The sequence below is a fragment of the Pseudovibrio sp. POLY-S9 genome (genome assembly GCF_001431305.1).
In the GTDB taxonomy this organism is placed as follows: domain Bacteria; phylum Pseudomonadota; class Alphaproteobacteria; order Rhizobiales; family Stappiaceae; genus Pseudovibrio.
Map to the genome: position 1 here is coordinate 1 of NZ_LCWX01000238.1, position 40432 is coordinate 40432.

At 51.3% G+C, this 40432-nt stretch carries 42 protein-coding genes; 15 read left to right on the forward strand and 27 right to left on the reverse strand.

The window, feature by feature from the left end:
* Positions 1 to 866: 866 nt before the first annotated feature.
* The 9 genes from PPL9_RS25850 to PPL9_RS25890 form a co-directional block, all read right to left on the reverse strand.
* On the reverse strand, positions 867 to 1481 hold the full coding sequence (locus tag PPL9_RS25850; protein ID WP_057465407.1) for a TetR/AcrR family transcriptional regulator: 615 nt from the start codon (positions 1479 to 1481) through the stop codon (positions 867 to 869).
* A gap of 11 nt (positions 1482 to 1492) precedes the next feature.
* Positions 1493 to 2350 carry a crotonase/enoyl-CoA hydratase family protein gene (locus PPL9_RS25855; protein ID WP_057465408.1) on the reverse strand — a complete coding sequence of 286 codons (858 nt, stop codon included), beginning with the start codon at positions 2348 to 2350 and terminating at the stop codon, positions 1493 to 1495.
* 319 nt (positions 2351 to 2669) lie between these two features.
* Positions 2670 to 5894 (reverse strand): 2Fe-2S iron-sulfur cluster-binding protein, encoded by a 3225-nt coding sequence (locus PPL9_RS25860; protein ID WP_057465409.1) that lies wholly within the window; start codon positions 5892 to 5894, stop codon positions 2670 to 2672.
* 408 nt (positions 5895 to 6302) lie between these two features.
* Positions 6303 to 6686 carry a hypothetical protein gene (locus PPL9_RS25865; protein ID WP_057465410.1) on the reverse strand — a complete coding sequence of 128 codons (384 nt, stop codon included), beginning with the start codon at positions 6684 to 6686 and terminating at the stop codon, positions 6303 to 6305.
* 224 nt (positions 6687 to 6910) lie between these two features.
* The gene (locus PPL9_RS25870; protein WP_057465411.1) at positions 6911 to 7447 is read right to left on the reverse strand and encodes an AAA family ATPase; all 537 of its coding nucleotides are present in this window, start codon (positions 7445 to 7447) and stop codon (positions 6911 to 6913) included.
* A 17-nt stretch (positions 7448 to 7464) separates the two neighbouring features.
* On the reverse strand, positions 7465 to 7653 hold the full coding sequence (locus PPL9_RS25875; RefSeq protein ID WP_057465412.1) for a helix-turn-helix domain-containing protein: 189 nt from the start codon (positions 7651 to 7653) through the stop codon (positions 7465 to 7467).
* A gap of 34 nt (positions 7654 to 7687) precedes the next feature.
* A complete protein-coding gene (locus PPL9_RS25880) occupies positions 7688 to 8833 on the reverse strand; it encodes a helix-turn-helix transcriptional regulator (RefSeq protein WP_057465413.1) in 1146 nt (381 codons plus the stop codon).
* A gap of 186 nt (positions 8834 to 9019) precedes the next feature.
* Positions 9020 to 10342, reverse strand: a complete 1323-nt coding sequence (locus PPL9_RS25885) for a HAMP domain-containing sensor histidine kinase (protein WP_208989645.1) — start codon at positions 10340 to 10342, stop codon at positions 9020 to 9022.
* Positions 10332 to 11033: a response regulator transcription factor gene (locus PPL9_RS25890; RefSeq protein ID WP_057465414.1), complete on the reverse strand. Its 702-nt coding sequence runs from the start codon at positions 11031 to 11033 to the stop codon at positions 10332 to 10334. The genes PPL9_RS25885 and PPL9_RS25890 overlap by 11 nt, the downstream gene beginning before the upstream one ends.
* A 238-nt stretch (positions 11034 to 11271) precedes the next feature.
* Here PPL9_RS25890 and PPL9_RS25895 point away from each other — a divergent pair, with 238 nt between their 5' ends.
* Positions 11272 to 11682, forward strand: coding sequence for an OsmC family protein (locus tag PPL9_RS25895; protein ID WP_057465415.1), 411 nt, complete (start codon positions 11272 to 11274; stop codon positions 11680 to 11682).
* A gap of 75 nt (positions 11683 to 11757) precedes the next feature.
* Here PPL9_RS25895 and PPL9_RS25900 read toward each other — a convergent pair whose 3' ends face one another.
* Positions 11758 to 12609 carry a PhzF family phenazine biosynthesis protein gene (locus PPL9_RS25900; RefSeq protein WP_057465416.1) on the reverse strand — a complete coding sequence of 284 codons (852 nt, stop codon included), beginning with the start codon at positions 12607 to 12609 and terminating at the stop codon, positions 11758 to 11760.
* A gap of 126 nt (positions 12610 to 12735) precedes the next feature.
* Between PPL9_RS25900 and PPL9_RS25905 the strand changes: the two genes are divergently transcribed.
* Together PPL9_RS25905 and PPL9_RS25910 are read left to right on the forward strand one after the other, a co-directional pair.
* Complete coding sequence (locus PPL9_RS25905) at positions 12736 to 13179, forward strand: Lrp/AsnC family transcriptional regulator (RefSeq protein WP_057465417.1); 444 nt, start codon at positions 12736 to 12738, stop codon at positions 13177 to 13179.
* 44 nt (positions 13180 to 13223) lie between these two features.
* A complete protein-coding gene (locus PPL9_RS25910; RefSeq protein ID WP_057465418.1) occupies positions 13224 to 13883 on the forward strand; it encodes a hypothetical protein in 660 nt (219 codons plus the stop codon).
* Here the strand turns inward: PPL9_RS25910 and plsY are convergent.
* Positions 13880 to 14503 (reverse strand): glycerol-3-phosphate 1-O-acyltransferase PlsY, encoded by a 624-nt coding sequence (plsY, locus tag PPL9_RS25915; protein WP_057465419.1) that lies wholly within the window; start codon positions 14501 to 14503, stop codon positions 13880 to 13882. The genes PPL9_RS25910 and plsY overlap by 4 nt on opposite strands.
* Before the next feature lie 11 nt (positions 14504 to 14514).
* Positions 14515 to 15105: a TetR/AcrR family transcriptional regulator gene (locus tag PPL9_RS25920; protein ID WP_057465420.1), complete on the reverse strand. Its 591-nt coding sequence runs from the start codon at positions 15103 to 15105 to the stop codon at positions 14515 to 14517.
* 248 nt (positions 15106 to 15353) lie between these two features.
* Here PPL9_RS25920 and PPL9_RS25925 point away from each other — a divergent pair, with 248 nt between their 5' ends.
* From PPL9_RS25925 to PPL9_RS25960, 8 genes are all read left to right on the forward strand, one after another.
* On the forward strand, positions 15354 to 16502 hold the full coding sequence (locus PPL9_RS25925) for an isovaleryl-CoA dehydrogenase (RefSeq protein ID WP_193757840.1): 1149 nt from the start codon (positions 15354 to 15356) through the stop codon (positions 16500 to 16502).
* On the forward strand, positions 16502 to 18109 hold the full coding sequence (locus PPL9_RS25930) for a carboxyl transferase domain-containing protein (protein ID WP_057465422.1): 1608 nt from the start codon (positions 16502 to 16504) through the stop codon (positions 18107 to 18109). The genes PPL9_RS25925 and PPL9_RS25930 overlap by 1 nt, the downstream gene beginning before the upstream one ends.
* Before the next feature lie 55 nt (positions 18110 to 18164).
* Entirely contained in the window at positions 18165 to 18449 is a 285-nt protein-coding gene (locus tag PPL9_RS25935) for a hypothetical protein (RefSeq protein ID WP_161831459.1), read from the forward strand.
* Positions 18449 to 20437, forward strand: a complete 1989-nt coding sequence (locus tag PPL9_RS25940; RefSeq protein ID WP_057465424.1) for an acetyl/propionyl/methylcrotonyl-CoA carboxylase subunit alpha — start codon at positions 18449 to 18451, stop codon at positions 20435 to 20437. Before PPL9_RS25935 ends, PPL9_RS25940 begins: the two co-directional genes overlap by 1 nt.
* A 3-nt stretch (positions 20438 to 20440) precedes the next feature.
* Positions 20441 to 22072 (forward strand): acyl-CoA synthetase, encoded by a 1632-nt coding sequence (locus PPL9_RS25945; protein WP_057465425.1) that lies wholly within the window; start codon positions 20441 to 20443, stop codon positions 22070 to 22072.
* Between the two features lie 6 nt (positions 22073 to 22078).
* The gene (locus PPL9_RS25950) at positions 22079 to 22942 is read left to right on the forward strand and encodes a hydroxymethylglutaryl-CoA lyase (protein ID WP_057465426.1); all 864 of its coding nucleotides are present in this window, start codon (positions 22079 to 22081) and stop codon (positions 22940 to 22942) included.
* Complete coding sequence (locus PPL9_RS25955) at positions 22939 to 23724, forward strand: enoyl-CoA hydratase-related protein (protein WP_057465427.1); 786 nt, start codon at positions 22939 to 22941, stop codon at positions 23722 to 23724. Before PPL9_RS25950 ends, PPL9_RS25955 begins: the two co-directional genes overlap by 4 nt.
* Positions 23725 to 23831: 107 nt before the next feature.
* The gene (locus tag PPL9_RS25960; protein ID WP_057465428.1) at positions 23832 to 25076 is read left to right on the forward strand and encodes an MFS transporter; all 1245 of its coding nucleotides are present in this window, start codon (positions 23832 to 23834) and stop codon (positions 25074 to 25076) included.
* A gap of 9 nt (positions 25077 to 25085) precedes the next feature.
* On the opposite strand, the gene PPL9_RS25965 is transcribed toward PPL9_RS25960, so the two are convergent.
* The 4 genes from PPL9_RS25965 to PPL9_RS25980 form a co-directional block, all read right to left on the reverse strand.
* A complete protein-coding gene (locus PPL9_RS25965) occupies positions 25086 to 25646 on the reverse strand; it encodes an isochorismatase family protein (protein WP_057465429.1) in 561 nt (186 codons plus the stop codon).
* 145 nt (positions 25647 to 25791) lie between these two features.
* Entirely contained in the window at positions 25792 to 26340 is a 549-nt protein-coding gene (locus tag PPL9_RS25970) for a cysteine hydrolase family protein (RefSeq protein ID WP_057465430.1), read from the reverse strand.
* Positions 26341 to 26374: 34 nt separating this feature from the next.
* Positions 26375 to 26935 (reverse strand): cysteine hydrolase family protein, encoded by a 561-nt coding sequence (locus PPL9_RS25975; RefSeq protein WP_057465431.1) that lies wholly within the window; start codon positions 26933 to 26935, stop codon positions 26375 to 26377.
* 158 nt (positions 26936 to 27093) lie between these two features.
* Positions 27094 to 27642, reverse strand: a complete 549-nt coding sequence (locus PPL9_RS25980; RefSeq protein WP_057465432.1) for a cysteine hydrolase family protein — start codon at positions 27640 to 27642, stop codon at positions 27094 to 27096.
* Positions 27643 to 27742: 100 nt separating this feature from the next.
* Between PPL9_RS25980 and PPL9_RS25985 the strand changes: the two genes are divergently transcribed.
* On the forward strand, positions 27743 to 28678 hold the full coding sequence (locus PPL9_RS25985) for a GlxA family transcriptional regulator (protein ID WP_057465433.1): 936 nt from the start codon (positions 27743 to 27745) through the stop codon (positions 28676 to 28678).
* Here PPL9_RS25985 and PPL9_RS25990 read toward each other — a convergent pair.
* The 9 genes from PPL9_RS25990 to PPL9_RS26030 all read right to left on the reverse strand — a co-directional run bounded on the left by PPL9_RS25990 (position 28675) and on the right by PPL9_RS26030 (position 36222).
* Positions 28675 to 29232 (reverse strand): isochorismatase family protein, encoded by a 558-nt coding sequence (locus tag PPL9_RS25990; RefSeq protein ID WP_057465434.1) that lies wholly within the window; start codon positions 29230 to 29232, stop codon positions 28675 to 28677. The genes PPL9_RS25985 and PPL9_RS25990 overlap by 4 nt on opposite strands.
* 206 nt (positions 29233 to 29438) lie before the next feature.
* A complete protein-coding gene (locus tag PPL9_RS25995; protein WP_161831461.1) occupies positions 29439 to 29777 on the reverse strand; it encodes a nuclear transport factor 2 family protein in 339 nt (112 codons plus the stop codon).
* A gap of 2 nt (positions 29778 to 29779) precedes the next feature.
* Positions 29780 to 30256, reverse strand: coding sequence for an ABZJ_00895 family protein (locus PPL9_RS26000; protein ID WP_152986833.1), 477 nt, complete (start codon positions 30254 to 30256; stop codon positions 29780 to 29782).
* An 84-nt stretch (positions 30257 to 30340) separates the two neighbouring features.
* The gene (gene nqrF / locus PPL9_RS26005) at positions 30341 to 31564 is read right to left on the reverse strand and encodes an NADH:ubiquinone reductase (Na(+)-transporting) subunit F (RefSeq protein WP_057465437.1); all 1224 of its coding nucleotides are present in this window, start codon (positions 31562 to 31564) and stop codon (positions 30341 to 30343) included.
* A gap of 12 nt (positions 31565 to 31576) precedes the next feature.
* Positions 31577 to 32185, reverse strand: a complete 609-nt coding sequence (gene nqrE, locus PPL9_RS26010; RefSeq protein ID WP_057465438.1) for an NADH:ubiquinone reductase (Na(+)-transporting) subunit E — start codon at positions 32183 to 32185, stop codon at positions 31577 to 31579.
* Between the two features lie 2 nt (positions 32186 to 32187).
* Positions 32188 to 32844, reverse strand: a complete 657-nt coding sequence (locus PPL9_RS26015; RefSeq protein WP_057465439.1) for an NADH:ubiquinone reductase (Na(+)-transporting) subunit D — start codon at positions 32842 to 32844, stop codon at positions 32188 to 32190.
* The gene (locus PPL9_RS26020; protein WP_057465440.1) at positions 32844 to 33665 is read right to left on the reverse strand and encodes a Na(+)-translocating NADH-quinone reductase subunit C; all 822 of its coding nucleotides are present in this window, start codon (positions 33663 to 33665) and stop codon (positions 32844 to 32846) included. The genes PPL9_RS26015 and PPL9_RS26020 overlap by 1 nt, the downstream gene beginning before the upstream one ends.
* Positions 33658 to 34866: an NADH:ubiquinone reductase (Na(+)-transporting) subunit B gene (locus PPL9_RS26025; RefSeq protein WP_057465441.1), complete on the reverse strand. Its 1209-nt coding sequence runs from the start codon at positions 34864 to 34866 to the stop codon at positions 33658 to 33660. Before PPL9_RS26025 ends, PPL9_RS26020 begins: the two co-directional genes overlap by 8 nt.
* 3 nt (positions 34867 to 34869) lie before the next feature.
* Positions 34870 to 36222 (reverse strand): Na(+)-translocating NADH-quinone reductase subunit A, encoded by a 1353-nt coding sequence (locus PPL9_RS26030; protein WP_057465442.1) that lies wholly within the window; start codon positions 36220 to 36222, stop codon positions 34870 to 34872.
* Between the two features lie 533 nt (positions 36223 to 36755).
* Here PPL9_RS26030 and PPL9_RS26035 point away from each other — a divergent pair.
* Together PPL9_RS26035 and nqrM are read left to right on the forward strand one after the other, a co-directional pair.
* Positions 36756 to 37784 (forward strand): FAD:protein FMN transferase, encoded by a 1029-nt coding sequence (locus tag PPL9_RS26035; RefSeq protein ID WP_057465443.1) that lies wholly within the window; start codon positions 36756 to 36758, stop codon positions 37782 to 37784.
* Between the two features lie 12 nt (positions 37785 to 37796).
* Positions 37797 to 38030, forward strand: a complete 234-nt coding sequence (gene nqrM / locus PPL9_RS26040; RefSeq protein ID WP_057465444.1) for a (Na+)-NQR maturation NqrM — start codon at positions 37797 to 37799, stop codon at positions 38028 to 38030.
* 54 nt (positions 38031 to 38084) lie between these two features.
* Here the strand turns inward: nqrM and PPL9_RS26045 are convergent, their stop codons facing one another.
* Both PPL9_RS26045 and PPL9_RS26050 read right to left on the reverse strand, forming a co-directional pair.
* The gene (locus tag PPL9_RS26045; protein WP_108820489.1) at positions 38085 to 38534 is read right to left on the reverse strand and encodes a hypothetical protein; all 450 of its coding nucleotides are present in this window, start codon (positions 38532 to 38534) and stop codon (positions 38085 to 38087) included.
* 96 nt (positions 38535 to 38630) lie between these two features.
* On the reverse strand, positions 38631 to 38846 hold the full coding sequence (locus tag PPL9_RS26050; RefSeq protein WP_057465446.1) for a hypothetical protein: 216 nt from the start codon (positions 38844 to 38846) through the stop codon (positions 38631 to 38633).
* Positions 38847 to 39283: 437 nt separating this feature from the next.
* On the opposite strand from PPL9_RS26050, the gene PPL9_RS26055 reads away from it, so the two are divergent.
* Positions 39284 to 40432, forward strand: a 1149-nt coding sequence (locus PPL9_RS26055; RefSeq protein ID WP_152986837.1) for a DEAD/DEAH box helicase, incomplete at its 3' end; no start/stop codon positions are given.

Genomic DNA, 40432 nt, shown 5'->3' on the forward strand with positions numbered 1-40432 from the left:
GTGAGCCGTGAGCCGTGAGCCGTGAGCCGTGAGCCGTGAGCCGTGAGCCGTGAGCCGTGAGCCGTGAGCCGTGAGCCGTGAGCCGTGAGCCGTGAGCCCAAAAGCCAAACCAACACACAAAGCGCAACAACAAAAACCACCTTCAGCAGCCTAAAAACACCACAACGCCAGATTTGAGAGGCTTTGCGTTTTTTTGCGTTCAAACCCGCAATGTTACGTTGCTATGTAAAGCCAGCAGGTCAAACGGCGGTGCAAGGCCACAAAAGACCTCACACCAAGACAGTCCAAAGAAGCAACCAGGAGCAAGGTTCAGCAGCAGACTTATTCCCCATCTGCCAACATCTATTCCCGCTCCAGAAAAACATATCCCCGAACTCAGTACACCCAGACCCAAGAAAACGCTCAACTCAACCCGGCACCGCACCCATCAGAACAAGAAGATTCCGTTTTAGCCCGATACTGCACGCACCACGACAAAAGCGCGTTCGCATCAGCCCTGCACTTCACCGCAAATACTCCTGTCCAACATGCGACAAGCACAAACGACATTAGCACCCGAAGCAAACGGCCAAACTCAAACCACCTCAAGCCTTCAAATCAAACCAATTCCAAATATCAACCCAATCCCGGCAACCAAATCGCCGCCAACAAAGACTCAAGGAGAACATTACAGGAATAGACCGAGATCAAAACAAGATGCACTATCAAAACCAACACAGACAACCCGACTATCGGTAAAATCCGAGTTCTTTGATAATCGAACAATGAACTTATTAAGTAGATCGCGCTCTGCTGTAGGCTAATTTACATTGCGCAAAGCTAGAATGCACCATCCGGCTTTCACCTAGAAAGGAGGCAAAGGCCGATCACCGACGTAAAAACTGCTCCAACAGGTAGCGCCCGTCATAGTCCCAGTGAGACAACCGGCCAGTATGCCCCATCACTAACAACCCCATGCAATATGCAATCGCACCAGCCGTCCATTCCGGAGATCTTCCTCCAGCACGAGCGCAGCTCTCAATCAAGCCAATCACCCTACTAACTTGCACGTTAAGAACACCATCAAGCTCACGTCCCAATCCAACTCGCTTCAATCCACTGAACACATACAAACCCAAAGCAAGATCATCTGGGCGTCCATTATAGAAATCAAAGAATGCAAGTACACCAGCCTGAGCCTTCTCTTCTATAGATAAGCAGGTTTCAATGGCCTCAGTAACGTTGATATGCAGCTGCTCTAGCGCTTCTTGTAAAACAGCACAGTAAAGCTCTTCTTTGCCATGAAAGTAGGGGTAGATTGCACCGGTTGTACATCCGGCAGTTCTGGCAATGGAGCGCATCGAAGCCCCATCGAGACCTTCTTTTGTGAAAACATCACGTGCAGCATTCACAATGAGCGACCGGCGTGCCCCTCTCAGGTGATCTGCCCGCATTTGGCGGGCATCAACCTTGGTGCTTTCTTGATCATGTAAATCAGGCATCGTTTCTCACATTAAAGAGGCGCATTAATCGGGCGATTAGCGGTCCAATCAAATGTGCCCTGATCACGCTCGCGAACAGCCTGTTTCCAAGACACGTCTTCCGCCCGCTGTTTAAAATTCATACCTTCAGGGCTATGGCGCGTAATACCATCAAAGAGCGTCGCTATCATTTGCGTCTGGTAAAGCCCCATGGACTCAATCGCCTGGTTGATCATGAGTTTTTGCATCATCAGCTGATTTACCGGAATACCAGCCATCCGCTCAGCAAGCTTTTCAACTTCCTTATCAATTTGATCTAAAGGCACAGCTTTATGGATCAGACCAATTCGCTCTGCCTCTCGACCATCAATTTTGTCGCCAGTCAACAGCATGCGTTTTGCACGTTCCGGGCCAAGCCGATAAACCCACATTGCAGTTGTAGGACATCCCCACACTCGGACCGGCATGTAACCAATATGCGCATCCTCTGCCATAACAATCATGTCAGAACACAATGCAATGTCGGAACCACCAGCAACGGCGTGGCCGTGCACTTTTGCAATGACAGGCCGATAACTGCGCCACAACGACATAAATAGATCTGTGTTTTGTTTCATGAAGGCATAATCCTTCATAGGGTCCCAGGGCATTTCCTGAACACCCGGATTACTTCCCTCCGTTTCAGCATAAGCCGTCAGGTCATATCCCGCACAAAACGCAGGCCCATTACCGCCAAGCACAATGACATGAACACCGTCATCTGAGTTCGCCCGTGCCACACAAGCCGCCAGCTCTTGCGGAATATCCATATCAATAGCATTCATCACCTCAGGCCTGTTCAGTGTGATGCGTGCGATACGGCCATCTTTTTCATAAAGTACCTTAGTCATAGTTCCCTTCAATAACGACTCAATAAAAATATAACACCGTTATATTTGAGGGAATTGGCCAATGGGAGAATCCAGCAGCCCAATCAACCTCTGGAATTTTCAGCCCTTAAAGTTGCTCTAAGTACGGTTGAGCATTACGGCCCAACAGCAATACGGGAGTAATCCACCGATCTGGATGAATATATGCTCTCGCCAATTCAGAAATCTCGAAAAACAGCGCGCATTCTAAGTTAGCTACAGGAGAGCACTAGAAAATTATAAGAGGCGGAAACAACAGCTCCCGCCTCAAAACGTCAAAACCACATCATGAAAAATTCGTCTAGAGCTCAAGTCGAAGCTCGGCGCCCTCATTCTTCGCTCGGGAACAGCACAGAACCAGAGTGTTTTCTTTTTCTTTCCCACTCAGCACAAAGTCACGATGCTCTACTTCGGCACCTTGATATTTGGCCGTACAGACCCCGCAAATGCCATCCGAGCATTTGGTTGGCACGGAAATTCCCTTCTCATTCAAGACATCAGCTGCGCTTTTGTCCTCCGGGATCTCAATACGCTCACCCGTTGACGCCAGTTTTACAAAGAAGCTTGTGTTGACATAATCACCCTGATCCGGAACCGAGAAATACTCTTTATGCAAGCTCTCCTCAGACCAGCCTTGAGCAGCAGCAGTCTCCAGCACTCCGTCCATAAAGACATCCGGACCACACGTGTAAACATGATAGCCGTCTTCAAAGTCAGCCAGAATTGTACTCAGATCTGCCCGCGTTCCTTCACTGGAACAATGAATGAACGCCTTATCCGCCCAAGGTGCTCGCTGAATTTCATCGATGAACCCAGCCTTGTGGCGATGACGGAAACAGTAGTGCAACTCAAAAGGCTTCCCAAGCACATGCAAACGATGCGCCATTGCAATCATTGGTGTTACGCCAATTCCACCGCCAAAGAGCAGTGTTTTCTTTGCATCTTCATGCAGCGGAAAATGATTGATCGGCTTGGAAATGAAAACTCGGCGTCCTTCATCGAAGATCCGGTGCATGAGCGCGGAACCGCCGCGCCCCTCTTTTTCTTCCAAAACACCAATCACATATTTACTGTTGTCTGCCGGATTGCCCGCCAGTGAGTACTGGCGCAAAAACTCAGGAGCCACAACAACATCGATATGCGCTCCAGCTTCAAACACAGGCAACGGCGAGCCATCATCCAACATGAACTCGTAGCGGGATACACCTTCCGCTTCCACATCCACCTTAGACAGGCGAACTGCTAAGACCGGTGACGAACTTGCACTGACTTCATAAACAGGAGCCAGGTCATTCGACCCAGCAGCAAGGCGGGCTTTGTATTCCTCAGCTGAAATCATACCCTGATAGGCCTTGATCCCTGCTTCCCGGTCCATCATGAACGGAAATGGCCATGGATGCGGGGCAAGATTGGCTGGATACACCGCCAGCGTCTGATCTTCATATTTAAGATCAAGGTCGAGCTGCAACTCGCGCGCATTGGTCTCTTCAGCGATCACATAATTACCATCACCGCTCGCAACCAGATCCCACCACCACTTTTTGACAGGGTTTATGGATCCGTTGCCAAGCTTGTCATCCAGCTTGGCAAGAACTTTGGCAGAAGATGGCATCTTCATTGCTGTCCAGCGGAACGGAGCTTCGCTGAACAATCCTTCAAGATTCCACGGACAAGTTTTCATGCAGCGACCACACAAGGATCCCGCTGGCTGGGACACACGGTAACGCGCGCATTTCTCAGAGTCTGACTTCCAGATCTCGTAGCCATTGAACATACGTTTCGGCCCAGCTGTGATCGCTCCAGATGGACACTCACGCGCACATTTATTGCAGCTTTCGCAAAAGCGTTGCAAGCCAAAATCAATTGGCTTGTCGTAGGTGAACGGCATATCCGTCGTCACCACACCGGACTTTAAGCGCGGGCCAAGGTAAGGGTTCAAAATAACCTCGCCAATACGGCTCACTTCCCCAAGACCAGAAAGCAGTAACAGCGGTGGCTGAAGAACTTCACCATCAACGACAGAGTGACAGCGGGCCGGATACCCCAGGCGGCGGATTTGTTCGGCAACGATACCGCCAATAATGGAGGTTCGCAGATACGCTCGCATCGACTGTGCGCCGGAGATCCAATCATCCCCGCTTGCGCCCTCCATCGTCTCATGCCCTTGATCCACCAGAATGGAGATCGCGTTTTTATGGTAAGGCGTAATTGGCTCACCGCGTGCATCGTGAGAATAGTAGGCGTGATCTGGGCAGCGGGATAGGCCAACTGCATCAGCACCAAGGAAATAGAGTGCCGACTTTACGTTGGCCGCGTTTTTATCCGGGTCTACCGCACTCGGCGAAACTTCAGCGGCGGTCTCACCATCTTGCAGCAAGATCAGCGCGGCAAGCGCACGGCGGGCGCAGTAACCCATCGGGTTTTTGGCGAGATACCCCCCATTTTTAGCAGCTTCCTGAAGGGGCTTGCCCATGTCACCAAAAAGAGCACGCGCAAACATGTCCGTCCGTTTAGGGACACGCGGCACGCGCGGCTCATCGATAAAGGTCGTTGTCTCATCAACCCGCTTGATCTTCTCAAACGGAAACGCCCCCATGTGGTAATCACGGTTCTCAAACGGTTTGCGATTAAAGGCATTCTTGAATGTCCCCATGCCTAGCTGCCATGCAGGGCCGTGAGAACTCCAGATATCCGCTAGTTTCCGTGGTGCAAGTGGCAGATCAGGTGTCAGTTCAAGCGTGGTCGTCACAGCTGCCAGTGTAAACTCGCGGCCAACATATGGATTGGAAACGACTGTTTCGCCGTCTTTCTCAAGCACCTCCACCAATCCGGCAGAAACCGCCAGCCGGTTCAGATCCACATCAGCACTGCTCGTGGTATGCGCACGCGCCTCAACACCCAACAGGCGCAGGTAGTTGGCCAAAACCACAGCCACTTCAGCCGCACGAATAGCAGAACGCTGTTCACAAGTACCCACAATCCAGTCGCCACCTGGCTCATCAGCTCTCGGCTCACGCGGATGCTCCATCAGCACCACCAGCGCAGAGCCATGATGTGTCACAGGTCCGGGGGTAGATGCGGCACTGTCACGGACATCAGCCATGGTCACGTCAATGCCAGCTGCCAGAGTTTTGGGCTGAAAGGTCTGAAGATCTTTTGCGAGCTTATCCAGATCAGGATTGCGCAGCGACCGCTCAAGAAAATGATCAGAAACCAGATCACAAGTACCCATCATCGTGGCATCGAAGAAGTAGCCAGCAGCTTTGAGGTGATTGGCTCTTTCCTGAGGATCATCCGGGATCTCAGAGAGCTTGGCGTTGTGTGCTCCATCGCGGATCGCATCCATGATCGCGCTGAAGGATGCCATCGAGTTGCTCAGGATCTCTGGATTATCGACCTGTGAGAAAACCATTGGCATCACCTCGGGCACACGCCTCAGATCAACTGCCTCATGCGTTCGCTTCAATCGTTCAGAAGGATATGGCCCAAGATGAACCTTTCTGTTTTTGTAGGAAAACAGACGCATATTACTCTCCCCCGGCCGGCTAGTTTGGCGTTACTATTATGTCCCGGCTTTTTAGTTCTTGCAGTAGCTCAGTCCTCCCCGACCAAACCACTACGAAAATTCATCAATTAACTCTTAGGCATTGCTGAGCTCATGTCAACATTAAGCACCTTCATCACGACGACCTGAAAGAAAACGCGCAACCAGACGACAATATAATTGCCATCAAGATGATCACAATTGAGTTTTTCACTCAAAACACCCAGAATATGAGGAGATACTGCCAGCAGCCTTAAACCCTTCAGACAGACAAATCAGCCTCAATGAAATTCATCCCCGTACGCCGTCATAACGACAGCTTGAACCCATAAAAAACCGCTCGGTTAATGATGAACCGAACGGTTGCTCATGCGACGGCAAGACAGACTGCTACTTAATTTCAATCTCATATGTGTTCCCGCCAGATATGACACGTCCTGCCGAATACATCCGAAATTTGGTCACGACCTTATCTGTGCCCTGAAAGTCTTTATCCGGCGAATAGTACATAATCAGATCGTTCGTCTGTTTACCCGCACATTTGCCAGCTGTCTTTGTCAGTGCAGATCGGGACTGCACAAAACGAACGACACCATGTTCCGGTTTCTTAACAAAAGAGACTTTTGGTAAGGTCGCAGAGCTGCATGTTTCAGGAACGTAATAGCTATAAACGTTAAGTTTTGCAGTACGGTTTGCCGCAACCTGAGACCTGATCAACTCAGCATTTGCACTGAATGAGAACACCACAAACAGGAAGACACAAATGTATTTCATCGCAATTCTCCAAAAATTTAAATCAAATTATATAAACTAGAAAATCGACAAAGCACAATCAAACACATGTAATATTCATATTGAACACACAAGTAGATCTACTCGATAATTTCACACCTATCCTTTACGTAAATCTACATTCCCTTAAATAATCGCGGTGACATTTTAGAATATAAAATCTATTTTTATCTACAAAATCCCATAAACTATTGATTATGCAATGCTCATGCAGATGTTTGCAGTACTTTTGCAACCAAATCATCACGCTCTAATCTTCCATCAAGACGCAATACAGGCATCTGGCATTCTTTCAGCCAGGCCTCATGCCTATGCTGGCTCCTGCCAGAAAAATCGGGTTGCTCATACTGCGATGCCCACTGAAAGAAAGCCTCGTGCGTCTCAAACATGTCACCACCTTCAAGAATGCGATCCCCAAAACGTTCCATTTCTCGTTTTTTCAATCGCTGCAAGCGCTCGTCCTGCGGCACACTGATGAAAACAATAAGCGAGCTCTGAGAGACAAGCTCCTTCGCCCAGCCCTCACAAGCTCCACTCAAAATCCAACCACCTTCGCCCATCGCTGGTTTCATGAGCGCAACCCGCTCTTCTTGAGGCCGTTTTACTGCGAAGGGTGGTTCTGTTTGCTCCCAAAAGTAATCATCAGAATCCACATGAGGAACTGACAGAGCATGAGCAAGTCGATGGCCAAGCGTGGTCGAACCTGCGCATGAAGCTCCGAAGACATAAATACGTCTATGCAATGCAAGAACCTTTATTGCTAAGACAACGAGGATGGAACTCGCGCAGCAAGATCACTGGCAATGCGAACAAGCTCACTTTGAGACCCAAAGCCAGACTTCTCCGTTATTCGTGCCATATGATTGCGCGCAGTATTGTAGCTGATATGCATTTTGTCAGCTGTCTCCCGCATAGACAAGTCAACAACAAGACACAGTTCAGGAAACACTACATCTGAACACCATTCAAATCCTCAGGAACTGTCATCTCACGTTCTGTCGCGGCACCCTTGCAGCCAGGTCACTTGCAAGTCGAACCAACTCACTTTGAGAATTTACAGAAACCTTGTCGGCAATTCGCGCCATATGATTGCGTGCAGTGTTGTAGCTGATCTCCAGAGCGTGAGAGGTCTCACCCACAGATGCCCCACGAACCAGATACTGGAGCAACTCAGCCTCACGTTTGGAAACCCCAAAATAACGTTGAAGATTGTCCAACTCCGCCAAGGGTTGGTCACCCGGATCCATTATCATGCAAAGGAGTGGCTGCGGCCCGCGTACAAAGGGAGCCAGATAAGCAGGCGTCTCTGAGAGCACATTAATAGGCATCACAACAAAGAACGGATTGGGCGCCGCCTCACCATTCAGGACCAGTGGCCCCAGAGGCTTACCAGAAGTCCGACACCGTAAAATCGCATCCTCAAACAGCTTTCGATGCTCATTATGGCGTGAGGAAACCTCCCCATGACGGTCAATAAAGAAACTCTGGCTGGAACTGAAAAATACCTCTGCCTGCTTGTTGGCAAAAGCAACGTGATGCCCTTGGTCCAAAATAAACGCCGCACTTGGAATACGATCCAGCCAGAAGGAGTAGGCGTCAGTCAAACCACGTCTTTGCTCAAGATGCAACGCAACCGAAAACGCACTTTGAAAATGAGGTCTGACAGTTTCAAGAGTTTTATCAAGCTGCATTGCATCAGGACCATCAAAATCAGATTGCACCGCTACAGAAACCATGGCCGCATCCACCCCCTGACGGTGGATCATAAAGCCCCGTAAGCGATCAAACACTCCATAATCGCTAAAGACCAGATCAAAAAATTCGGTATCCCGGATTTCATCTTGGCTGATGAAGTCCTCGGTATGAATTAAGGCATTCAATGGAGCAAATTTAGCAAATCGGGGCAATGGATTGCTCTGGCCTGCAGCAAGCATTTTTGCTTCCATATCCTCTTTTGTATTGAGGAAAGCCATATGCTGATATTCAAGTGAATTGAGTGAGACAATCTTGTAACAGAGCATGGTTTCACGAAAAGAAGATGCCACAGGCTCAAAAGCCTGCCCAATATCTTCACCAAGAGCGATATTGGCATAAAGCCGCTGGACCATTTCATCGTGTATGCTTTGCATCACCCCACCCGAATCGGACAAAAATCGCTTCTGTCTCAACGTAAATTAAATAGTAAAATTTTCAGATATCAATAAAATTGAAGAATATTTTCTTTGAATCGCCATAAATGGAAGATTCAGACTAGAAATACCCTTGTAATATAATGGGAAATCTCAGTTATTCATGACAAATACAAATAATTGAAACTACTCTCTACCAGTATCAGTGGGTCTCAAAACCAGACGCGTGATGATGGCATCCTGTTGTTCTTCAAGAGTAAAATCCCAGCCCATCCGTCGTGCTATGCGTTCGCAAAGTGAAAGGCCGAAGCCAAAGCTTTCCTCATAAACCGAGGTAGCATCCGCTTTGGTGCCAGCTGAAACGGGGTTTTCAATCTCAAAGACCCCATTTTGATAACTAATTTTGATCTCACCCTTTTGGGCATGTTGAAACGCGTTACGGATCAGATTGCCAAACAAGATCAGCAAAGGTGCTTTAGGCAGCTCCGCCTCATCCTCACTCAAATCCAGCACTTCCGTGAGTGGCTTATTGCCCTTCAGATAAGACAGTTCTTCAATGCACCCTACAATTAGCTTTGCTGGCACGAGCTTCTCAACTCGCGGCGGTGCAGAGCTTTCCCTGCCCAGCCAAAGCAAAGTCTCTACAATGATGCGCATGTTCAAATTAGCCCGCTGAATACGCTCCACGGGCACAGTATCCTCAGAACCACTTTCCTGGCTCTTCAGCAGCGCAATATTGCCGGCAATCACCGTAATCGGCGTCCGCAACTCATGGCTCGCATAACGCAGGAATGTCTGTTCACGTTCAACAAACTCAGAAATACGGGAAACAGTGTATGTGAGCTTCACAGCGAGATTATTCAATTCGCGGAACCTGAAGTTGGGCGGTGTCTCACCCACATTCTCAGCATTCAATGACTGCGCCCAGTTTTCCAGATTCTGGATCGGCCGGATCAACCGCTTAGATAAAATGCGCGCACTCACAAAGGTGGCGAGTAGGTTGACGACCCCTACAATTGCAAAGGCAAGAAGGACCACCTGATCCTCTTCGGAGCCCTCCAGATATTCTTCTGTACTCTCAAGCGTGGTGTAAAGGTTGCGGCCATCTTCCAGCGGATAGATGTACAGATAGAGATAATAGGTCTCCTTGCAGTTTCCCTCAGCATCACAACCTCGATCTTCATCATCGTAATACAGTTCCAGCGGCTCCAATGGCTCCTCTTTGAAACGACGAGACATTTCAGCAGGCAACGCTTCAAGCGAAAAGGCACTCTGAATAAGGTAGGTCTCAGGCAGCGGAGCATCAGGATTTGCCTTTACGGCCTCCTCGTAACTTTCGCCCAGATCCTCAAGTAGGTAGATGATGCTCTCATCTGAGCCAGCTACAAAGAAGATTGGCAGTAAAAACGTGTAGACCAGCAACAGCAGAATAACGCCCAGAAAGAAAGCGATACCAAGTTCACGAAAAATGCTGCGTCCGCGCACTCTGGCTGCTTTCTTACTCACCATCCACTTTCTCCCTCAGGCTATAGCCCCCGTTTGCATCTCGGCAGATAATTTCAGATTCGACAGGGCGTTGGATTTGCTGACGAAGTTTGTACAAATGCACATTAAGGCTGTTGCTCTCTGGTGGCTCATCCCCCCACAATCCACGCTCCAATTGCTCTCGGCTCACCGAGGCTGGGCTATGTTTGCTCAAAATACCCAGTATCTTCCAGGCCGTCGGAGAAAGGCGCAAAACACGATCGCCACGCTTTGCAATATTTCGGGCAAAATCCACCTGCAGATCAGCAACCTCAAACAGCTTCGCCTTCGCGCTCCGCCGTCCGGAAAGCGCCCGCAGTCTCACAACCAGTTCCTCAAACGCAAAGGGTTTGACCAGATAGTCATCCGTCCCGGCTTCAAATCCAGCCAACTTGTCAGAAAGTTCATCACGCGCAGTCAGCATCAGAACTGGGCGGTCAATACCTTCCCGGCGCAGCGTTTCACAAACTGTAAGACCATCCATCTTAGGCAATGTCAGATCAAGAATGATAACGTCAAAATATCCCTGCCGCGCAAACTCGAGACCCGCCTCACCATTGTAAGCGTGATCGCAACTGATACCGTGGATTTTCAACACATCAGCAATCGTTCCAGCCAAATCCAGGTCATCTTCAACCAGCAGCGCAAGCAGGTTTTCAGTCTCATTCGTTGCCATCATTTTACCTGCCAAACTCGCCAATCAATTCCGCCAATTGAACACATCCATACTGTAGCAGCATGTGCCTCACACCCAGCCACATTGTGTTTACAACATATTCCTGTAGAGCAAGCCCAATAACCAACGAGTGAACGCTGCTGTATTTTTCACCCATGCTGCATATTTACGTAAGCCGCGAGTTACTCGTATATATGCCAGACCAACTGCAAACTCCGAGAACTCTTGAGACGTTAGTATGTCGATAAAAATGAAACCCAAGTCCTATGGCCCGCTGACGGTCGCGTCGCATGAGTGTGGACAGTTCTGGGTGACCAATGAGTTCGGTCATCAATACTCCGCAGGCTACGGAGACTCCGATGAGTTCTCTGCCCCCTCAGACCTGATCATGTCTGCCCTTGGGTCGTGCATGGCAATCTCTTTGGAGATGGTAGCCAGGCAACAGAAGGTCTCACTCGGAAATGTCTACATCACCGTAAAGGCTGAAAAAGCATCCACGCTGCCTCACCGCTTTGGCAGCTTCCACTTGGAATTTGCTCTCCCTGAATTTGAGAACCGCGAGAAAGCAGAGATCCTGATCAAAGCCGCCAAAGAGATATGTACGGTTTCCAACACACTAAACGCGGAAATCCACCTCTCACTCGTCTAAGGAAGCCTTCGCCACAGCAAAAAGCCCAAGGCAGGCTGCCTCGGGCTAGACGTCCCACGGTACCAAGAGAACGCGTTAGATCATCCGCCGTGCACTGCCAGCAATGCGGATAGAGCTACCGGCCTCAGCAGGAATTTCTGCCGAAATGAGTGACTTCGCTCCCATATCTTCTCCCTGCACAATCCGGATTTCACCACCATGTGCCCAGCCAATATCCCGCAGGTAACCAGAAAACGCCGCAGCAGCAGCACCCGTGGCCGGGTCTTCAAACACGCCAGCTGACGCAAACGCATTGCGCACATCAAACTCTTGCAGCCCGCGAACATGAACCAGCATGATCGTCACTAGGCCCAGCGTAAGCATGAAATGCTTCATGGCTTCCAGGTCATAGGCCATTCCAGCCAGCTTGGCTCTGTCACTCAAAGCGAGCACCAAATGGTCAGCTCCACCATGAATGCGAGCTGGTGGAATGCGAAAGTCTAAATCACTTTCATTCAAACCAAGCAGTCCAAGCAGCTCAGCTTTCACTTCATCTTCCAAACCCGCACTCTTGGTCTGTGGAGATTGCAAAGCAGCTTGTAGCTGCCCATTCTCCAGCCAGCTCTCAACAGAGATGACGGTTTCGTTTAGTTCAAGCTGATGCGTTTTTCGACCATGCTGCTGAGCCAGCACCGCGCCTAGCGCGATCGTTGCATGCCCGCAAAACGGCACTTCATTTTCTGGCGAAAAATACCGCACCCGATACCCGTCTTTATCAGCAAGAGGCACCGCGTACACGGTCTCGGAATATCCGAGATCAGCCGCAATAGACTGCATCTGCGCATCAGGAAGCATCACATCCCCCACCAGCACGCCAGCAGGATTGCCACCTTCCTCTCCATGAGAAAACGCCGAGATATGTTGAAGCGCTAAAAGATCTGTCTGCATAAGAACCTCCAATCGTCAGGACTGAAAAAATAACCAGCAACAGCTCTATGAAATATAGAAAAAGAAAGGCAAATTACACTTTCTGCCTTCACAAAATAAAGCGATCAGACGAAAGTACCTAAAGAGATGAAACAGCTGGATGAAACTGCCTGCAAAATCCTTGAGATCCTGGAGCGAGACGGCAGAATCTCTATCAGTGAACTGGCCAGCCGCATCGGCCTCTCCGCCCCCAGCACCACAGAGCGTGTCCGCAAGCTGGAGCAGGACGGCATCATCACAGGCTTTACGGTAGAGATAAACCCAAAGGCACTCGGCTATAGTCTGGAAGCAATCGTCCGCATCCAACCAAGTCCCGGCAATCTGCACGTCGTAGAGCAACTCATCCTCAACGAGCCCCGCTTCACCTCCTGCGACAAGGTCACCGGAGAAGACTGCTTCGTCACCCGCATCTACCTAAAAGACGTCAGCGAACTAGACAACCTGCTCGACCCCCTCCACGAAAAAGCAATGACCAACACCTCAATTGTGAAGGCTTCCCCGATTAAGAACAGGATAGTACCATTACGATGAGTACGACTTGAGCCAATTGAGTAAACTCAGCACAAGGTATTCGAATGAAAATCTTTTTGACATCATTCATAATTTTACTTTTTGCTGCAAACTACCAAGCCAATGCGGCATCTGTTTCGAGCCTATTGAGTAAGGATAAGTGCATCAAACTCAGCACCTTACTTGAAGTGGACATGGAAAGATATCTCGAAGAAAAAGAACGCCGCTCGATGAGTGACAACCCATGCGATGCATTTGGCCTTCTGTATATCCTCGGCCTTGGTCTCCAGCCACCTCCATCAAACCAATTCGATATAAATGTAGGTGATGGATACCAATTCTACTACTTCTCCAGAGTATACCTTATGAAGAAAGCAAAACCCGTAGATACACCTGAGCGTATGAAAGACTTAAACGTTTTACGAAGTTTTGCCCTAGCAGCATTATCAGACGAGGCATTCAAGATCTCCGAGGAGAGAAAAGATGTCTACCGGGCGTTTCACTTAAGAGAGCTTTTGTTTGATACAAAAAGCTCAAGTACAGAGAGTCGTGAGCTTCTAAATAGCTTTATTGATATATACGCCTATGAGGTAACATTTAGGACTTGGGGCGAGGTGGACTGCTTCATCAAACATGACATTCCGAAGTACTCTGTCGAAGAAATAAAAAAATCATCTAGCTTTCTACACTGCATTCAAAATTTACAGAAAGAAGAAGACGGCTAGAAACGCAGCTTATTCTCAGTACCGGAGAGCAGTCTACCAATATTCGCACGGTGCTTGGCAACGATCATAAACGCCATCACAATCGCGAAAATCTGGAAGTAGATCGTGTGACCAAACACCGGAATAAAAGAAAGCACAACGAACAGCAATGCAGCGCAGATCGAGCCCAGAGAGACAAAGCGGGTCGCGGCAACAATCACCACGAAAGAGCCAAGGCAGCTTAGTGCGATAATCGGGTCCAGCATGAAAAGCACGGCAGCTGCAGTCAACACGCCTTTGCCGCCTCTGAAACCGAAAAACACCGGCCAGTTGTGCCCAACAATGGCACCTGCCCCGGCAAGCAGCATGCTTACACTGTCTACCGCCACACCTGAACCTGCATAAACACCCAGATACAGGCCAACCAGACAAGCAGCAACGCCTTTCAGGATATCTCCGACAAGAACAAGCAGTGCAGCAGGTTTGCCATGCACGCGCAGTGCATTGGTGAGCCCGGCAGATTTGCTGCGATACTCCCGTATGTCCTTGCCGTACATCTTCCCAGCCAGCACTGCCGTGCTGATACTGCCCAGCAGATAGCCAGCTCCAAGAGCTGCAAAAAGCTTAACCAGATCAATCACAAGAATAGCCCTTAGCCCACAACGCCTTGCAGCACCATCTTCTGGTGCACCTCGATAATCTCATCGATACTAAGGCGTCCGTCAGGGCGATACCAGAAGCAAACGCCGGTCAGCATGGCGATGATAGCAAAGGCGGCAACTTCCAAATCCACAGAGGGAAACACACCCGCCTTTACACCATCGGACAGAATGCGCCGCAGATTGGCCTCGTACTGGCTGCGCTTGGTCACCACATCAGCCCGATAGTCCTCACCAAGTGAACGCAACTCCAGATTCGCAATCACAACGTCTGCACGGCGCTCAATATGATAGCGAATGTGAAACGCAACAAACGCCTTGAGACGGGAAACGGGATCATCGCCCTTGCCCTCCAGCTTCTCCCAGTTCTCAATCAGGCTGATCATATGCTGGTTCATCAGCGCCTGAAGCAGCTCGTCCTTGCTCTCAACATAGCGATAGACAGACCCCGGCTGTACGCCCACCTCAGCAGCAAGCTGGCGAAGCGTCATCGCCTCAAAGCCCTTGGCTTCAATCAGCTTTTTCGCTGCTGCGTAAATCGCAGTTTTTGTATCTGCACCAACGGAGCCTTTGGTTCGTGCCACGGTCTAAACCTTTTCCAATCAATCAGGAGACGCAATGTTTCAGCGCATGCCCGAGCGATGCCTAGCAGTTTTCGGGAAAGAATACGCAACAGGAAATGCGCCCTAAGGGTTATTGCATAGTAGCTGAGCCCCTGCTATTAATCAAACGAACGTTCGTTTAATTAATTTACGATCCACTGGGAAGCTCGTTAAAGAGCGTGGATTGCAGAGCTTCGGTAGCAGGAGGAAGCGCCGTGTTTGACGCTGTAATGAATTTTGGTCTTGGTGAAGATATTGACGCTCTGCGCGAAACCATTCGCCGTTGGGCACAAGACAAGCTAGCGCCGCGCGCCGCTGAGATCGACGAGACCAACGAGTTCCCCAATGATCTCTGGAAAGAGATGGGGGACCTTGGTGTGCTTGGCATGACAGCCGACCCGGAATACGGCGGCACCGGCATGGGCTATCTCGCCCACGTTGTTGCGGTTGAGGAAATCTCCCGCGCCTCCGCATCTGTTGGCCTGTCCTACGGTGCACATTCCAACCTCTGCGTAAACCAGATCAACCGTCATGGTACTGCTGAGCAAAAAGCAAAGTACCTGCCAAAACTTTGCTCTGGCGAGCATGTCGGCTCTCTGGCCATGTCCGAGCCCGGCGCAGGCTCCGATGTTGTTTCCATGAAGTTGCGCGCTGAAAAGCGCAATGATCGCTACGTGCTCAACGGCAACAAAATGTGGATCACAAACGGCCCTGACGCCTCCACTCTGGTGGTCTACGCAAAGACTGATCCGGATGCTGGCCCCAAAGGCATGACAGCTTTCATCATCGAAAAAGGTATGAAGGGCTTCTCCACCGCGCAAAAGCTGGACAAGCTCGGCATGCGCGGCTCCAACACGTGTGAGCTGGTCTTTGAAGACTGCGAAGTCCCATATGAAAACGTCCTTGGTGAAGAAGGCCGCGGTGTAAACGTGCTCATGTCCGGCCTGGACTACGAGCGCGTTGTCCTTTCCGGTGGCCCACTCGGCATCATGGCAGCAGCTATGGACATCGTCGTGCCTTACATCCACGAGCGCAAACAGTTCGGCAAAGCCATCGGCGAGTTCCAGCTGATGCAGGGCAAACTTGCAGACATGTACACACTGATGAACGCCTCCCGTTCCTACGTGTACGCCGTCGCAAATGCGTGTGACCGCGGTGAAACCACCCGTAAGGATTCCGCTGGCTGTATCCTCTATTCTGCAGAAAACGCAACCAAACTGGCACTGGAAGCAATCCAGTCCCTCGGCGGCAATGGTTACATCAACGAGTACCCAACCGGTCGCCTGCTGCGTGATGCAAAACTCTATGAAATCGGCGCAGGCACCTCAGAAATCCGCCGCATGCTGATTGGTCGTGAGCTCTTCCAGGAAACCAAGTAATGGCTGTCATCAAGTCTCAGGCTGCAACGGGTTCGGAAAGCTATAAGAACAACCGCACCCTGCACCTCGCCGCAATGGATGAGGTCCGCGCCGCAAGCCAGCAAGCTCTGTTGGGTGGGGGCGAAGGTCCTCGCGAACGGCACGTGTCCCGTGGAAAAATCCTTCCGCGTGAGCGCGTTGCCCGTTTGATCGATCCCGGCTCTCCGTTTCTGGAAGTCGGTCAATTCGCTGCCCACAACATGTATGAGGGCGCTTCGCCTTCAGCAGGCATTGTCACCGGCATCGGTCGGGTCAACGGCATCGAATGTATGATCGTTGCCAATGATGCCACGGTAAAAGGCGGTACCTATTATCCGCTGACGGTGAAGAAGCACCTCCGCGCCCAAGAAATTGCCATGGAGAACAATCTCACATGCATTTACTTGGTGGACTCCGGCGGCGCTAACCTGCCTCAGCAGGATGAGGTGTTCCCGGACAAAGAACACTTTGGCCGCATCTTCTACAATCAAGCCAACATGTCCGCAAAGGGCATTCCGCAAATCGCGGTGGTCATGGGCTCCTGCACTGCTGGCGGCGCCTACGTGCCAGCCATGTGTGATGAGACCATCATCGTGAAAGAGCAAGGCACCATTTTCCTCGCCGGTCCTCCACTGGTGAAAGCCGCCACGGGCGAAGTGGTTTCTGCTGAAGACCTGGGCGGTGGGGATGTTCACACCCGCCTCTCCGGTGTGGCAGACCACTTGGCCCGTGACGACGCTCATGCGTTGGCGCTGGCCCGTCAGGCCGTGTCCAATCTCAACCGTCGCAAGCCAGACCAGCTCCTGCTGCAAACGCCGGAAGATCCGCTTTACGATCCGGAAGAGATCCTCGGCGTTGTCCCGGCAGACCTGAAAACACCATATGATGTGCGCGAAGTCATCGCCCGTGTGGTGGACGGCTCTCGCTTTGATGAGTTCAAAGCCCGCTACGGCACCACGCTCGTCACCGGTTTCGCTCACATCCACGGCATGCCTGTCGGTATCATCGCCAACAACGGTATTCTGTTCTCAGAAGCTGCGCTGAAAGGCGCCCATTTTGTGGAGCTGTGCTGTCAGCGTAAGATCCCGCTGGTCTTCCTGCAAAACATCACCGGCTTCATGGTCGGGCAAAAGTATGAGGCAGGCGGCATCGCAAAAGACGGCGCTAAACTGGTAACAGCCGTAGCCTGCGCAAAAGTTCCAAAAATCACCATGCTCATTGGCGGTTCCTTCGGCGCTGGCAACTACGGCATGTGTGGCCGTGCTTACTCACCGCGCATGCTCTGGACATGGCCAAGCTCCCGCATCTCCGTCATGGGCGGCCCTCAGGCAGCAGGTGTGCTGGCAACAGTGCGCCGTGACGGCATTGAGCGCAAAGGCGGAACTTGGTCTGCAGAAGAGGAAGCAACCTTCAAACAGCCGATCATTGATCAGTTTGAAGAGCAGGGGCACCCGCTCTACGCCTCCGCACGCCTCTGGGATGACGGCATTGTCGACCCGCGCAAAACCCGTGACGTCCTGGCACTGTCCATCGCAGCAAGCCTCAACGCACCAATCGAAGACACGCCCTTCGGCGTCTTCCGCATGTAAGGGGCTCGGTATGCACGGAGAAGTCAGAGATGTTTGGCCTGTTGATGAGGCAATTATGAGCATTCTTCAGAAGAATATCCCAGATTTGGGTCTGAAAGACGAGCTATCAATCCTCTTCATCAGAGTCTTGGAAGGTCTCATCAAAACAGGTGATCTCCTCTCAGTTTCCCAACGCAAGGCTTATGTATATGAAGTCGGCAAAGGAGACTTACTCCTAGAGAATTCCAGAGAAATCATTACTGCGACCTGTGATATTCCTTATTCAGAAGCCTGCACTTTTAGACCAAATAGAGTAACAGGTGCTCCCGGCGCCACTGTTTCGCATTGGGAGACAGCATAATGTTCAAGAAAATCCTTATTGCGAACCGTGGTGAGATTGCTTGCCGTGTTGCAAAATCCGCCAAAGCCCTCGGCATCAAAGTGGTTGCCGTCTATTCAGACGCAGACCGCGATGCCCGTCACGTGCAAATGGCTGACGAGGCTTACCGCCTTGGCCCAGCACCAGTGGCAGAGAGCTACCTCAATATCCCTGAGCTGCTCAACGCTGCCAAAACCAGCGGCGCAGACGCCATCCATCCGGGCTACGGTTTCCTATCGGAAAACCCGGAGTTCGTGGAAGCTGTCGAAGCAGCTGGCCTTGTCTTCATCGGACCACCTGCGGATGCAATTCGCGCCATGGGCCTGAAGGATGCTGCCAAAAAACTCATGGAAGAATCCGGCGTTCCAGTCGTGCCGGGTTATCATGGCAGCAACCAGGACGCTGAATTCCTGAAAAGTGAATCCGACAAGATCGGCTATCCGGTCCTCATCAAAGCCCGCGCAGGCGGCGGCGGCAAAGGCATGCGCCGCGTTGATGATCCCGCAGACTTCCTTGAAGCTCTGGAAGGCGCTCAGCGCGAAGGTCAATCCAGCTTTGGTGACCCACGCGTCCTCATCGAGAAGTACATCCTGTCACCACGCCACATCGAGGTGCAGGTCTTCTGTGATGGGCATGGCAACGCGGTTCACTTGTTTGAGCGCGACTGCTCCTTGCAGCGCCGCCACCAAAAGGTGATCGAGGAAGCCCCTGCCCCCGGCATGACCGAAGAGATGCGCAACGCTATGGGCGATGCTGCCGTCAAAGCAGCTCAGGCTGTAGGATATGAAGGCGCTGGTACGGTTGAGTTCATTGTTGATGGCTCAGAAGGTCTACGATCTGACCGTTTCTGGTTCATGGAAATGAACACGCGCCTTCAGGTAGAACATCCAGTCACAGAAGCCATCACTGGTCAGGATCTGGTCAACTGGCAGCTCTCCGTCGCTGCGGGTGGTGAATTGCCTCTGATGCAGGACGAGCTCACCATCTTCGGCCATGCATTCGAAGCGCGTATCTACGCTGAGGATGCTGAAGCAGGCTTCCTGCCAGCAACCGGAACTCTGAACGAGCTGAAACTGCCGGAATTGTTCGCCCGCATCGACAGCGGCGTACGCAAAGGCGATACAATCACCCCATATTACGATCCAATGATCGCAAAGGTGATCTGCCACGGCGAAACCCGTGAAGCTGCTCTGGCGAAAATGTCTCTGGCATTGGAAAAGAGCCAGGCAGTTGGCTGCACCACCAACATCACTTTCCTGCATCGCCTGTGTAACCACGAAGGCTTTGCAAAAGGTGAGATGGACACAGGCCTTATCGACCGTGAACTGGAAGCTCTCACCAAGCCGACAGCTCCAACCAAGCACGCATTCGCAATGGCTGCTCTCATCGAGCTCGGCTTTGCAACTGAAACTGCATTGGTCCATAACGATCCGTGGGTGAGCCTCACAGGTTGGCGTCATTGGACAGCAGCCCAGCAGATTGCGCATCTGTCATGGCGCGATGAAGTCACCGAAGTTGTAGCAAACCGCCATCATGATGGCAGCCTGACCATTGCCATTGATGATGAAACCTTCAATTTGCAGATCCTCTCCGTAGACAACAACCACATGCGCGTGGATTTTGCCGGTCAAATCACCTCAGCTGACTTCTTCGCAGAAGACACCAGTCTCACATTGTTCTCCGACGGTGTCACATGGCGTTTCGATCTGCCGGATCATCTGGCAAAGCAGGATGACAGTGCGGCCTCAGGCAACGCCATCACATCGCCAATGCCGGGCCTTGTGCGTGCTGTAAACTGTAAGCCGGGTGACGAGGTTTCTGAAGGCGATACGTTGATCGTGACCGAAGCCATGAAGATGGAACACTCTCTCAAAGCACCGCGTGACGGCGCTGTGGCTGAAGTGATGGCATCTGCGGGTGACCAGGTGGAAGAAGGCGTTATACTCCTCACGCTTGAGGAGGAGGAATAACCGTTGTTGCCATCTGCGAAATCTTACGAGGAGCTCCGAGAAAAGTTTCAGTGGGACATCCCGGAGTTCTTCAACATTGGCGTAGATATCTGTGACAAGTGGGCGGACAAAGACGCCGCCCGCGAAGCACTCATCTTCGCTGAAGAAGACGGGCCGACAACCACCTACACGTTTGGTGACTTGAAAAAGCTGAGTAACCAGCTGGCCAACCTGCTTCTATCTCAAGGCATCAGCCGCGGTGATCGCGTCGGCATCCTACTGCCACAGGCACCTGAAACAGCCTTCTCCCATATTGCAATTCACAAGCTCGGTGGCATCTCTATTCCGCTCTTCTCCCTGTTTGGCGAAGAAGCACTGGAATATCGGCTAGAGAACTCTGGTGCGAAAGCTCTCATCACCAACAATGCAGGTGCTGAGAAGCTGGCAAAGATCCGCGACAGCCTGCCAGAGCTTGAGCTGATCCTGAACATCGAAGGCACAGACTTCGGCACCCGCCCACTCCATGCTGAAATGGCAAGGCAGAGCGAAGACTTCACACCAGTGAAGACCAAAGCCGAAGACCCCGCCATCATCATCTACACCTCCGGCACCACCGGCCAGCCTAAAGGTGCACTGCACGCGCACCGCACACTGCTCGGCCATCTGCCCGGCGTAGAGATGCCGCACAACATGTTCCCGAAAGAAGGTGACCGCTTCTGGACACCTGCAGACTGGGCATGGATCGGTGGTCTGATTGACGTTCTTCTTCCAAGCCTACATCACGGCATTCCTGTCGTGGCTTGCCGTTTCAAGAAGTTCAGCGGCGAAGCAGCCTTCCAGCTAATGCAAGACCTGAAAATCCGCAACGCCTTCATCCCGCCAACCGCGCTGAAAATGATGCGGCAGGTAGAGAACCCGAAGGATCGCTGGAACTATTCTCTCCGCTCTCTCGGCAGTGGCGGCGAAGCCCTTGGCGCAGAGCTGATCCAATGGGGTCAGGACACGTTCGGCCTGACAATCAGCGAATTCTACGGCCAGACCGAGTGCAACCTCGTTGTCTCCACCTGCGCAGAACTGATGGAAACCCGTCCCGGCGTCACCGGCAAAGCTGTTCCGGGCTTTGATGTGCAAATCGTAGACGACAAAGGCACCGTTCTCGAAGCTGGTCAGCTTGGCAACATCGGCGTTCGTGCACCAAACCCTGTCATGTTCCTCCAATACTGGAACAATCCGGAAGCCACAAAAAAGAAATTCTCTGGCGACTTCCTCATCACCGGCGACAAAGGCGTGATGGATAAAGACGGCTGGATCCAGTTTGTTGGCCGCGATGATGATGTCATCACTTCATCCGGCTACCGCATCGGCCCCGGCGAGATTGAAGACTGCCTGCTGAAACACGACACAGTTGCCATGGCAGGTGTCATCGGCAAGCCAGACAAGCTGCGCACTGAGATCGTCAAAGCCTACATTGTGCTGAAGGAAGGTGTTGAGCCATCCGACGAATTGGCCAAAGAACTTTCTGATTTTGTGAAACAGCGATTAGCTGCGCATGAATATCCACGTGAACTGGAATTTGTCGAAGCCCTGCCAATGACAACAACCGGAAAGGTTATCCGCAGAGAACTTCGTGCCCGCGCTATCGACGAGGAGGTTTGATAAGCGATGAGCAAGAAACTAAACATTTTTGAGATGGGCCCACGCGACGGTCTGCAGAACGAAAAAACGCTGATCCCGACAGCAAACAAGATCGAACTGATCAACCTCCTTTCCGAGTGCGGGTTTGAGAAGATCGAAACTTCCAGCTTTGTCTCACCCAAATGGGTGCCGCAAATGGCAGATGCTGCGGAAGTCTTTGCAGGCATCACGCGCAAACCCGGCGTTCGCTACACAGCGCTGACACCAAACATCAAAGGCTACGAGCGCGCCAAAGCATCCGGCGCGGATGAAGTTGCAATCTTCGCGTCCGCATCAGAAGGCTTCTCTCAAAAGAACATCAACTGCTCGATTGAGGAAAGCTTCGAACGCTTCACTCCAATCGTGGAAGCTGCAAAAGCTGACGGCATTCCGGTCCGCGGATACGTCTCCTGCATCGTTGAGTGCCCATACGATGGCCCGACACCAACCCAAAACGTAGCAATGGTCTCAGAACGTCTGCTGCAGATGGGCTGTTATGAGGTTTCCCTCGGCGATACCATTGGCGCAGCCACTCCGGAAACCACAGAAGCAATGCTGGATGCAGTCCTGAGCGTCATTCCAGCTGAGCAACTCGCGGGCCATTTCCACGACACCAAAGACCTGGCTCTGGCTAACATCATGTCCAGCATAAAAATGGGCCTGCGCACGTTCGATTCAGCCATCGGTGGTCTCGGCGGTTGTCCATATGCACCAGGAGCCAAAGGCAACGTCAGCACACTGGCCGTCGCAAAAATGGCAAAATTGCTGGACTACGACACCGGCCTCGACATTGAGAAGCTGGAACAAACGCAAGAGTTTATTCTCTCCATCAAAGAGGCGGCGGCAGCATGACCTATCAGAACCTTCGCATCGAAAAAGCAGACAACGGCATCACCACACTCTTGCTGGCACGCGCTGAAAAGCACAATGCAATGAATGCTGAGATGATGGATGAGCTGGTTGCAGCAGCTGAAGAGCTGGACAACTGCGAGCAGACCCGTGCAATCATTCTGGCAGCGGACGGCGAAACCTTCTGTGCTGGCGGCGATCTCAAGTGGATGCAGGCGCAGGCAGAGAAAGACCGCATCGGCAAAATGCAGGAAGCCAATCGTCTGGCAGGCATGCTCAAACGCCTCGACAGTATGAAGAAGCCTCTGATCGCTCGTGTTCATGGCCCTGCTTACGGCGGCGGAGTTGGCATTCTCAGCGTCTGCGATCTGGTGGTTGCAGCTGACAACACCAAATTCGCTCTGACTGAAACCCGCCTCGGCCTGATCCCGGCAACCATCGGCACTTATGTTGTACGTCGCCTGGGTGAAGGTCATGCCCGTCAGGTCTTCATGAATGCCCGCCCGTTTGGTGCGCAAAGAGCCCATCACCTCGGTCTCGTCTCATTGGTGACAACACCAGAGGACCTGCACGCAGTAACGCAGAATGAAGCAGAAGCTTATTTGAATTGCGCACCGGGTGCCGTAGCAGACGCAAAAGCTCTTTGTCAGAATTTAGCGCGCATGCCTGCAGAAGATCAGATTGACTACACAGCAAATGCCCTAGCGGACAGATGGGAAACCACTGAAGCACAGGCCGGAATTTCTGCATTCTTTGCTAAAGAAACACCGCCATGGCGTAAATAGATCTTCACCCTGACGGCTTGACCTGCGGCATATGCACAAATGCTGAGTTTTTTCTTTACTTGCTGGATCGCTTTGTTACATAGCATTTAGCGAAAAACGAGAAAAGAATGCTGCTGGCACTACAATCCATCGGGTCAAAACAGGACTTTCATACCCTTGTCTTCATTGCAGGGACTGTTTTGCTGAACGCGATTGGTGCCGGATTGATCATTCCGGTGACCCCGGCACTGGTCGCAGAACTCAGCCAAACCACCATCGCAGATGCAGCTCTCTGGGGCGGCTACATCGCAGCAAGTTACGCTGCTATGCAGTTCCTCTTCGGTCCCGCTGTTGGGGCGATATCTGACCGTTTTGGTCGACGCCCAATCCTCTTGATCTCCCTTGCTGTCCTGACAGTCGACTACCTGATCATGACCTTCGCAGGTTCGCTCTGGGTTCTGTTCATTGGCAGGCTCTTGGCCGGAGTTGCCAGCGCAACCTACGCCACCGCTTATGCAGCAGTCTCCGACATATCGCATAACGGCAAACGTGCCACCCGCTTCGGCATGGTCGGCGCGGCAATCGGTTTTGGCTTTGTCATCGGTCCGGTTATGGGCGGAACACTTGCCCTCTTCGGCGTTCGTGTACCCTTTTACATCTCCGCAGTTCTGATAGCGATGACCTTCGCTTACGGCCTGTTCTACATGCCGGAAACCCTACCAAAATCGGCGAGAAAGGCTATTCGCTGGCGCAGAGCAAACCCTGTTGGCGCAGCCATGGATATTGCCCAGTCCCCTGTTCTGGTGTGGCTCTTTATTGCGCTCTTCCTGTTTGAAATGGCAAACTTTGTGTATCCGGCAATTTGGCCGTACTACACAATTGAAGCCTTCCACTGGACCACAGCTCAGGTAGGTCTCTCACTCGCCATCGTCGGTATTGGTTTCTCCAGCGTCAAAGGTGGTCTTATCCGCTGGATTATTCCGCGCAAGGGCGAAGCGAAAACCGTGCTTTACGGCTTTTTCTTCGCCGTAATCGCATTGCTAGGCTTCGCATTTGCGCCAAACTCACTCACAGTCATCTTGCTCCTGCCACCAGCAGCACTTGGCGCGATGATCCCACCTGCCATGATCGCCCTGATGAGCCACCACGTCTCACAAGACAAGCAGGGCCGTCTGCAAGGGGCGTTGACAAGCATCATCGGGCTCACACTTGTGCTTTCCACCTTGATGATGACACAGCTCTTCACCAGCTTCACAGCAGACAGTGCAGAGCTTTACTATCCGGGCGCACCATTCCTGCTGGCCGCATCATTCATGCTGCTTGCCATTGGTCCATTCTGGGTTGGTCTGAGAAAGATCAATATCAGCGGCTGATCTCAAACCTTACGCTGGAGAATGCCTCTGCAGATATTCATTTGTGGAGACAATATTGCTGCAAATGAACGACAGCGAAGCCATAATTGCTGCTTGCACAAACTCTTGCTGAGAAGACGTATCACAGGACCCCGGCTCCCGCGTCGCGCAGGCATCGTAAATAATCGTAATCGGATATCCGAGTTCTGTCGTCGCATGCGCTGCGGCTGCAATGCAATCCTTACTCATCGAACCACAGATAACCAGCTCCTCAACATTCTCATCATCCAGGATCTGCTTGAGGTTATTGTTGAGGAAGATGTTAGAGGTATACTTCGTCACGATTGGTTCATGCGGTAACGGTTTCGCCATATCGTGGATTTCAGCACCAATCGTGCCTTCAACCGTAAACGGCGCATCTTTCTCTTTAAAATGATGTTGGATGTGAACGATGGTTTGATCCTGAACGCGCGCATTTGTCAGCAACATCTGAATGTTCCCCGCAGCCTCGAACTGCCCTTCCAACTCACATTTCCCACCGGGAAAGAAGTCGTTCTGACAGTCAATTATCAGCAACGCCGTTCTCGTCATCTTACGCTCAACACCTCACGTGACAGACCAACTGCGTAATAGTCTAATAGATATCGATTGACGGAACTCAGCTAGAAAAACCCGCATTTTTCATAAAACCTAGGAGTAAACACCAGACCTGATAAAGCCCGCACAGCATACTTGCTCAGTGACCCAGATATTCCTCAGTCGAAATAACCTTGCCATAGGCGAACGAAAGCGCTGCCATAATTGCCCCTTGAACATATTTTGCTGGAACGATTTCCCCTTCAAACTCAAGATCACAGGTCGCACAGGCGTCATAGATAACAGTGATAGGATAACCAAGATCAACAGTCGCACGCGCCGCCGCATCAATGCACATATGAGACATGCCCCCGCAGATCACGATTTCCTCAACACCCACATCCTCTAAAATCTGCTGAAGGTTCGTGTTCAGGTAACTGTTAGCGGAATACTTGACCACCACATGCTCCCCCTCAGCGGGGCTGCAACTATCATGCAGCTCTGCCCCGATGGTTCCCTCAACAAGGAACGGAGCATACTTATCTTTAAAGAAATGCTGGATATGGACAATGCAATCATCGTTATCGCGAGCGCTCTTAAGCAAACGCTGAATGTTTGCAGCAGATTCGACCTGGCCCTCGAGTTCACACTTCCCCCCCGGGAAGAAATCGTTCTGACAATCAATGATGATTAGGGCTTTCTTGGCCATATCCCCTCAGGAGGTTGCTCATCCAAAACGTCGATTATGCTCCATTCAACGAATGCAGGAATTCATCGGTAGAAATCACGTTGCTATGCGCAAATCTTAAAGACGCCATCATAGCAGTGTGAACATGATCAGCTGGGACGGTTACGCCATTGAACTCAAGATCCTCTGTGGCGCACGCATCGTAGATGATGGTCAGCGGGTAACCCAGATCAAGGGTCTGACGTGCAGTCGCATTCACGCAGTTCTGGCTCATAGAACCACACATGACGATCTCATCAATACCAGCCTCAACAAGGATCTGCTGCAGGTTGGTGTCCTTATAGCCATTCATGTAGTTTTTAACGACAACAGGTTCCCCGTTCACGGGTCTCGCACACTCGTTAATCTCCACCCCTGGCGATCCCTCAACCAGATAAGGCTCTGTTTTATCTTTGTACATGTGTTGAAGGTGGATGACGTTTTCGTCGTTGTCTCGCACCATCTCAAGAAGACGGGCAATATTTTTTCCTGCTTCCACCTGCCCTGCTAAAGGACAGCTACCACCAGGAAAATAATCGTTCTGGCAGTCGATAATGATCAGGGCCCTTTTAGGCATAAGCACACCTCAGTCCTATTGGTCTTATTTGAGCAAACAATAAGGCCAACACGTTTAAGCATGCCGGATTTTAAAAAGCAGATTTTATAAAATCCCGAGCTATCCCTGATCAGAAGCCGGCCTCAGGAGCCGGCTTCTGAAAGCAGTCAAAGCCTGAGTTATGCAGCCAGATACTCATCTGTGCTGACAACTTTACCATACGCAAAGGCCAGGGATGCCATGAACGCGCCATGCACGTATTTCGCAGGAATAGTCTCGCCGTTGTGTTCCATATCCAATGTCGCACAAGCATCACCAATAATGGTTGCTGTGTATCCCAGATCAACCGCGGCACGAACTGTCGCATCAATGCAGTTGTGAGACATAGAGCCAACGACGACCAGATGCTCAATGCCCTGCTCATCCAGCAATTCTTTCAGGTTGGTTTCCAGAAAGCTATTTGCAAACTGCTTGGTCACGAGCGGCTCACCATCCTGAGGCAACACATCATCATGAATTTTAACACCTTCAGTGCCTGCGTTGAAGAACGGCGCATTACCTGCTTCAACCACGTGCTGAATGTGAATGATCGGAGTTTTCTTGCTGCGGCTGTCTTCCAACAGGCGCTTAACATTTTGAGCAGCTTCAACCTGCCCATCCAGCTCCCAGGCGCCACCGGGAAAATAGTCGTTCTGAACGTCAACAATAACCAGTGCGGATTTAGACATTTGTGCCTCCATAGATTTGCTCTTGTCAGCAACAAACCTAATCAACACTTCTCATCAGCTCGATTGGCATATACGACATAAAACATGCTATAATTGCCATATGATCAGATCAGAGACACATCATCCAATCGGCATCCTGTCCTACACCGGCGCACAACTCTCAGCGGTTTATGGGCTAATCGATATGTTCCACGCTGCCAGCAAAAGCAATGCCAGCAGCATTGAGGCAACCGTGCTTTACGAAGATCAGATCAGCTCAATCGGAGCCACTACTTTCTCGGCGATTATCCTGCCTCCCTGTCTGGTCGATGATCACCCGACCGTCTCACCAGCACTCATCCAATGGCTCAAACACCAGCATGAGCATGGTGCAATTCTTTGCTCAATCTGCGTCGGCGCGATGTTGCTGGCCGAAACGGGCATTCTTGACAACAGGCCCGCCACAACCCATTGGGCAATCACCGAGGATTTTGCGAAGAAATACCCTTTGGTACAGCTCGATACTGATAAAATGATCGTCGACGAAGGCGACATCATCACCGCAGGCGGCATCATGGCATGGACCGATCTGGGCCTCAGGCTGATTGACCACTTCATCGATCACACAACCATGCTCGAAGTCTCCCGCAGATTTCTCATCGACCCGGCGGGGCGAGAACAAAAAAACTACAGCCGCTTCTATCCCAACTTCTCACACGGTGATCAGGCTATTTTAAAAGCCCAACATTGGCTTCAGACCACCTATAAGCAAAAACTGACAGTACCCGAAATGGCAGAGAAAGCCGGACTGACAGGACGGACTTTCCAAAGACGGTTTGAAGTCGCCACAGGGCACACACCAAACACCTATTTACAGCAACTCCGCATAACCGAAGCACGCCAGCAGTTGGAGCAGACCAAACGGTCTTTCAACGAGATCGCATGGGAAGTCGGCTACGAGGACCCAACAACTTGCCGCCGCGTGTTCATCAAAACCACAGGCCTCAGCCCTGGTCAGTATCGCCAAAAATTCGGATATCAAAGCTCAGCGACTTAATGCGGCTGGGTCAAAAACTCATCCGTCGAAACAACCGCCGCGTTGGAAAAGATGAGAGAAGCCATAATTGAGGCCTGCACATCATCCACGGACACTTCACGCCCACGGAACTCCATACAGCTCGCCGCGCAGGCATCGTAAACAACAGTAACCGGATATCCGAGGTCTAAGGTCGCTCGTGCTGTTTCAACAATACAGTACTGGGTCATGGAACCGCAGATCACCAGATCATCTATCTTATGGTCTGTCAGCAACGCTCGCAGGTTCGTCCCCTCCAAAGCATTAAAGTTGTATTTGGTTACGACCGCCTCATCAGCTTTCGGCCAAACCATCTTGTTGTTCTCAGCACCAAAAGACCCTTCTGCCATGTAAGGCGATTTTGGATCTTTGTAGACATGCTTGATGTGTATTACGAACTCGTGGTGCTCTCTGGCGTCTTTCAAAAGCTCAACAATATTCCCGGCAGCTTCCATTTGCTTAGGCAATTCAAACTTGCCACCTGGAAAATGATCGTTCTGGCACGCGATGATGAGCAAAGCAGTGTTATGCGTCATACCCAACCCTCTACAGCGCATCCCTACTGGACTGGTTCAGCTTCACATGGGAAACGCCTAAAAAGCCTGAGAGCCTGCTGCGTAGGAACTCTTGAACAGAGCAGACTCTAGGAAAAATTTACCAGCTGCATACTATGAGCCAAAGTATTTAATCGACGCGCACACAAACAGTCGGATTTTAGAGAACTCAGAGGGTAAACGACTAGCTATGACGCTCTGCGTGTGCCTTGATGATAAATCATGGACCACTGCCCACCTTCGAGTTTCCAGATGGAAGTCCGCTGCGTCTCATTCTCGACAATGCTGTAAAACACCTGAACGAGTTCCTCATTCAACTTACGCAAGCGAAAATTCTCAATTGTTCTGACAGGATAGTCCGCCGCCTCACCCGGAAGCTCAGTGAGTATCCGCGCCCGATCATACATCCGACCACTCGCACCAATCTCGATGAAGTCAGGATGTAGCAACAACTCAAGTTGCTGCTGCTTTCCACGAACTGAGGGCAGAAGAAGTTGGCTTTCGAGGGAAAGGAGAGTTTCAAGCAAAATCAACTGACCAGCTTTCTTGCAGCTTCTTTCTCAGCCAACCTAAACCCTATTTTGAAGCCAATGAAAATGGCCCAATAACCCAAAAACGAAAAAAATAATCCAAAGCCGATCATAACTCCCATAACACCAGCGAGGCCTTCGAACTCTGGGAACGCCAGATAAGCAAGAGGAACGTCAATAGAGAGTACAATCAAAAAACATAAAGCTGTGAGTTTATGAAGCTCAGGCCCTATCAAGCGAGCACCCTCTCTCTTGAACAGCCCCTGCCCCAAAAGCATAGCTATAAGCACTGGCATAGCAAAAGCAGCATGGCTTAAGGGAATTTCTGCCTCAAAAAAATGAAGTGCAATCAGGAGCACTACAAATAACAGCACCTTAACGAAAACAAAAATCGCAGCAAACCTGCCTGCGTATCTGAATAAACTAATCTGCAAAGTATCCAAAAAACATCCGATCAATATAACTACAGATTGCATTATCTCACACATCTCCCTCAGGACAATAAAAAACCCGGCGCCTCTCTACACCGAGTCTCTTAATTCTTGCAGTGCTCTCAGCGTTTAGCCGCCGAAGTCGTCCAGCATGATGTCTTCACGCTCCACGCCCATATCAACCAGCATGTTGATCACGGATTGGTTCATGATTGGAGGACCACACATGTAGTACTCGCAGTCTTCTGGCGCAGCGTGGTCCTTCAGGTACTCGTTGTAGAGCACGTTGTGAATGAACCCGGTGTAACCGTCCCAGTCATCATCTGGCTGAGGATCGGAAAGCGCCACATGCCATGTGAAGTTCGGGAATTCTTTCGCCAGCTGGTCGAAGTCCTCAACAAAGAACATCTCTTTCTTGGAGCGTGCTCCGTACCAGAAAGTGATCTTACGATCGCGGTTCTCAAGACGCTTCAACTGATCGAAGATGTGCGAGCGCATAGGCGCCATACCAGCACCACCACCGATGAACACCATTTCCTTGTCGGTTTCGCGAGCAAAGAACTCACCAAACGGACCGGAAATCGTCACCTTGTCACCCGGCTTCAGGTTGAAGATGAAGGAGGACATCTTACCGGCAGGAATATCCTGAGTGCCCGGAGGCGGCGATGCCACACGAACGTTCAGCATGATCATCCCTTTTTCGTCCGGGTAGTTTGCCATGGAGTAAGCGCGCTCAACTGGCTCATCCACGATGGACTCATACTGCCAGAGATTGAACTTATCCCAGTCTCCGCGGTACTGCTCTTCAATATGGAAGTCAGTGTACTTCAGCTTGTGCGCAGGGGCTTCAATCTGAATGTAACCACCAGCACGGAAGTTCACGTCTTCGCCTTCAGGCAGGTCCAGAACCAGCGACTTAATGAAGGTTGCAACGTTCTCGTTGGAGCGAACAGTACACTCCCACTTTTTCACGCCGAACACTTCTTCAGGCACTTCGATCTTCATGTCCTGCTTCACAGCAACCTGACAGGAAAGACGATCACCGCAGCGTGCTTCACGCTTGGTGATATGGCTTTCTTCAGTCGCCAGAATAGAACCGCCACCCTCGTGCACTTTCACGCGGCACTGGGCACAGGTACCACCGCCTCCACAGGCGGAAGGAACGAAGATTTTCTGATCTGCCAGAACATTGAGTAGCTTGCCACCCGCAGGAACGGAGAGCGTCTTCTCACCATTGATACTGATCTGAACATCACCGGATGCAACCAACTTGCTGCGCGCCATCAAAATGACGATCACCAGCGCAAGCACGATCAGAGTGAAGAGCGTAATGCCCCAGGTAAAGTCTTGCATCTACTCGTCCCCTTACAGCTTCACGCCTGAGAAAGCCATGAAACCCATAGCCATCAAACCAGCAGTGATGAAGGTGATGCCAAGACCCTGCAGTCCATCAGGAACATCAGAGTATTTCAGCTTTTCACGCACACCAGCCATTGCAGTAATCGCCAGCGCCCAACCGATACCGGAGGAAACACCATAAACGGATGCTTCACCCAGATTGTAGTCACGCTCCACCATGAACAAAGAACCACCCATAATCGCGCAGTTCACTGTGATCAGTGGCAGGAAGATACCCAGCGCGTTGTAAAGCGCAGGAACATAGCGATCGAGGAACATCTCGAGGATCTGCACCACAGCAGCGATAACGCCGATGTAGGAGATCAAGCCCAGAAAGCGCAGATCAGTGCCTTCAAGCCCAGCCCATGCCAACGCATTGTCATTAAGCAGCGTGGTGTAAAGCACGTTGTTGATTGGCACAGTCAGCGCCTGCACAACAACAACGGAGATACCCAGACCCAGCGCAGTCTCAACCTTCTTGGAAACCGCAAGGAACGTACACATTCCAAGGAAGAAGGAGAGCGCGAGGTTCTCGATAAAGATCGCCTTAACGGCGAGGGAAAGAAGCCCTTCCATAATCAGTGAGCTCCCTCAGTTTCCATGATTTTATAGTCGCGCTTCTCAACCTGTGCAGGCTTCCAGGTACGGAAACCCCAGATCAGCAGACCGATCACGAAGAACGCGGACGGAGGCAGCAGCAGCAGGCCGTTTGGCACATACCAGCCACCGTTGTTCACGGTCTCAAGGATCTGCACACCAAACAGGGAACCTGAGCCAAGCAGCTCACGCACAACACCAACCAGCAGCAGGATCAGGGAGTAGCCCAGACCGTTACCGATACCATCAAGGAAGGATGGGATTGGTGGGTTCTTCATAGCGTACGCTTCCGCGCGGCCCATCACGATACAGTTGGTGATGATCAAACCAACAAACACGGAGAGTGTCTTGGAGATCTCGTAGAGATACGCCTTCAGAACCTGATCAACCAGAATAACGAGAGACGCAATAATCACCATCTGCACGATAATGCGGATAGAAGATGGGATCTGGTTACGCAGAAGAGAGATGAAGAAGTTGGAGAACGCTGTCACAAGCGTCACCGCAATCGCCATCACCAGCGCAACCTTCAGGGAAGAGGTTACCGCAAGCGCGGAACAGATGCCAAGAACCTGAAGCGTGATCGGGTTGTTATCGACCATCGGGTCCTTGAGCATGGACAAGTCTTTGCCAGCCATTACGCCTCTCCTTTTTTCAGATTGTCGAGGAAGGTCTTGAAGCCCTGCTCGCCCATCCAGAATTTGACGAGGTTGTCGACACCACGGGATGTCAGCGTTGCACCTGCAATCGCATCAATGTGGTGTTTGGAGCCATCAATACCCGCTGGAGCCGCTTTGCCAACGCCGATGTCCACGGAACCGTTGTCGCCATAAACCAGCTTGCCCGGCCATTGAGCCATCCATTTTGGATTGTCTACTTCCGCACCAAGACCCGGGGTCTCGCCATGGGAGTAAAAACGCAGGCCATACACTTCATTGCCATCAGCGTTGAGTGCGATAAAACCATAAAGCGTGGACCACAGACCGTAGCCGTGCACTGGCAGAATGATACGCTCAATCTTGCCTGCATCATCACGCAGCAGATAAACCGAAGCCAGTTTAGCCTGACGTTTGATGGATGCCGGATCATTATCCAAAGCAACGGAAAGAACCGGATCTTTTGCAGCAGCGCGCTGGTCATAAGTCGCAGCGTCGGCCGCATCAGAGAACTTGCCAGTTGCAACATCAACAAGCCGCGGCTCAAAGGCACCAAATGCCTTCTCAACATCGACACCAGCCTCGAAAAGACCAGCAACCTTGAGGATATTGGTCTTCTTATCGAGCGTTTTGTTGATTTCCTGCTGAGGCTTAAGCAGCACCGCAGCGCCGGAAACAATCATCGAACAGATCAGACACAGAACAACAGCAACGGTAATCGTACGCGGAGCTGAGTCCAGAGGCATCGCGTTGAAGCGCGCCCAAAGACCTGTAGGAGCTGTTGTGTTTTCAGCATTAGGCATGGCGCTTCATCCTCCGTGTGATGTTCGCCTTCACAACGAAGTAGTCGATCAGCGGAGAAAAGATATTGCCGAACAGGATTGCCAACATCATGCCTTCTGGGAAGGCCGGGTTGATAACACGGATCAGGATACACATCACGCCAATCAAGGCAGCGTAGATGTAACGGCCCGGATTTGTCATCGCAGCAGTCACAGGCTCAGTCACCATGAACACGAGGCCAAACATGAAGCCACCAGTGACAAGGTGCCAGTACCAAGGCATTACAAACATCGGGTTGGTCTCGGAGCCAATCAGGTTCAGCAACAGGCTGAAACCAATCATGCCCGCCAGACAACCAAGAATGAGACGATAGTTTGCGATACCTGTGGTCACGAGGAACACACCGCCCAGAGCAATAGCAATCGTGGAGGTTTCACCGAAGGAACCCTGAATGGTACCAACGAAAGAGCTCATCCATGTGATGCCGTTTGCTGCCAGTCCCTGCATGCCGTCAGACGCAGCAACACCCAGTGCAGTTGCACCAGAGAAGCCATCAACTGGCGTCCACACTGCATCACCAGACATAGCTGCCGGATAAGAAAAGTAGAGGAACGCACGACCAACAAGCGCCGGGTTCAGGAAGTTTTTGCCTGTACCACCAAACACTTCCTTACCGATCACCACACCAAACGCGATACCAAGACCAACCTGCCAAAGTGGCGTAGAAGCTGGAAGGATCAGCGTGTAGAGCATGGAAGAAACAAAGAAGCCTTCGTTCACTTCGTGCCCACGCACAATGGCAAAGAGCACTTCGAAGATGCCGCCAACACCGAGCGTTACGATGTAAATCGGCAAGAAGTACAGCGCACCATGCGCCATGTTGGCGAAGATGCTGTCAGCGTTAAAACCGATCCCCAGCAGAGAGAGAATAAACGCTCTCCAGCCAGCAGGCTCAGTAATGCCCATTGCGGCCAGTGCTGAGTTTGTCTGCAGGCCAGTGTTGTACATGCCAAACAGGATCGCAGGAATCGTCGCCAGCACAACATACGTCATGACACGCTTCAGATCAGCGTGGTCACGAGCGTGCGGCGCAACGCTGGTCACTGTTTTTGGAGTGTAGATGAAGGTATCCACCATCTCATAGACGGCGTAAAACTTCTCGTACTTGCCACCCTTTTCAAAGAGCGGCGCAATACGATCAAACTTATCGCGCAAACTCACGGGTTAGCCCTCTTTCTCGATTTTATCAAGATTTGCACGCAGCGCAGCTCCGTATTCATTCTTGGAATGGCAGATGAAGGTGCATAGCGCCAAATCTTCTTCATCCAACTCCAAAGCGCCAAGTTTTTGCGCCATGTCAGTGTCCAGCACCATCAGGGAGCGGAGCAGCTGAGTTGGAAGAACGTCGAGCGGCATGACCTTCTCATAAGTACCCAATGGAACGATTGCGCGGATGGAACCGTTCTTGTTTGTACCAAATGGGAACTGCAGCTTAGTGCGGAAGAACCCGGAAGGATGCACATTAAGGTTGGACCACTTCGTCATGAATGGGCGAACCCAACCAACAACGTCTTGTTTGTGGTCTTCTTCCATCAGCGTCACCTGAGTGTGGTAACGGCCAAGGAAGGCAAACTGGTCGGCGGCAATAGTGCCGGAAAGGACGGACCCGGAAACGACACGAGCTGGAATACCCGGCAGTGTTTCACCAGCCAGCAGATCATTCAGATCCGCACCAATGCGAGTTGTTACGAGGCGCGGCTTGGAAGCCAGCGGACCTGCAACAGAAACAACACGGGAAACATCCAGTTCACCTGTCAGGAACAGGTTACCTATTGCGATGACATCCTGATAACCGATGGTCCAGACTGTCTTGTTTTCATTAACCGGATCGAGGAAGTGAATGTGAGTACCCGCATTACCTGCTGGGTGCTTACCTTCAAAACTTTCCATCTGCACACCGGCAACGCTTGCACCCGGAAGGTTATCCTTCGGGCTGTGGCATACGAATGTGCGGCCATCGGTTAGTTTAGAGACAATCTGAAGCCCAGCTTCAAACGCGCCAGCATTCGCATTGATGATGACACCAGCATCCGCAGCAAGCGGGTTGGTGTCCATCGCAGTTACGAAAATGGAACGCGGCTGCGTTTCAAAAACCGGAACCTTGGAGTATGGGCGGGTACGGAAGCTTGTCCAAAGACCAGACTTGGCGAGTTGCTCACGAACGACAGATGCGTCCAGAGTTGCCAAAGCACTGTTTTCAAACTTTGAGAAAGCGATCTGTTCTTCGTTACCATCATCCAGTTTGATGACGATGGTTTCCAGAACGCGACGTGCACCACGATTGACTGCTTCAATAACGCCAGCACCCGGAGCAACATAGTTGATTTCAGGAGAGCGTTTGTCATTGAAAAGAGGTTGACCCTTTACGACGCGATCGCCTTCAGCAACCAACATACGCGGCTTCAACCCGTTGTAATCCCCGCCATTCACTGCAACACGGCGAACCTTCGGACCCTTGTGGATCTCTTGGTTCGGAGCACCGGTGATCGGCAGATCCAATCCTTTTGTAATCTTCATCCCTTACCCTGTCAGGCTTCTTATAGGGCAAACCACTAGATGTTCACGGGAGTATCTACGGGTAAATGATGCTAAGTCATTCTGCGAGTTACAAAATGCCGCGCATGCGGATTATTGACTTTGACAAGTCGAACCGAGATAAATCCCCCCACGGACCGCAATTTCAGCAACAAAGCCCGAGCATTGCTGAACGTCACTCATCCATGGCTCCGGTTAGGAGTAACCGCCCGCATACCATTAAAGTGCGTTGCGGTCAGCTATTCCTACGGATTTATGCGGGCCAATACCCTGATATACCGCAAATTTCAATAGGGATTCGTGATATTGACGTAACGGCAACAAGGCTGTTTCGCGAAAATTTTATCTCAAATAAGTTTTCCCCTATGTTTTCACATGCACGTAGTACCACCTACCAATTTCTTCACCATCATCTATTGCTGATCTTTGCGACAGCAGTATCAAACCCTATTTAACTTGACAGAAAACCAGAATAAGCCGATTACGCGGGGAAATTAACAAACTCTGAGGCCTAAATGCGCTTCCTCATTACAGCTCTCGTACTCATCTTTGTCACAGCATGTGTACCCAATGACAAAAGTCGCGAAGAAATCATACTTCACGGCAAAACCATGGGCACTACATTCAACGTCAAAGCCATCAAAGGGTCGTCTTCTGTAACCAAACAGGAACTGCAGCAGCAGGTTGACGAGGCTCTGGTTGGCGTCAACAAGGCCATGTCCAACTGGGACAAAAACTCCGAGATCAGCCGCTTTAACCGCTCCACCAGCACAGAATGGACGCCAATCTCTCGCGATTTCAGCATCGTGATGCAGGAGTCGCTGCGCATTCATAACCTGACAGCCGGTTATTTTGACGTGACGCTGGCACCACTCATTGAGCTGTGGGGCTTTGGTACCAAGCAGGACACTCCTCCCCAGCCAAGCCCACGCGAAATCCGCAACGCTCTTGAGTCTGTCGGCATGAGCACCATGCTGGAGTTTGAGACCGATCCTCCGGCACTGCGTAAAGTCAACACGGATACCACAGTCAATCTCTCCGCAATCGCAAAAGGCTTTGGCATCGACAAAGTTGCTTCTGTTCTGGAGCAAAACGGCATTGACGAATACCTTGTCGAAATCGGCGGCGATCTGGTCACCAAAGGCAAAAACTCAAAAGACGAGCCATGGGTCGTCGGCATCGAAAAGCCGGACTCAGCAACGCGTACGGTTCAGCAAATCGTACGAGTGAGCAACAAAGGCATGGCGACATCTGGCGATTATCGCATATACAAGGAAGTGGGCGGCAAACGCTTCTCACACATTATTGATGCTGCATCCGGGCGTCCGGTAACGCATAAACTTGCATCAGTAACCGTAATTGCTGACAATGCGATGCGCGCTGATGGTCTGGCAACAGCCCTCCTTGCAATGGGAGACAAGCGCGGCATGGCTCTGGCAGAGCGTGAAGGGATTGCCGCATTCTTCATCGTTCGCGAAGGTGACCACTTTATCACCCGGTCTTCCAGCGCGTTCAGAAAATTCGAGCAGTCTGCAGAGAAATAACGGAATATCGAAATGGCAACTTTCATCATCGCGTTTATCGTGCTGGTCCTGGTCGTAGCAGGAATGGCTATTGGCGCCGTTTTCAGAAACAAGCCGATCACTGGCAGCTGCGGCGGATTGAACGCCATTGAAGGCGCGGACCACTGCATCGTCTGCAAGCGTGAAGTTGACCCAAACAGCCCGCTTCGTGAAAAGCTGCAACCGTGTAAGCGCAAGCAAGCGATGGAAGAGCAGAGCGCAGCTTAACCACCATTCATTTCAAAACGTTCGAGGGGCCGAAAGGCCCCTTTTGCATGCCTGCTATTTGCTGTCGGTATAATCTCGCGCAACGTCCGGCCCTTCACCGCCAATCAGCTTGGCAAAGAACCCGGCGACAATCCCGAAGCCGACACCAATGGCTACAAAGCCAATACCAAGAAACAGACTACCCAGCGTCGGAAACAGCCCCTGCCCGATCGACGTCAGACTATCCCCGCCAATGAGCCAGAGCAGCAAGTTCATCCATCCGCAAATGAAACCGCCAGAGAACCAGCTCGGCATGATGGACTTGAGCAAGGGCAGATAGTTGATGACCCCGATCAACGCCACCAGGCCACCAAGCGTAATGCACCACAGGATCAGGCCGAACTGAACCACAAACGAAACATTCAGGTTAAGCAACGCGATGAGGTAGAGGCACAGGAGCCCAAAAGCCAGGCCAAACAACTTGGCTGTAATACCTCGTCTGATCAATGATGGCTTCGAAAACATGCTCTTGGCTCCAATAGGTTTCTCGCGGCAGACCTCTGCCATTTGAGAGCTATCATATACCAAGGCTCTTAAAACTAGTTTTCTGCAACCAGAAAGTTATCTGCTCGCCCAGCCAAAATCAAAAACACCGAACACCAGTAACAGAAAGCTCGACAAGGCAAGCAACCCGATAACCCAGCACCGCAGTTTCCATCTGGCGCCTTGAAGCTTCCAGGCGTCTCTGAACAGACGGCCACTCAGAATGAACACAACAAGCAGGACCACTCCAACCCATGAGGGCATTGCACCAAAGAAGTTTGAGAGCTGATCCATTTCGCCTCCGTGTGTTAATCGCCCCTCTTTAGTTCTGCCCCACGAAAAAGGCAAATAGTCTTAGCGTAAAGCTGAAATCACCGTTCAGTTCAAAAATCAAAGCACCCAATTCCTCAACAGCACTTAGGTGGCAAACACGCGATTTATCTATCACAATCACCCGTGATACTGGTCTCTTGGACCCTTAATTCTAGCCATTTTCTCGAAGCTTAGGACCTCCGAACCACGGCAAACTTACATGTACCTTTCATATCTATTTTTTATATCTCATTGACCTTTTCACGAAGTCAGACTACAAGGCCCACGAAGAAAAGAGCTCGCTTGCCATTTGCCGCCTCATGGTCCTCCGTTATGGTTTCATGAGTGAGCGGAAGCGATGGGTAGGGCAACAAAGCTCTTGCTTTATAGATAATGACCCTCCTCGAAAGAAATACTAAATGACGATACCTGAAGGGGTTGCCCCAGCGCTTTCTACCGCACTAGAAAAGCGCGAATACACGTCTCTAACCCCGGTCCAGACAGCCGTTCTTGATGAAAAACTGAAAGGCAAAGACCTTTTGGTTTCTGCTCAGACAGGCTCTGGTAAAACAGTTGCATTCGGCATCGCTATTGCGCCGGAACTGCTGGGTGATGAAGAGCGTATGGGCCGTGCGAACGAACCTCTTGCATTGTGTGTTGCGCCAACCCGTGAGCTGGCTATCCAGGTTTCTAAAGAACTGGAATGGCTCTACGGCGAAGCCGGTGCTCGTATCACCACTTGTGTTGGTGGTATGGATATGCGCCGTGAACGCCGCAATCTTTCTGCAGGCGCACACATCGTAGTCGGCACCCCAGGCCGCCTGCGTGACCATATTGAACGTGGTTCCTTTGATACTTCCTCACTTCGCACAGTTGTACTGGACGAAGCAGATGAAATGCTGGACCTTGGCTTCCGTGAAGACCTCGAATTCATTCTTGGCGCTGCACCACAAGAACGCCGCACTCTGCTGTTCTCCGCAACTGTTCCGCAGCAGATTGAAAGCCTCGCAAAACGCTTCCAGCGTGATGCACAGCGCATTTCAACAGTAAGCAACCGCGAACAGCACGCTGATATTGAATATCGCGCAATGCAGGTCGCACCAAACGACCGTGAAAACGCGATCATCAACGTTCTGCGTTTCTACGAAGCTCAGAACACCATCATCTTCTGTGGCACCCGCGAAATGGTGAAGCACCTGTCTGCACGCCTCGGCAACCGTGGCTTCGCAGTTGTTGCTCTCTCCGGTGAGCTGAGCCAGGCTGAGCGTAACCACGCTCTTGGCGCTATGCGTAATGGCCGGGCCCGCGTTTGTGTGGCAACCGATGTTGCTGCACGCGGCATTGACTTGCCAAACCTGGATCTCGTGATCCACGCAGACCTGCCAAACAACGCAGACACCCTGTTGCACCGTTCTGGCCGTACTGGTCGTGCAGGCCGTAAGGGCGTTTGTACTCTGGTTGTCCCACACACCCGCCGTCGCACAGCAACACGCCTTCTCGGCTTTGCAAAAGTGAAAGCGGAATGGGCTCCAGCGCCAACAGCCGATGAAATTCGCAACAAAGACCGT

Excerpts from the sequence above, each read along its gene's own strand:
- PPL9_RS25855 (WP_057465408.1), bottom strand. The coding sequence starts at position 2,350 with ATGACTAAGGTACTTTATGAAAAAGATGGCCGTATCGCACGCATCACA.
- PPL9_RS25905 (WP_057465417.1), top strand. The coding sequence starts at position 12,736 with ATGAAACAGCTGGATGAAACTGCCTGCAAAATCCTTGAGATCCTGGAG.
- PPL9_RS25950 (WP_057465426.1), top strand. The coding sequence starts at position 22,079 with ATGAGCAAGAAACTAAACATTTTTGAGATGGGCCCACGCGACGGTCTG.
- PPL9_RS25910 (WP_057465418.1), top strand. The coding sequence starts at position 13,224 with ATGAAAATCTTTTTGACATCATTCATAATTTTACTTTTTGCTGCAAAC.
- PPL9_RS25930 (WP_057465422.1), top strand. The coding sequence starts at position 16,502 with ATGGCTGTCATCAAGTCTCAGGCTGCAACGGGTTCGGAAAGCTATAAG.
- nqrF (WP_057465437.1), bottom strand. The coding sequence starts at position 31,564 with ATGCAAGACTTTACCTGGGGCATTACGCTCTTCACTCTGATCGTGCTT.
- PPL9_RS25925 (WP_193757840.1), top strand. The coding sequence starts at position 15,354 with ATGAATTTTGGTCTTGGTGAAGATATTGACGCTCTGCGCGAAACCATT.
- PPL9_RS25890 (WP_057465414.1), bottom strand. The coding sequence starts at position 11,033 with ATGGCAACGAATGAGACTGAAAACCTGCTTGCGCTGCTGGTTGAAGAT.
- PPL9_RS25895 (WP_057465415.1), top strand. The coding sequence starts at position 11,272 with ATGTCGATAAAAATGAAACCCAAGTCCTATGGCCCGCTGACGGTCGCG.
- PPL9_RS25975 (WP_057465431.1), bottom strand. The coding sequence starts at position 26,935 with ATGCCTAAAAGGGCCCTGATCATTATCGACTGCCAGAACGATTATTTT.
- PPL9_RS25990 (WP_057465434.1), bottom strand. The coding sequence starts at position 29,232 with ATGACGCATAACACTGCTTTGCTCATCATCGCGTGCCAGAACGATCAT.
- PPL9_RS25900 (WP_057465416.1), bottom strand. The coding sequence starts at position 12,609 with ATGCAGACAGATCTTTTAGCGCTTCAACATATCTCGGCGTTTTCTCAT.
- nqrM (WP_057465444.1), top strand. The coding sequence starts at position 37,797 with ATGGCAACTTTCATCATCGCGTTTATCGTGCTGGTCCTGGTCGTAGCA.
- PPL9_RS26050 (WP_057465446.1), bottom strand. The coding sequence starts at position 38,846 with ATGGATCAGCTCTCAAACTTCTTTGGTGCAATGCCCTCATGGGTTGGA.
- PPL9_RS25970 (WP_057465430.1), bottom strand. The coding sequence starts at position 26,340 with ATGGCCAAGAAAGCCCTAATCATCATTGATTGTCAGAACGATTTCTTC.
- PPL9_RS25940 (WP_057465424.1), top strand. The coding sequence starts at position 18,449 with ATGTTCAAGAAAATCCTTATTGCGAACCGTGGTGAGATTGCTTGCCGT.
- PPL9_RS26035 (WP_057465443.1), top strand. The coding sequence starts at position 36,756 with ATGCGCTTCCTCATTACAGCTCTCGTACTCATCTTTGTCACAGCATGT.
- PPL9_RS25880 (WP_057465413.1), bottom strand. The coding sequence starts at position 8,833 with ATGCAAAGCATACACGATGAAATGGTCCAGCGGCTTTATGCCAATATC.
- PPL9_RS25850 (WP_057465407.1), bottom strand. The coding sequence starts at position 1,481 with ATGCCTGATTTACATGATCAAGAAAGCACCAAGGTTGATGCCCGCCAA.
- PPL9_RS25980 (WP_057465432.1), bottom strand. The coding sequence starts at position 27,642 with ATGTCTAAATCCGCACTGGTTATTGTTGACGTTCAGAACGACTATTTT.
- PPL9_RS25935 (WP_161831459.1), top strand. The coding sequence starts at position 18,165 with ATGAGCATTCTTCAGAAGAATATCCCAGATTTGGGTCTGAAAGACGAG.
- PPL9_RS25985 (WP_057465433.1), top strand. The coding sequence starts at position 27,743 with ATGATCAGATCAGAGACACATCATCCAATCGGCATCCTGTCCTACACC.
- PPL9_RS26000 (WP_152986833.1), bottom strand. The coding sequence starts at position 30,256 with ATGCAATCTGTAGTTATATTGATCGGATGTTTTTTGGATACTTTGCAG.
- PPL9_RS26020 (WP_057465440.1), bottom strand. The coding sequence starts at position 33,665 with ATGCCTAATGCTGAAAACACAACAGCTCCTACAGGTCTTTGGGCGCGC.
- PPL9_RS25885 (WP_208989645.1), bottom strand. The coding sequence starts at position 10,342 with ATGGTGAGTAAGAAAGCAGCCAGAGTGCGCGGACGCAGCATTTTTCGT.
- PPL9_RS25955 (WP_057465427.1), top strand. The coding sequence starts at position 22,939 with ATGACCTATCAGAACCTTCGCATCGAAAAAGCAGACAACGGCATCACC.
- PPL9_RS25865 (WP_057465410.1), bottom strand. The coding sequence starts at position 6,686 with ATGAAATACATTTGTGTCTTCCTGTTTGTGGTGTTCTCATTCAGTGCA.
- PPL9_RS26015 (WP_057465439.1), bottom strand. The coding sequence starts at position 32,844 with ATGGCTGGCAAAGACTTGTCCATGCTCAAGGACCCGATGGTCGATAAC.
- PPL9_RS25960 (WP_057465428.1), top strand. The coding sequence starts at position 23,832 with ATGCTGCTGGCACTACAATCCATCGGGTCAAAACAGGACTTTCATACC.
- PPL9_RS25965 (WP_057465429.1), bottom strand. The coding sequence starts at position 25,646 with ATGACGAGAACGGCGTTGCTGATAATTGACTGTCAGAACGACTTCTTT.
- nqrE (WP_057465438.1), bottom strand. The coding sequence starts at position 32,185 with ATGGAAGGGCTTCTTTCCCTCGCCGTTAAGGCGATCTTTATCGAGAAC.
- PPL9_RS25860 (WP_057465409.1), bottom strand. The coding sequence starts at position 5,894 with ATGCGTCTGTTTTCCTACAAAAACAGAAAGGTTCATCTTGGGCCATAT.
- PPL9_RS26030 (WP_057465442.1), bottom strand. The coding sequence starts at position 36,222 with ATGAAGATTACAAAAGGATTGGATCTGCCGATCACCGGTGCTCCGAAC.
- PPL9_RS26045 (WP_108820489.1), bottom strand. The coding sequence starts at position 38,534 with ATGTTTTCGAAGCCATCATTGATCAGACGAGGTATTACAGCCAAGTTG.